Annotated in this window: 47 protein-coding genes (2 of these 47 cut by a window edge); 19 read left to right on the top strand and 28 right to left on the bottom strand. The window is 65.8% G+C overall.

Annotated elements, in window-relative coordinates:
• Nucleotides 1–85: the 3' end of an EthD domain-containing protein gene (locus HWN72_RS24860; protein ID WP_036528546.1), read on the top strand. 275 nt of this gene lie to the left of the window's left edge; 85 of the gene's 360 nt are visible here — the last part of the coding sequence; its start codon lies off the left edge, out of view; it ends in the stop codon at nt 83–85.
• An 18-nt stretch (nt 86–103) separates the two neighbouring features.
• Here HWN72_RS24860 and HWN72_RS24855 read toward each other — a convergent pair whose 3' ends face one another.
• Nucleotides 104–754: a TetR/AcrR family transcriptional regulator gene (locus HWN72_RS24855; RefSeq protein ID WP_051587072.1), complete on the bottom strand. Its 651-nt coding sequence runs from the start codon at nt 752–754 to the stop codon at nt 104–106.
• 174 nt (nt 755–928) lie between these two features.
• On the opposite strand from HWN72_RS24855, the gene HWN72_RS24850 reads away from it, so the two are divergent.
• The 5 genes from HWN72_RS24850 to HWN72_RS24835 all read left to right on the top strand — a co-directional run bounded on the left by HWN72_RS24850 (nt 929) and on the right by HWN72_RS24835 (nt 4448).
• On the top strand, nt 929–1726 hold the full coding sequence (locus HWN72_RS24850; RefSeq protein WP_036528545.1) for a hypothetical protein: 798 nt from the start codon (nt 929–931) through the stop codon (nt 1724–1726).
• Nucleotides 1727–1800: 74 nt separating this feature from the next.
• The gene (locus HWN72_RS24845; RefSeq protein WP_036528544.1) at nt 1801–2766 is read left to right on the top strand and encodes a VOC family protein; all 966 of its coding nucleotides are present in this window, start codon (nt 1801–1803) and stop codon (nt 2764–2766) included.
• A 61-nt stretch (nt 2767–2827) separates the two neighbouring features.
• Nucleotides 2828–2953 (top strand): hypothetical protein, encoded by a 126-nt coding sequence (locus HWN72_RS31665; RefSeq protein ID WP_256434625.1) that lies wholly within the window; start codon nt 2828–2830, stop codon nt 2951–2953.
• Nucleotides 2950–3816: a 2-dehydro-3-deoxygalactonokinase gene (locus tag HWN72_RS24840; protein WP_211151636.1), complete on the top strand. Its 867-nt coding sequence runs from the start codon at nt 2950–2952 to the stop codon at nt 3814–3816. The genes HWN72_RS31665 and HWN72_RS24840 overlap by 4 nt, the downstream gene beginning before the upstream one ends.
• On the top strand, nt 3813–4448 hold the full coding sequence (locus tag HWN72_RS24835; RefSeq protein ID WP_036528543.1) for a 2-dehydro-3-deoxy-6-phosphogalactonate aldolase: 636 nt from the start codon (nt 3813–3815) through the stop codon (nt 4446–4448). Before HWN72_RS24840 ends, HWN72_RS24835 begins: the two co-directional genes overlap by 4 nt.
• A 7-nt stretch (nt 4449–4455) precedes the next feature.
• Here the strand turns inward: HWN72_RS24835 and HWN72_RS24830 are convergent, their stop codons facing one another.
• From HWN72_RS24830 to HWN72_RS24820, 3 genes are all read right to left on the bottom strand, one after another.
• Nucleotides 4456–5013, bottom strand: a complete 558-nt coding sequence (locus HWN72_RS24830) for a VOC family protein (protein ID WP_036528541.1) — start codon at nt 5011–5013, stop codon at nt 4456–4458.
• Nucleotides 5014–5111: 98 nt separating this feature from the next.
• Nucleotides 5112–6539, bottom strand: coding sequence for a S41 family peptidase (locus HWN72_RS24825; RefSeq protein ID WP_211151635.1), 1428 nt, complete (start codon nt 6537–6539; stop codon nt 5112–5114).
• A gap of 160 nt (nt 6540–6699) precedes the next feature.
• Nucleotides 6700–7434: an SDR family NAD(P)-dependent oxidoreductase gene (locus HWN72_RS24820; RefSeq protein ID WP_008830242.1), complete on the bottom strand. Its 735-nt coding sequence runs from the start codon at nt 7432–7434 to the stop codon at nt 6700–6702.
• 157 nt (nt 7435–7591) lie between these two features.
• On the opposite strand from HWN72_RS24820, the gene HWN72_RS24815 reads away from it, so the two are divergent.
• A complete protein-coding gene (locus HWN72_RS24815) occupies nt 7592–8344 on the top strand; it encodes a TetR/AcrR family transcriptional regulator (protein ID WP_211151634.1) in 753 nt (250 codons plus the stop codon).
• A gap of 158 nt (nt 8345–8502) precedes the next feature.
• On the opposite strand, the gene HWN72_RS24810 is transcribed toward HWN72_RS24815, so the two are convergent.
• From HWN72_RS24810 to HWN72_RS24770, 9 genes are all read right to left on the bottom strand, one after another.
• Nucleotides 8503–9855: an MFS transporter gene (locus HWN72_RS24810; protein ID WP_211151633.1), complete on the bottom strand. Its 1353-nt coding sequence runs from the start codon at nt 9853–9855 to the stop codon at nt 8503–8505.
• Nucleotides 9856–9860: 5 nt separating this feature from the next.
• On the bottom strand, nt 9861–11534 hold the full coding sequence (locus HWN72_RS24805) for an AMP-binding protein (RefSeq protein WP_211151632.1): 1674 nt from the start codon (nt 11532–11534) through the stop codon (nt 9861–9863).
• A 31-nt stretch (nt 11535–11565) separates the two neighbouring features.
• Nucleotides 11566–14076, bottom strand: coding sequence for a TonB-dependent receptor (locus HWN72_RS24800; RefSeq protein WP_211151631.1), 2511 nt, complete (start codon nt 14074–14076; stop codon nt 11566–11568).
• A gap of 379 nt (nt 14077–14455) precedes the next feature.
• Nucleotides 14456–15301, bottom strand: a complete 846-nt coding sequence (locus HWN72_RS24795; protein WP_211151630.1) for a ThuA domain-containing protein — start codon at nt 15299–15301, stop codon at nt 14456–14458.
• Entirely contained in the window at nt 15298–16557 is a 1260-nt protein-coding gene (locus tag HWN72_RS24790) for a cytochrome P450 (protein ID WP_211151629.1), read from the bottom strand. Before HWN72_RS24790 ends, HWN72_RS24795 begins: the two co-directional genes overlap by 4 nt.
• Nucleotides 16558–16635: 78 nt before the next feature.
• A complete protein-coding gene (locus HWN72_RS24785; RefSeq protein WP_211151628.1) occupies nt 16636–18762 on the bottom strand; it encodes a PQQ-dependent dehydrogenase, methanol/ethanol family in 2127 nt (708 codons plus the stop codon).
• Between the two features lie 2 nt (nt 18763–18764).
• Entirely contained in the window at nt 18765–20258 is a 1494-nt protein-coding gene (locus HWN72_RS24780) for an aldehyde dehydrogenase family protein (RefSeq protein WP_211151627.1), read from the bottom strand.
• A gap of 26 nt (nt 20259–20284) precedes the next feature.
• Nucleotides 20285–22666: a TonB-dependent receptor gene (locus tag HWN72_RS24775; protein ID WP_008830233.1), complete on the bottom strand. Its 2382-nt coding sequence runs from the start codon at nt 22664–22666 to the stop codon at nt 20285–20287.
• 379 nt (nt 22667–23045) lie between these two features.
• Nucleotides 23046–23702 carry a TetR/AcrR family transcriptional regulator gene (locus HWN72_RS24770; RefSeq protein ID WP_211151626.1) on the bottom strand — a complete coding sequence of 219 codons (657 nt, stop codon included), beginning with the start codon at nt 23700–23702 and terminating at the stop codon, nt 23046–23048.
• A gap of 290 nt (nt 23703–23992) precedes the next feature.
• Between HWN72_RS24770 and HWN72_RS24765 the strand changes: the two genes are divergently transcribed.
• Complete coding sequence (locus HWN72_RS24765; protein WP_211151625.1) at nt 23993–24811, top strand: SDR family NAD(P)-dependent oxidoreductase; 819 nt, start codon at nt 23993–23995, stop codon at nt 24809–24811.
• Nucleotides 24808–25938 (top strand): 12-oxophytodienoate reductase, encoded by a 1131-nt coding sequence (locus HWN72_RS24760; protein ID WP_211151624.1) that lies wholly within the window; start codon nt 24808–24810, stop codon nt 25936–25938. Before HWN72_RS24765 ends, HWN72_RS24760 begins: the two co-directional genes overlap by 4 nt.
• 75 nt (nt 25939–26013) lie before the next feature.
• Here the strand turns inward: HWN72_RS24760 and HWN72_RS24755 are convergent, their stop codons facing one another.
• The 4 genes from HWN72_RS24755 to HWN72_RS24740 form a co-directional block, all read right to left on the bottom strand.
• The gene (locus HWN72_RS24755; protein ID WP_036528525.1) at nt 26014–27351 is read right to left on the bottom strand and encodes an anti-phage deoxyguanosine triphosphatase; all 1338 of its coding nucleotides are present in this window, start codon (nt 27349–27351) and stop codon (nt 26014–26016) included.
• A gap of 38 nt (nt 27352–27389) precedes the next feature.
• Nucleotides 27390–28691 carry an Hsp70 family protein gene (locus tag HWN72_RS24750; RefSeq protein WP_211151623.1) on the bottom strand — a complete coding sequence of 434 codons (1302 nt, stop codon included), beginning with the start codon at nt 28689–28691 and terminating at the stop codon, nt 27390–27392.
• 97 nt (nt 28692–28788) lie between these two features.
• Entirely contained in the window at nt 28789–29391 is a 603-nt protein-coding gene (locus HWN72_RS24745) for a nuclear transport factor 2 family protein (protein ID WP_211151622.1), read from the bottom strand.
• Nucleotides 29388–29966: a nuclear transport factor 2 family protein gene (locus HWN72_RS24740; protein WP_036528519.1), complete on the bottom strand. Its 579-nt coding sequence runs from the start codon at nt 29964–29966 to the stop codon at nt 29388–29390. Before HWN72_RS24740 ends, HWN72_RS24745 begins: the two co-directional genes overlap by 4 nt.
• Before the next feature lie 233 nt (nt 29967–30199).
• Between HWN72_RS24740 and HWN72_RS24735 the strand changes: the two genes are divergently transcribed.
• From HWN72_RS24735 to map, 3 genes are all read left to right on the top strand, one after another.
• Nucleotides 30200–32287, top strand: a complete 2088-nt coding sequence (locus tag HWN72_RS24735) for a TonB-dependent receptor (protein ID WP_211151621.1) — start codon at nt 30200–30202, stop codon at nt 32285–32287.
• Between the two features lie 102 nt (nt 32288–32389).
• Complete coding sequence (locus tag HWN72_RS24730) at nt 32390–32602, top strand: ParD-like family protein (RefSeq protein WP_211151620.1); 213 nt, start codon at nt 32390–32392, stop codon at nt 32600–32602.
• A complete protein-coding gene (gene map / locus HWN72_RS24725; RefSeq protein WP_211151619.1) occupies nt 32599–33387 on the top strand; it encodes a type I methionyl aminopeptidase in 789 nt (262 codons plus the stop codon). Before HWN72_RS24730 ends, map begins: the two co-directional genes overlap by 4 nt.
• 107 nt (nt 33388–33494) lie before the next feature.
• Here the strand turns inward: map and HWN72_RS24720 are convergent, their stop codons facing one another.
• Complete coding sequence (locus tag HWN72_RS24720; RefSeq protein ID WP_211151618.1) at nt 33495–35759, bottom strand: S9 family peptidase; 2265 nt, start codon at nt 35757–35759, stop codon at nt 33495–33497.
• 108 nt (nt 35760–35867) lie between these two features.
• On the opposite strand from HWN72_RS24720, the gene HWN72_RS24715 reads away from it, so the two are divergent.
• Complete coding sequence (locus HWN72_RS24715; protein WP_248006306.1) at nt 35868–36947, top strand: glycoside hydrolase family 76 protein; 1080 nt, start codon at nt 35868–35870, stop codon at nt 36945–36947.
• A 151-nt stretch (nt 36948–37098) separates the two neighbouring features.
• Here HWN72_RS24715 and pncB read toward each other — a convergent pair whose 3' ends face one another.
• On the bottom strand, nt 37099–38403 hold the full coding sequence (gene pncB, locus HWN72_RS24710; RefSeq protein WP_008829288.1) for a nicotinate phosphoribosyltransferase: 1305 nt from the start codon (nt 38401–38403) through the stop codon (nt 37099–37101).
• A gap of 11 nt (nt 38404–38414) precedes the next feature.
• Nucleotides 38415–39140 (bottom strand): NUDIX domain-containing protein, encoded by a 726-nt coding sequence (locus HWN72_RS24705; RefSeq protein ID WP_008829289.1) that lies wholly within the window; start codon nt 39138–39140, stop codon nt 38415–38417.
• An 86-nt stretch (nt 39141–39226) separates the two neighbouring features.
• Between HWN72_RS24705 and HWN72_RS24700 the strand changes: the two genes are divergently transcribed.
• From HWN72_RS24700 to HWN72_RS24685, 4 genes are all read left to right on the top strand, one after another.
• On the top strand, nt 39227–39811 hold the full coding sequence (locus HWN72_RS24700) for a cysteine hydrolase family protein (RefSeq protein ID WP_008829290.1): 585 nt from the start codon (nt 39227–39229) through the stop codon (nt 39809–39811).
• A 129-nt stretch (nt 39812–39940) separates the two neighbouring features.
• Nucleotides 39941–41263 carry an MFS transporter gene (locus HWN72_RS24695; protein ID WP_211151617.1) on the top strand — a complete coding sequence of 441 codons (1323 nt, stop codon included), beginning with the start codon at nt 39941–39943 and terminating at the stop codon, nt 41261–41263.
• Nucleotides 41264–41265: 2 nt separating this feature from the next.
• On the top strand, nt 41266–42084 hold the full coding sequence (locus HWN72_RS24690; RefSeq protein WP_211151616.1) for an alpha/beta fold hydrolase: 819 nt from the start codon (nt 41266–41268) through the stop codon (nt 42082–42084).
• Nucleotides 42085–42152: 68 nt separating this feature from the next.
• A complete protein-coding gene (locus tag HWN72_RS24685; RefSeq protein WP_069709394.1) occupies nt 42153–43061 on the top strand; it encodes a LysR family transcriptional regulator in 909 nt (302 codons plus the stop codon).
• 7 nt (nt 43062–43068) lie between these two features.
• Here the strand turns inward: HWN72_RS24685 and HWN72_RS24680 are convergent, their stop codons facing one another.
• The 6 genes from HWN72_RS24680 to HWN72_RS24655 form a co-directional block, all read right to left on the bottom strand.
• The gene (locus tag HWN72_RS24680; RefSeq protein WP_211151615.1) at nt 43069–43998 is read right to left on the bottom strand and encodes an alpha/beta fold hydrolase; all 930 of its coding nucleotides are present in this window, start codon (nt 43996–43998) and stop codon (nt 43069–43071) included.
• 33 nt (nt 43999–44031) lie between these two features.
• Nucleotides 44032–45399 (bottom strand): LLM class flavin-dependent oxidoreductase, encoded by a 1368-nt coding sequence (locus HWN72_RS24675; RefSeq protein WP_008829295.1) that lies wholly within the window; start codon nt 45397–45399, stop codon nt 44032–44034.
• Nucleotides 45400–45418: 19 nt separating this feature from the next.
• Nucleotides 45419–46741, bottom strand: a complete 1323-nt coding sequence (locus HWN72_RS24670) for an MFS transporter (protein WP_211151614.1) — start codon at nt 46739–46741, stop codon at nt 45419–45421.
• Nucleotides 46731–47903 carry a M24 family metallopeptidase gene (locus HWN72_RS24665; RefSeq protein ID WP_211151613.1) on the bottom strand — a complete coding sequence of 391 codons (1173 nt, stop codon included), beginning with the start codon at nt 47901–47903 and terminating at the stop codon, nt 46731–46733. The genes HWN72_RS24670 and HWN72_RS24665 overlap by 11 nt, the downstream gene beginning before the upstream one ends.
• Before the next feature lie 23 nt (nt 47904–47926).
• On the bottom strand, nt 47927–49660 hold the full coding sequence (locus HWN72_RS24660; RefSeq protein WP_248006304.1) for an amidohydrolase family protein: 1734 nt from the start codon (nt 49658–49660) through the stop codon (nt 47927–47929).
• A gap of 78 nt (nt 49661–49738) precedes the next feature.
• Entirely contained in the window at nt 49739–52219 is a 2481-nt protein-coding gene (locus tag HWN72_RS24655; RefSeq protein WP_008829299.1) for a TonB-dependent receptor, read from the bottom strand.
• 342 nt (nt 52220–52561) lie between these two features.
• On the opposite strand from HWN72_RS24655, the gene HWN72_RS24650 reads away from it, so the two are divergent.
• Together HWN72_RS24650 and HWN72_RS24645 are read left to right on the top strand one after the other, a co-directional pair.
• Nucleotides 52562–53914 carry an LLM class flavin-dependent oxidoreductase gene (locus tag HWN72_RS24650; RefSeq protein ID WP_211151611.1) on the top strand — a complete coding sequence of 451 codons (1353 nt, stop codon included), beginning with the start codon at nt 52562–52564 and terminating at the stop codon, nt 53912–53914.
• Nucleotides 53915–54016: 102 nt separating this feature from the next.
• Complete coding sequence (locus HWN72_RS24645) at nt 54017–55222, top strand: Xaa-Pro peptidase family protein (protein WP_211151610.1); 1206 nt, start codon at nt 54017–54019, stop codon at nt 55220–55222.
• A gap of 180 nt (nt 55223–55402) precedes the next feature.
• Here the strand turns inward: HWN72_RS24645 and HWN72_RS24640 are convergent, their stop codons facing one another.
• Both HWN72_RS24640 and HWN72_RS24635 read right to left on the bottom strand, forming a co-directional pair.
• A complete protein-coding gene (locus tag HWN72_RS24640) occupies nt 55403–56332 on the bottom strand; it encodes a diguanylate cyclase (RefSeq protein ID WP_008829302.1) in 930 nt (309 codons plus the stop codon).
• Nucleotides 56329–57671, bottom strand: partial view of a response regulator gene (locus HWN72_RS24635; RefSeq protein ID WP_211151609.1) — the 3' portion only. It continues 1456 nt past the right edge of the window; only the last 1343 of its 2799 coding nucleotides appear in the window; the start codon falls outside the window, past its right edge; it ends in the stop codon at nt 56329–56331. Before HWN72_RS24635 ends, HWN72_RS24640 begins: the two co-directional genes overlap by 4 nt.

Raw genomic sequence — 57671 nt, 5'->3', positions numbered from 1 at the left:
GGACGAGGAAAACCTGTTCGACCGCAGCCGTGTCCGCGCCTTCACCGTGACCGAGAGTGCATCGGTGATGCCGCCGGTCGGGTAGCTCGGTAGGGGCGGGCCGTCAGGCGGGCCGCAGGGTGCGGACCTGATCTTCCAGCATCTTGAGCATGTGCGGCACCATCGCCTCGGCGAGCGCGCCGGTCATCAGGCCGGTCGCCATACCCTCGATGAGCGTCTGCGACAGGGCCATGGCCTGCGCGAAATGCTCGGGCTCGGACTGCCATTCGGGGAAGAGGGCGATCGCCTCGGCATTGAAACGCTCGCGGTATTCGACCTGCAGCGGGCGCATGATCTGGGCAAGATCGGCATCGGTGCGCGCGGCCATCGCCAGTTCCTGGAAGGCGACGAAGGCGGGCTTCTGAACCTGCTTCCAGTACGCCGTCACCATCGTCGCGGGTTCATGCTCGGTGATTTCGGACGAGCGGCGGAAGGCCCGCAGGCGTCGCTCATGGAGTTCGACGATGGTGGCGCGGATCAGCGTCGCGCTGTTCTCGAAATGGTGGAGCATCGCCCCGCGCGACAGTCCGGCTTCCACCGCGACCAGCGGCGTTGTCGTCCCGGAATAGCCGACCTTGACGAGGCACTGGATCGTCGCCTCGATCAGCCGTCCGCGCGTCTGCGCGCTCTTGATCGACTGGCGGGTGGGCGCGCTTTCGGCGGTCTTGCGGACTGGGGCGCGCTCGGGGCGCTTGCGGGCGGGGCTGGCGGCCAAACTGATTTTCCGTGTGCAATTGCGAAGAGATTGCGCTCCTCCTGCCTTGTCCGGGATGGATCGGGCAACAGGAAAGATGCAAACCCGCATGCGATTTCATGCAAATGCGCTGCGACATGGTAGCGTAGCATGACCGTCGTAAGCGCTCGGCGACCCATTCGAAGGTGCGCATCCATGATCCGTCTGCTGTCTGTCCTTCCCCTTTTTGCCTCGGCGGCGGTACTCGCCGATGCGGCACCCGTGGCGATGCGGATGGCCGCGCCCGAGGCGCATCAGGGCGCCGCATCGGACGGCACGTTCGTCTACGCGATCGACAACGACCGCATCGGCAAATACCGCCTCTCGGACGAAAAAAAGGTGGACCAGTGGCAGGGCGAGCGCCGCCTGTTCCCCCACATGAACAGCTGCACGGTCGTTCAGACGAAGCTCTACTGCGCCGCCTCCAACTACCCGGCGGTGCCGCAGACCAGCGCGATCGAGATCTTCGACACCCGCCCGCTGCGCCATTCCGGCACCATCAGCCTCGGTTTCGGCCCGGGATCGCTGACCGTGATCGACCGGCACGACGGCAAGTGGTGGGCGGTCTTCGCGAACTACGAGGGCAAGGGTGGCGAGCCGGGGCGCGACTATCGCTACACCGTGCTGGCGCGGATGGACGAACAGTTCCGCATCGAGCAGACCTGGGCCTTCCCGGAGGAGGTTCTCGCCCGCATGGCGCCCAAGAGCTGCTCCGGCATGAGCTGGGGCGCGGACGGGCTGATCTACGTGACCGGCCACGATCGCCCCGAGCTCTACGCCTTGCGCCTGCCGGAAGCCGGCTCGCGCCTCGAACTGGTAGAGACCTTCGCCATCGCCACGCCGGGGCAGGCGATCGACTGGGATCCGAAGGCGAAGCGCCGGCTCTGGTCGATTGCCCGCGACCGCAGCGAGATGGTCGCCAGTGACATCCCCGAGGTCGCTTCGAAGCGCTGAGGTTTCTTCGCCAGTCGGACACTGGCGCGCTGCTCGTGGGACATGGGCCTCAAGCCGCGATCAATCTTCCGGTCATGATCATCCAGCCCATTCAGGAAGCCGTCGTCAGCACCTTCGACATCGAACGCCTGGCGGCGCCTTTAATGCAGGTGTGCGGCTATGACCGCGTCGACTTGCCCGATGCTCCGCCTTCCCAGTTCGCGGCATGGCATGTTCCGCAACAGTGCACGCGGATCGAGCAGGCGCTGTTCGTGCCGCAGAACACCGTATCCGGGCGCGGCGCGCTCAGGCTGGTGCGCTTCCACGGGGTGGAGCAGAAGGTCATGCGTTCCAGCCAGCGGACCTGGGACACCGGCGGCATCTTCGACGTCGATATGTTCTCGGCCGACGTCGATAAGGTCTATCGCGGGCTGCAACGCCACGGCTGGACGGCGTTCGGTGAGCCGGTGGACTACAGCGAGGCGCACTTCTCGGTCCGGCAGGTCGTGGCGATCGGCCCGGACGGATTGAACCTCGCGGTAATCCAGCGCTATTCGCCCGAAGTGCCGGGGCTCGATCCTTCGGGCAGGCTTTCGCCGGTGTTCAATTCGACGCAGATGGTGGCGGATATCGAAGGCGCCATCGCGTTCTACGTGGACGTGTTGGGCTGGCACAAGGACCTCGACTTCATGGTCGAGGGCGTGGCCGAGCCGGGTGCCGATGTGCTCGGCCTGCCGCTGCCCGCCGCGATCGGGGCGCAGCGCCGGGTGGTGATCTTCAACCCGCCGGGCCCGTCGGTAGGCGGAGTCGAGTTGATCCACAACGCCGCGATGTACGGCCGCCGCTGCGACGCCGACTGCGCGGCGCCCAATGTCGGCATCCTGTGCCTGCGCTTTGAGGTGGACGATGCCCATGCCTATGCCGCCGCGATCGCCGGCCGGGGCGGGTCACTCCATATCGAGCCAGCGGCGTTCGTGATCGCGCCTTACGGAACCGTCACGCTGTTCGCGGTCCGCTCTCCCGAAGGCGCGATCGTCGAATTCTTCAGCCACGGGGGCTGACAGTGCTGCGGCGTCATTGTGACGATTGATATTATAAATACGTTCTCTTATGCAGTTGCCCATGAAGAGGCCCGGCAAGGATACGATCTCGACGGAAGACGGGCGCTATGCGACGTCTACCCGTTCCAATGCAGGAGCGATTGCCGTGGTTCTGGTGCCTTGCGTGATTTGCGCGGTGATCTGGTGACAAGCGCCTTCATCGCCGTGGACTGGGGCACGACCAATCGCCGCGCCTATGTGATCGAGGGGGGTGAGATCGTCGCCGCCGAGCGGGACGACAAGGGCATACTCTCGGTCCCGGAGGGTGGTTTTCCTGCTGCCGTCGCGGACTTGCGCGCACGGCACGGCGGGTTGCCGATGCTGCTGGCGGGCATGGTCGGCTCCAACCGTGGCTGGCATGACGCGGGCTACGTCGCCGCGCCTGCCGGAATCGCCGAGCTTGCGGCGGGGCTTGTCTCGCCGGTCGAGGGCGTCGCCATAGTCCCCGGCGTCTGCCGCGACAGGAATGGCCGACAGGACGTGATGCGCGGCGAGGAAGTTCAGCTTCTCGGCGCCGTTGCGGCAGGGCTGGCGCCTGCCGAGGCTCTGCTGTGCCAGCCCGGAACCCACGCCAAATGGGCGGTCATGCGGGGCGGCGCGCTGGCCGACTTCACCACCGCCATGACGGGCGAGATGTTCGCCATGCTCAAGGCCCATTCGCTGATCGGCAGCGAGATGACCGGAGAAGTCGATGCCGACGCGGAGTTCCGCAAGGGCGTCGAGGCCAGCGCCGACGGTGACCTGCTCGCTGCGCTGTTCGGCGTGCGCGCGGCCTCGGTACTGGGTGCGCAGGCTCCCGGCACGGCGGCGGCCTATGTCAGCGGCCTGCTGCTCGGCACCGACTGCCGCGCCCGGATCAAGCCGGGGGAGACCGTCTACCTCCTCGCGGATGGGCTGCTCGCGCGGCTCTATTCCGCCGCCATTTCAATCGCCGGGGGAGAGGCAGTCGTCGTCGACAGTCACGCTGCCTTCATCGCCGGCATCACCCGCATCCGGGATATGACTCCATGATCGACCTTGCCACCGCGCTTGCGCAGCTTCCCCTCGTCGCGATCCTGCGCGGCATTCGCTCCGACGAAATCGAGGCCGCCGCCGACGTTCTGGTCGAGGCGGGCTTCCGCCTGATCGAAGTGCCGCTCAATTCGCCCGATCCGCTCGTCACCATCGAGAAGCTGGCGCGGCGCGTCGGCGACCGGGCGATCGTCGGCGCGGGCACGGTGCTGACGGTCGGGCAGGTCGCCGAGGTGCAGGACGCGGGCGGCGCGATGATCGTCTCGCCCAATACCGACGTCGCCGTGATCGCCGAGAGCGCCCGTCGCGGCCTCGTCTCGCTGCCGGGCTACTTCACGCCGAGCGAGGCGTTCGCGGCGCTCGCGGCGGGGGCAAGCGGCCTCAAGCTGTTTCCGGCCGAGGCCGCCAGCCCCGCGGTGGTCAAGGCCCAGCGTGCCGTGCTCCCCAAGGACGTGCCGCTGCTGGCGGTGGGCGGCATCTCGCCGACCAATATGGAGCCCTGGCGCCAGGCGGGCGCGGACGGCTTCGGCCTTGGCTCGGCGCTCTACAAGGTTGGCATGAGCACCGCCGAGATCGCCGCGAACGCCCGGGCCTTCGCACGGGCGTGGGCGGAGATGGAGAGCCGCGCGTAATCCGGGGTCAGGCCGTCTCCAACAGCGGCGCGCGCCGGTAGAACGCGAGGTCCTGCATTTCGTAGGCCGCCGGGGTGTCCGCCGTGCGCGCGTCGTGGAGCCGTTTCCAGTGCGCGAAGAGGCCCATGATGTGCGGCGGGTCGCCGTGGATCTCGGTGAAGCCGCCGTTCAGCGCACGGGTATCGAAGTAGGCCGCGTTGACCTCGTCCGCCCATAGTTCGGTGGCCAGCGGATAGCCCATGTCGATCCAGCGCTGCCGCTCGCCCGCGAAGTCCGAGACCAGGTAGGCGATGTGGTGGAAGCCTTCCTCGCCTTTCGCGAACATGTCGCGGTAGATCGAGGGCTTGTCGTCGTGCTGCTCGATGAACTGGATCATCATGTCGCCGAGATAGCCGAAGGCATAGGAAACGTCCGCTTCCTCGGTGGTGCCGCGATAAGTGAACTCGTCGCAGTGGTGGTGGCGGACCATGCAGAACGGCCCGGCGCCGAAGGCGTCGGACCACTTCTGCGCGGCCTCGTCGATGCTGTTCACGAACCAGGCTTGCTGGAACAATGCGCGCTTCATGGCCTCTCCTCTTTCCCGTGGTGCCGTAGACCGGCAACCACAGGGTCGAGGAGTCCCCGCCCGGCCGCAACCGGGCAAAAGGGGAGGTCGGGCCAGAACTAGAACAGACCCGGCACCTCGCGCTGCGGGGTGCTGGGCCGCGCCGGGGCGAGGATGTCCCGCTTTTCGGACGTGTCCGGCGTCACCGCCATGCGTGCCATGCTCTGGCCGATGATCGGTGTGCAGCTCTGGCCGGACAGGAACTGTAGCGCCACGCGGGTCGAATCCTCGCGCGGGTCGCCCATGTCGTAGCTGATGTCGTCGTTGCTGGTGCAGGTGCTCTTCATGCGGTCGGCCAGACCGTTGAAATAGTCGCCTTCGCCCGCGCTGTTCTGCGTCTTGAGCGCCACGATGCGCAGGCGGTCGTCGCATGAGGGCCGGTCGATCGCGATCTGTCCCACCGGCTTGCCGTAGGTATTCGCGCCGATCAGCGCCACGTCGGCATTGAGGTAGGGAAGGAAGCTGTTGATCACCAGCTCACTCGCCGAGGCGGTGCCGCCCGAGGTGATGAAGGCGATCTTCGTCGGCGCGACCGATTCGGCCTGCGCCGCGAAGTAGGCCGTGGTGTTTTCGGCGGACTTTTCCGGCCGGAAGACGGTGTGGGAGAAGACGTCCGACGCGGTGCGGTTGGCGCCCATCAGGTTGCTCATCAGCTCGGCCACGGAGATCAGCCCGCCGCCGTTGTAGCGCAAGTCCACCACCAGCTGCGTCACGCCCGCCGCACGGAAGGCGGCGAAAGCGGTGCGCATCTGCGGCTCGGCGGTGGAGATGAAGGTGCGCAAGTTGAGATAGCCGACCTTGCGCCCGCCCTGGTCGATGACCTTGTAGCCGTAAGTGCTGGACACCGGCTGCAGCGCGAAGTCGCGCTTGGCGACGGTGATGTTGCGCGTTCCGCTGGCGTCGCTGATCTGGAGCACGCGGGTAACGCCCGCCTCGTCCGGGCCGAGCGCATCGGCGACCGCGTTGACGCCGCCTGCCACCCAAAGCGACTGCACGGTCTGCAGGTTGCCCGAACTGGTGCCGATGGCGAGGATTTCGGTGCCGCGCCGCATCCCGGCAGTCGCCCCCGGACCGGTTTCGAACGCCTCGATCACGAACAGGCGGCGGGCGGCGGAATTGACGCCCAGGCGGACGCCGAGCCCGGCCGAGGAGCCCTGCTCGTAATAGGCGTTCTCTTCCGCGATCGAGGTGCGATAGGTGAAGAAGCGGTCCCGGTTCTGGGCGCGGGCATTGGCGGTCAGCGAATCGATGTAGTCGTCGAGCGTGGTGTAGGCTGCGGGATTGGCATTCGCGGGCAGGGTCTCGGGGAAGAGATACCATTCGCGCAGCTGCGCTTCCGCCCAGTCCTGCCGTTCGCGCAGCGAGCACCCGGCCACCGGCGTGGGTGTCGAAGTGGGGGCAGGGGTCGGCGTTGGCGTCGGCGTGGAACCGCCTTCGCTCCCGCCGCTTCCGCCGCCGCCACATGAAGTCACCAGCAGAGCCAGCACGCACGCGCATGCCGTCCACGTCTTGTTCGATCGCACCAGTAGTCCCCCGTTCGAAGAGCGTGGCAGTCGCAACCACGCCCTAAGCCATTGTAGAGGCGGTATTACACAAGTGCGTCTTTGGTCAGGTTAAATATTTGTCACGGGATTGTTTTTTGGAGAATTACGGCATGAAGAACCCGCCGTTGACGTCCAGCACCGTCCCCGTGACGAAGGCGGCACGCTCGGAGATCAGGTACTCCACGCCCGCGACGATGTCGTCGGTCTCGCCCAGACGGCCGACGGGGATGTCGTCGGTGTATGTGCCCTTGTCGCCGAAGCCTTCGCTTTGCGGGGTGACGATGCGGCCCGGCGCGATGCAGTTTGCGGTGATGCCGTGGGCGCCGACCTGCCCGGCGAGTACGCGGGTAAAGCCGATCACGCCTGCCTTGGTCGCGCCGTAGTGCGCGCCCGACAGGCGCGAGCGCATGCGGCCGCCTTGCGAGGAGAAGTTGACGATACGGCCCCATCCGCGCGGCTTCATCACCGGCAGCACGGCCCGGCACATCAGGAAAGTGCCGGTGAGATTGACCGCGATCACGCGGTGCCATTCGTCGATATCGGTCTCCTCGACAGGCAGCGAGCGGCCGCCGTGACTGGGACTGATCCCGGCATTGTTGACCAACACGTCGACATGGCCCCACTCGGCGGCGATGCGCCCCACGCAGTCCTCGACGCTGGCCGGGTCGGCCACGTCGCAGCGCAGGGCGAGGCTGCCGGGCAGGGCATCGGCGACGGCATCGAGGCCCTTGACGTCGAGCAGCGCCAGCCGGTGCCCCGTTTGCGCCAGCCTCTCGGCGACGGCGCGGCCTATGCCTTGCGCGGCGCCGGTGACAACGGCGACCCTGGCTTCATTCATGTCATGCTCTCCCGGGAAAATCGCGGGCCTGACCCGCGTGATAGTGGCGATGCTGCACTGCAAGGGCTTGCGCCGGGGGCAGCAAGATGGTCATGATCGGCGCGGCGGGCCATGGGGCCTTGCCGAAGCAGCGCGGCCGGGACAGGAGGGTAACGCCATGCACGACACCATCCGATCCGATCCCAATGACACCGCAGCCAGCGAGACCGGAACTGCGCCGGAGCGCGGGCGTCGCCGCCACGTCACTTCCGCCGCGACGCGGATCAAGATCATCGAGGCCGCCGAGAAGCTCTTCGCCGATCGCGGGATCGACGGCGTCGCCCTGCGCGAGATCGCGGCGGCGGCAGGGCAGGGCAACAATACCGCCGTCCAGTACCACTTCGGCACCAAGGAAGCGCTGGTCTACGCGATCTTCGACTACCGCATCGAGATGTTCGAGCCGCTGCGCGCCGCCATGCTCGACCGCGCCGAGGAAGCGGGGCTGCTCGGCGATGCGCGCACGCTGCTGGAGATCATGTGCCTGCCGCACCTGACGATCAGCGACGAGAACGGGCGGCATCCGTACTCCGCCTTCCTCGCCCAGTACCTCACCCGCACCCGTGCGGAAGGCATTCCGCACCCTTACGACGATCCTGAGGTTCCTGTGCCCGCGCTGCGCCGGGTGCGCCGGCTGATCGTCGAGCGCGTGAACTACGTGCCGCCGGTGGAGCTGCGTTTGCGCGTGGGGCTGTGCAAGCTGATGTTCCTCAACATGCTGATGCGGCGGGACAGCGGCTTTCCGCACTTCGATCAGGGCATCACGCTCGATGCGCTGGTGGACGATACCATGGTGCAGATGACCGTCGCGCTGACCGCGCCTTACAACCATCGTCATGCGCCGCTGTTCGCCGACATGATCAAGGCCGACTGACCTTCACGTTCGTCCGTTGAGCCCGCCTCCTCATGTCCGTCATTGCGAGCGCAGCGAAGCAATCCAGGGCGGTGTAAAGCTGCCCTGGATTGCTTCGCTGCGCTCGCAATGAGGATGAAAGGTGACGTGCTGCCAAGGAGGTTTGAAGCCATCCGGTCTTACGCCGCCTCGTCCAGCATCCGGCGATACGTGGGCAGGGCGCGGGCGATGAACACCGTCGATGCTGCCGCCGCGACGGCGCAGGTGATGGCGAGGGAGTCGCCCACGCGGCCCTCGTCGCCGAAGACATGGTCGGTGATGAGCGCGACGAACGTAGGTGCCAGCGCCAGCCCGGCCACGCTGACGACGAAGACGTAGATGGACGAGGCGATGCCGCGCATCCGGTTGGGCGTCACCAGCTGCAGCGCGGAGGACGAAAGCGCCTGAGGCAAGCTGTAGAGCACGCTCGCCGCCGTCGCGATGGCAAAGGCGGTCCAGTAATCGGTGGCGGCCATGAGCGCGAGGCTGAGCGGCACCATCGCGACCGAGGCGCCCAGCGCGACCAGAAGCAGGTTGTCGCGCCGTCCCATGCGCTCCACCGCGCGGGCCACCCAGGGGCTGACCAGCACGCTGAGCGATCCGGTGATGAGCACGGCAATGCCGTACTGCACACCCACTTGCGCGGCGGAGACGCCGAACTTGCGGATCAGCACAGTCGGCATCCACGCGGGGAAGGCGTAGAGCGGGATGATGAACAGCGGCATGCCCAGGTAGAAATTGCCGTAGAACCCGCGCCAGCGCCGGAACGTCGCCCAGATTTCTGCCGACGACATCGTCTGTACCTCGGCGTTTGCGGTAGCGGCGCGGCGGGCGGGTTCCTTCACGAAGACCAGCAGCAGCGCGATCAGCACGCCGGGCAGGCCCGCGCAGAAGAACACCAACTGCCACGGCTTCATCGCGCCCAGTAGCGGCACCGCAGACAAGTCCCAGCCTTCCGCGCCCTGCAGCAGCAATCCGCCAAAGATCAGCGCGAGGCCTCCGCCGAGGTATGGCCCCATCATGTAGACGCTGAAGGCGCGCGGGATAAGGCGCGGCGGGAAGGCGTCGGCGATGATCGACCATGCGGCCGGGGTCAGGCAGGCTTCCGCCCCGCCGACGCCGAAGCGCGCCAGGAACAGCTGCCAGTAGCTGCGCGCGAGGCCGCAGGCGCTGGTGCCGATACTCCACAAGGCGATGCCGAACATCAGCACGCCCTTGCGACTGCCGACATCGGCGATGCGTCCGAACACCGGGCTCATGACGACGTAGGCTGCAGTGAACGCAAGGCCCTGCAGCAGGCTGAGGCGGGTATCGTCGAGCCCGAACTCGGCCTTGATCGGGCCGACCAGCAGGTTGAGAACCTGCCGGTCGATGAAACTGGCGGTGTAGGCCAGGGTGAGGACGAAGATCAGATACCAGCCCGCCCGCGATCCCCCCTGCGGTTCGGGGGCGGCCTCCGGGTAATCGGCGCCGGCTTCGCGGATGGGCGTCACGACCGTCACTTTGCGAGGCCGGCCGGGTCGATCTTGCGTTCCGGCGTGAAGCCGCGCAGCAGTTCGAATTTCTGGACCTTGGTGGCGCTCATCGGCCAGCTTTCGACGAACCGGACGTAGCGCGGGATCTTGTAGCTGGCGATCCGGCCTGCGCAGTGGCGCGCGACGTCCTCTTCGCTCAAGGCTTCGCCGGGGTTGAGTTCGATGAAGGCGGCGGCGACTTCCATCAACCGTTCGTCCGGCACGCCGACGACTTGCGCCATGCGGATCGCCGGGTGCGTAGCGAGGAAGCTCTCCAGTTCGACGGCGGCCACGTTCTCGCCGCCGATCTTGAGCATGTCCTTGAGGCGCCCTTCGTAGACCACGCGCCCCATCGCGCCGATCCGGCCAAGGTCGCCGGTATGGAGCCAGCCCCCGGCATCAACGGCGGCGGCGGTGGCCTCGGCATCGTCGAAGTAGCCCGCGAAGACGCCGAAGCCGCGCATGCGGATCTCTCCGGGCTCACCGTCGGGGACGATCCGGTCGTCCGCGCCGAAGATCGCCAGTTCCATCCCCTCGCAGATCGGGCCGGAGGTTTCGAACAGGACGTCGTCGGGGTCGTCGATCTCGCTGTAGCAGGGCACGCCGGTGCCTTCGGTCAGGCCGTAGCTGTTGACGTACTTCGCGCCCGGAAACAGAGTTCCGTAGCGGCGCATGAGGTCGACCGGGCCGACCACGTGGTTGATCCGCAGGTCCGACTGGTCGTAGCGGTCGAACTGCGGATGCGTCACCAGCGCCGAGATGATCGTCGGGAAACCCGCGTACTGCACGGTCGGCCGCCGCTCGATCAGCAGGTCCATCGCCTCGTCGGCGGAGAAGTGCCCCATGCCGATGAAGCAGGCGCCCGTCGCCCGGCACCCGGCCATCGGCAGGATCGTCGACATGTGGAACAGCGGCAGCGGGTCCCAGACCCGGTCCTGCTCCGTCAGCCGGAAACGCCCCGCCATCGCGGTGCCCATCCGGCTGAGCGACCCGTGCGTGAGCATGCAGGCCTTGGGGCGCGAGGTGGTGCCCGAACTGAAGATGATGAGGCCCACGTCGTCAGGCTCGACCGCCGCCGCCCGCTCCATCACGGCGTCGGCGCCGACGCCCTCGGCGGCGGCTTCCAGCATGGCGAGGCCGGGCCAGTTGCCGGGGCGCTCGTCACCCAGTTCGATCACGCCGCGCAGCGCCGGTGCGGCTGCGACCGACAGTTCGCCCCCGCTCCATCCGGCCAGCTCGGGAAAGACCTCCCCCAGCATCGGCCGGTAGTCGCAGTGCCGCCAGGCATGGCCGCCCACGAACAGCAGGCTGATCTGCGACTTGGGGATGACGTAGGCGAGGTCGTCCGCCCGATACCGCGCATTGAGCAGAACCGCGCAGCCGCCCACCATCTCGATCGCATAGTACAGGACCACGTAGTCCCAGCAGTTGGGCGCCAGCACGCCGACATGGTCCCCCGGCTTCACCCCCAGCCCTACCAACGACCGCGCCCGCTCGACGACTTGCGCGAAGAGTTCGGCATAAGTCGCCTCCCGCCCGTCGTAGACGAGCGCGGGACGGTCGGCGAACCGGTCGGCGGCACGGGCAAGTGTGCCGCCGACCGTCAGCGCCTGCAGCGCCGAAGAACCGTGAAGATCGAGAAGGTCGGGTTGGGGCAAGGCTGTCTCCGTGATTATGATCGGCCGCCGCTCAGGGCATGCGCCAGGTCAGCTGCAGCGCGATCGTGCGCGGCATGGCGCCGAACCCGGCCTGGTCGGCGATGCGGTTGGCGTTGGTCCCGGTGCCGAGCCCCGAGCCGGAGGCGTCGGTGACGCCGGTGACGACGAAGCGGTTGGTCAGGTTCTTGCCCAGCAGCGCCAGTTCCCAACGCTCGTCGGCGGTGCGGATGTGGATCTGCGCGTCGAGGTTGATGTACGATCCCTGGCGCGACAGCGGCGAGCCGAAGGCCGAGGTCAGATAGCTGGAGCTGTAGCGGCTATCGACCCCAAACCCGGCGGTCAGCCCGTCGCTGATGTCGGTGTCGTACTTCATCCCCAGCGTCGCGGTCCAGCGCGGCGCGGCGAAAGTGGACACGCCGTCGAGGTTCTGGCCCGGCGTGCCCGGCCGCGACGGAGTCGTGCCGGTCGCGGGCACCGGCGGCACCAGCAGGCCGGGCGTGCAGCCGTTCGCCAGCGACTGGCCGCCGTAGCACGGCGCGATGCCGTCCCCGTAATTCGCCTTGTTGTAGTTGATCGATCCGTTCAGCCCGAACCCGCGAAGACCGCGCGGCGCATAGTCGAACTCCACCTCGACGCCGCGCGTGCGTGCCGAACCGGCGTTGACCGAGTTGTAGCTGAGCGCCGCCGAGTCCAGATAGGTCACCTGAAGGTCGGTGTACTTGAAGGTATAGAGGCTGACGTTGAAGCGCAGCTGGCGGTCGAACAGCATCGTCTTGATGCCTGCCTCGAAGCCCTTGCCCTTCTCCGGATCGAAGGTGAAGAAGTCCGCCTCGGTGCGCGGCGTCAGGATCGAGCTGTTGGAGAAGCCGCCCGACTTGTAGGCCGTCTTGAAGGCACCGTAGACGTTGATGTCCGGCGTCACCTTCCACGCTACCGTCGCTTCGGGCGACCAGTTGGTGAACGTCTGGTTGGCCGCGAGGCGCCGGGTCACGTCGTAGTTGACGCCCGCGAAGCGCGGATTGGCGTAAGGCTGGAAGAACGTGCTGTCCTTGGTCTCGTGGATGTAGCGCACGCCGCCGGTCACCTCGATCTCGGGGATGACCTTCCAGATCAGCTGGCCGTAGCCCGACAGGGTTTCGCCGTCGGTCGTCGATTCCTTGGCATACTGGACGTAGCGATAGCCCTCGGGCGCGGCGCTGTTCTCGGCATTGGCGTTGATGACGACCTGGTCGAAGGTGCGCTTCGTGTTCTGGTAATAGCCACCGACGAGGAAGTTGAGCGGGCCGTCGAACTGCGAAAGCACGCGCAATTCCTGGCTGAACGCCTTCCACCGGCTGACTTCGCCGCCCCAGATGTTGACCGTGGGCGACGACTGGTAATCGATGTCCGCGGTCCAGTGGTTGCGGTTGAAATTGTAGTTGGTGACCGAGGTTACCGCGAGGTCGCCTAGCTGGTAGTCGATGTTGCCGGTGACGCCCCACGAACGGTAGTCGTTGAAGTTGTGGTCCTTCACCAGCGCGGTCTGGTCCGCGATGTCCTTGGGCAGATCGTTCATGCGGTTGTAGAAGCCGGGCGTGCAGGCGACGCCGGGCGTCGTCGTGCTGGTGCCGCCGTCGCAGGCGAACACGTTGTAGTTCCACGCGCCGCCGTAAGTCCTGTTCCAGCCGTAGTTGGCCTTGACCGTGGCGGTCAGGTCATCGGTGGGCTCCCAGCGCAGGGTGCCGCGGACCAGGATGTCGCGCTCGCGCGGGCCGGCCTTGCTGGGCAGGGCGGTGTGCGCGGTGTTGGGGGCCACCGTGGTTGCGGTCGGCGTGTCGCGGGTGTTGTAGGTGATCGGCCCGGCGCGGTTGTCGAACAGCGATCCGAAGTCCTTCGATCCGCGTACGGCAAGGCGGAAGCCCGCCGTATCGCCGATCGGGCCGGAGACGAAGCCTTCGGCGTAGACCTTCTGCGCGTTGAATTCGTAGCCGGTGCGCATCTGCGCCGTGAAGTGGTCGGTCGGGTTGGCGGTGGTGATCGAGATCACGCCTGCCGTCGCGTTCTTGCCGAAGAACAGCGATTGGGGGCCTTTGAGGATTTCCATCGAGGCGAGGTCGAAGAACCCCTCGTTGATGGTGCGGCCCTGGCCGTAGTAGACGCCGTCGACGATGACCGCGACCGACTGCTCGACGCCGATCGACAGCGAGTTGGAGCCGATGCCGCGCAAGGTCAGCTGCGCGCCGGAGCCCGAGACATTGCGCCCGATCACCAGCTGCGGCGTGGCGGCGGCGATGCGTTCCAGGCTGGTGAGGTCGCGGCGCGCGATATCCTGCGCCGAGATGACGGTGACGGCCACCGGCACCTCCTGCGCCGATTCCGCACGGCGGCGGGCGGTGACGACGATATCGTTCATCGCGGCGGGCGCGGTCTCGCTCTGAGGCGCTGAAGCATCCTGTGCGGCGTTTTGGGCGGTATCCTGCGCTAGCGCGGTCTGTGCCCCGCCGGTGATGCACAGCAGTGCGGTGCCCGCCAGCAAGGCGCCACGGCACGACTTTTGGTTCATCGATTCGATCATTTCAGGTTCCCCTCGACCATGCTTGTTTTCGCGTTTGCGCGTGGTTCGAGCCGCAGTTGTATCGTTAAATTTGGTGCGACGGACTTAACTTATCGTGGTTTTAAATTAAGGCAACTGCCTTTTTAAATCACGCGAATTTTGCAGCAGATGCGGGTTTTGGTGCCTGCGATAGAGGCTGTCCAAGCGCGGCTTACGTGCTCGCGGGATGCCACTAGGGCGGCGTTAGGGTATCGCTAGGTGCCGTTAAGTACCGTTTGGGTGCCTCTCCTCAGCCGCCGTCATTACGAGCGTAGCGAAGCCATCCAGGGCCGTTTGCACCGCTCCGGATGGCTTCGCGACGCTCGCAACGGCGAGGTGGTTTTTCCGGTCAGGTCGTGTGTTGGGCCGAGCGTTGCCGCGCCCATTCGCGTGCCTCGTCGCTCGCCACCCACCGCACCGCATTGCTGACCAGTTGCCGGTAATGCGGGTTCTCGTAAGTCTGCGCGCTGTCCCCGGGCTGGATATAGACGAGCGGCGAATTTCCCGCCGGCTTTGCCCATGCCAGCAGCGGATTGAGCGGCGCGGGACGCCACGGTTCCCCTTCGCCGTCACCAAGCCGCTGGACGGCGCGGCGCGCCGAATGAAACCGCTCGGGCGCCACTTCGTCGTCGAGGTAGAGCAGGGGGTGGATCGCCGGATCGTTGAAGACCTGCTGGAGGTACAACTCGTCGACAAGATCGATCCGCCCCGACAATCCGGCCGTGACCGGGTGCTTCGGATCGGCGATCCTCGCGGCATAGGCCACGTCGCCGAGGTAGCCGGAATCGGCACGCGGCGCGCCGTCGATCACGGCATCGCGATAGAGGAACTGCCCCCCGATCGCCTCGGCATAGCGCGGCCAGGCGGGCCACCCGGCAATGGCGTGATGGAGCACGACCATGCCTTTGCCTTCGGCCATAAGTTCCTCGAAACCCTGTGTAAAATGCGCAGGGGGTGCGATGAATCCGGGCCGCTCTGCCGCTGGGGCGCGAAAGTCCAGACCCGGCATGTCGTAGAACAACAGCGCGTCGTAGCGCCGCATCTGCTCGGGATTGAGCAGTACGGCGGCGGCGGGCTGGTCCACGAAAGTCGGCTCGCAGCCGATGGCGCGCAGCATCGCCTCCAGGCCATCGCGCGAGAAGGCATGGCCCTTCACGACGACGAACAGTTCGATGCGGTCTTGCTTGCGGGTCATCGGCGCGCGCGGAACCGGATCGGCAGTTCGCGCAAGGGCAGCGTCAGGAAGTTGGCGCGGTGGATCGGCTCGGTCAGCGGGCGCGCCAGTTCGATGTCGCCCAGCCGTTCGAGGATGGCGGTGATGCCGATGGCGATCTCCTGCCGCGCCAGCACGGCGCCGACGCAGAAGTGCGTGCCCGCGCCGAACGCCAGGTGGGTGCCGGCGTTGCTGCGCTCCATGTCGAACATGTGCGGGCAGGCGAACTTGGCGGCATCGCGGTTGGCGGCGCCGTAGCGGACGATCACCACCGAGTCCTTCGGGATCACCGTGCCGCTCAGTTCCACGTCGCGCGTGGTGCGGCGGCGCAGGCCCTGCGTGGGGCTCTCGAAGCGGATGACTTCCTCGACGAAGTTCTTGATCCGCTTGGGATCTTCGCGCAGCCGCGCCATCTGGTCGGGGTGGTTGAGCAATTGCATCATGGCGTGCCCGATGGCGGTCATCGTCGATTCGAAACCGCCGCCGATGAGCTGGCTCATCACGCTCTGCAGCTCCGCCATCGACAACGGTTCCTCGGTATCCGCATGGGCGGTGGCGAGCGCGGAAATCCAGTCCCCCGTCGGCCGCGCCCGGCGCTCCTCGAACAGCGCGGCAAGGTGGTGCTGCGCCTCCAGTTCGATGTCGGCGTTGCGCAGCAATTGCTCCTCGCTCATCACGTAGGATGCCGGGGCGAGCATGGCATCGGCCCACTTCTTGAACGTCGTGACCTGATCGGAAGGCAGGCCCATCTCCTCGGCGAGAATCGTGCCGGGCAGCAACATCGCGTATTCGCTGATGAATTCGCACTCACCACGCGCCGCGAAGGTGTCGATCAGGCCATGCGCGACCTCCTCGATGTGCGGCGTCATCTCCCGCACGCGCCCGACGGTGAACACACGGTCCACCAGCTTGCGGTAGCGCCCATGGTCCGGCGCATCGGTGCGTTGCAGGGTGGAAATATGCGGCCAGCCCTTGCTCTCCATATAGGCGCGCAGCCTTTCGGCATTCTCCGGTCCTTGCAACGAAGCGCGGTCCACCTTGTTGGAAAACGTCACCGGATCGGTCAGCACGGCCCGCAGATCGGCATAGCGCGAGACGATATAGAACCCCGTCTCCGGCATCCGGTAGATCCCCGGCGCGTCCTGCATCGCCTCGTACATCGCAAAGGGATCGCTCTGCGTCATCGGATCAAGCAGGCTGAATCCCTCAAGCCGCTCCGCCGCGCCAAGATCGGCCATCAGAATCTCTCCAAATTATCGTTTTTGCGATATTAGATCATATGCCTTAAAAATAAAGAGCAAATGATCCGGGTGCCTTCACGGTTCTCCCTTGGCTTTCGCTGAACTGGCGCGGCCGTTGATGTAGGCGCGGATCGCTTCCGCATCCGTAGGCGTCAGGTACTGGCGGAACGAGACCATGCCCTGATCCGCGAGCACACCGTCGATCACGACCTGGCGGAACACGCCCGCATCGGCGATGGCGCCGGACCGTCGCAAGTCGGGAAGCACGCCCGAGGACAGCCCTTCCGAGCCGTGACATACCGCGCAAGTGCTGCCGAACAGGCTCGCCCCGCTAGCCACCTGCTGCGGCGCGAAGCGTTCGGCTGAAGGGGCGAAGGGCGCAGGAGGCGCCTTGTCTCGGGCAGGCAGGCGGGCATTGCCATCGATCCGGAAAGCGAGGATGCGTCCCGGAAGGCGCTGCTGAGGCGCCGCGTAGCTCGGCATGGCAAGGTTGTAGGCACCCCCCTTGCCGGACATGACGGCGACATACTGCCTGCCGTTGACCGCGTAGGACACCGGCCCCGCCATGATCGGTTGCTGCGCGTCGAACTGCCACCGCTGCTCGCCGCTCCGTGCGTCGTAGGCGTGGAACAGGCCCTCGGCGTCGCCCTGGAACACGAGGTCGCCGCCCGTCGCCAGCACGCCGCCGTTCCATGGCCCCTTGTAAGGCACACGCCACATTTCCTTGCGTGCAACCGGGTCCCAGGCGATCAGGCGGCCCTCGAAGGACTGAAGCATCGCCTCGATCGCGGCCTTTTCCTGCGGCAGCTTGCCTGGTTCCGCGAGGCCCATGTTGAGCAGGCCGGGGCGATACTTGAACGCGCCGTCAGGAGTGTAGATCGAGGGAATCTGCTGCGCCGGAATGTAGACGAGACCTGTCCTGGGCGAGAACGCCATCGGATGCCAGTTGTGCGCCCCCCATGGCCCTGAGGTGGCGATGAAGCTGCCGGATTTGTCATATCGGGCCTTGGGATCGATCACCGGACGGCCGGTCTTCAGGTCCACGCGATCGGCCCAGTTCACCGGCACGAACTTGTCGGCGGAGAGCGGCTTTCCGGTCTCTCGGTCGATCACGTAGAAGAAGCCGTTCTTCGGAGCGTGGAGGATCACCTTGCGCGCGCGACCGCCGATGGTGAGGTCTGCGAGCGTCATCTGCTGGGTGGAAGTGAAGTCCCATTGATCCCCCGGCGTCTCCTGATAGTGCCAGAGGTAGCGCCCGGTATCGGGATCGAGGGCTAGGATGGAGCCGATGAACAGGTTGTCGCCCTTGCCGGCGGAGCGGATGCCCCGGTTCCACGGCCCGCCATTGCCGACCCCGACGTAAAGGCGGTTCATCTTCTCGTCGTAGACGATCGAGTCCCAAGCCGTACCGCCGCCGCCGATCTTCCACCAATCTCCCGCCCAGGTCGGCAGGGCGAGGCGTTCGAGCGCGTCGTCGGAGGCAGCGCCGTCCTTCTCGCCCGGCTTGCCCGGCACGGTGTAGAAACGCCACGCGAGGCGGCCGGTCTTCTCGTCGTAGGCGGAGATATAGCCGCGCATGCCCTGGTCCGCGCCGCCGAAGCCGATGAAGACCTTGCCGCGCGCCACGCGCGGCGCCCCGGAGATCGCCATGGGCTTCTTCGGATCGGTCGTCTGCACGCGCCAGAGCTGCCTGCCGGTCTTCGCGTCGAGCGCGATCAGGCGGCCGTCGACGGTGCCGAAGAACAGGCGCCCGTCGCTATATGCAGCGCCGCGATTGACCACGTCGCAGCAGGCGTGGATCGCAGTGGTGCCGGGGACTTTTGGGTCGAACTCCCAAAGCTGCCTGCCCGTTTCGGCATCAAGGGCAACCACCTTGCTCCATGCCGTCGTCGCATACATCACGCCGTCGACCACCAGCGGAGTGCCTTCCTGCCCCCGGAAGGTGTCGAGGTCGGCGTACCACGCAAGGCCGAGCTTGCCCGCATTCACTCCGTCGATCTGGGCCAGGGGAGAAAAGCGCGTTTCGTCATACGTGCGCCCGTGGCTCAGCCAGTTGGCGTCCTCAGCCTTGGAGGCGGCCGCCGGCAGGCGCGCGTCGCTCTTGTTCACGTCCTCGCGCTCGGCCCGGCAGGATGCCAACGCGAGGGCACACAAGACCAGTGCGCCGACGTTGCGGCGCGATGCTGCGATCCCGATCGTCACGTTCAACCCTTGAGATAGACGAAGACCGACTTCGCTTCCTGATAGGCACGGATGCCGTCTTCGGCGTTCTCGCGGCCCCAGCCGGATTCCTTGTAGCCGCCGAATGGCATCGCCGGGTGCATCATGCCGTAGCCGTTGATCCACACGTTGCCTGCCTGCAGCCGCGCGGCAGTGAGGTGAGCCTTGTTGACGTCCGTGGTGTAGATACCGGCACCGAGGCCGTAACGGGTGTCGTTCGCGGCGCGCACCAGATCGTCGATGTCGTCCACCGGCGTCGCGACAAGGACCGGGCCGAAGATCTCCTCGCGCACGATGCGCATATCGGCATTGACGTTGGCGAACACGGTGGGCTCGATGTAGTAGCCCTGGCTGTCCACCGCGCTGCCGCCGGTGACGACTTCGGCGCCTTCCTGAACGCCGGTCTCCAGATAGCGCGAGACCTTGTCGCGCTGGCCTTCGGAGATCAGCGGGCCGATGGCGTTGGCGGGGTCGAAGCCGTGACCGATCCTGAGGCCCTTGGCGAAATCGGAAATGCCTGCGACGACCTTGTCATAGGACTTCTTCTGCACGAACAGGCGCGATCCCGCGAAGCAAACCTGCCCGGTATTGGCGAAGATGCCCATCGCGGCGCCGGGGATGGTCACTTCGGGATCGGCGTCGTCGAAAACGATGACCGGCGACTTGCCGCCCAGCTCCAGCGTCACGCGCTTGAGCGTCTCGGCAGCGGACTGGACGATCTTCTTGCCGGTCGCGGTCGAGCCGGTGAAGCTGATCTTGTCGACCTCCGGATGATCCACCAGAGCTTGCCCGGCGGTGGCGCCGAAACCCGGGACGATGTTGACCACACCTGCCGGAATGCCCGCTTCGACCATGAGGTTGGCGGCATAAAGCGCGGACAGCGGGGTCAGTTCGGCGGGCTTGACCACGACCGAGCAACCCGCCGCCAGCGCGGGCGAGAGCTTGATCATCATCACCCCGATCGGCCCGTTCCACGGGATGATCGTGCCCACCACGCCCACCGGCTCGACGCTGGTGTAGGCGTGCATTTTCAGCGTGTCGCTGGCGATCGCAGGGGAGGCGTTTCGGCCTCCCAGCTTGGTGATCATTCCCGCGTAGTACTTGAGGCCCTGAACCACGCTGCCGACCATCCATTCGGCGAAGGCGATGGGCATGCCGTTGTCGATCACCTCGATCTCGGCGATGGTGCGTGCATCCCGCTCGAACAGTTCGGCGAGCTTCCACATAATGTTGGCGCGCTTTTCGGGCGGCAGTCCGTGCCAGCGGCGTTCGTCGAAGGCGCGGCGCGCGGCCTGCACGGCGCGGTCGATGTCCTGCGCCTCACCTTCCGCCACATGGGCGACGACCTCGCCCGTTGCCGGGTTGCGCACTTCGAAGGTCTTGCCGGAAGCGGCGTCATGCCACTCGTTGTCGATGAACAGGCGGTGCTGCCCGCGCACATGGGCAAGGACGGTTTCGTTGGGGTCGTGGAGTGCCATGACTGTTCTCCCGTAAGTCTTTGGGTTTAAAAGCGGACCGTGCCCTGCAGCAGCACTTCACGCGGGCGGCCGATACTGACCCACACGGCGTCCGGCGTGCCGAAGGGCTTCTCGGCGCCCGCGACGCCGTAGTATTTGTCGGTCAGGTTGCGGCCGATGAGCGCCAGTTCCCAGCTGTCGTCGGCGGCGTGGAGGCGGGCGGTGGCGTTGAGCGTCGCGAAGCCCTTCTGGTATCCGACGGGGTTCTGGTTCTCGAGCAGCCAGTATCCGCTGGTGTAGCGTGCGTCTGCCATCAGTCCGAGGCCCAGCGCATCGCCAAGCGGCAGGTCGTAAGCCACGCCGCCGGTCAGGTTCCACGACGGCGCGCGGACGAGGTGCGTGCCCGAAAGGTCCTGGATGGTCCCGTCGCAGCCTTGCGCGGCAGTCTGGCCCGCGTAGCAGGGGGCGGCATCGAAGTTCAGATACTTCGCGTCGTTGTAGCCCACTGCGCCCCGCAGGGTGAAGTCGGGCGTCACCGCGAAAGAGGCGTCGGCCTCCACACCGCTGGTCCGCGCCGAGGCGGCGTTGCGGATGGTGAACGAAGGCGGCGAGGGGTTGAACGAGGTGAGTTGCAGGCCCTTGAAGGTATAGCGATAGGCGGTGAGGTTCAGCAGCAGGCGGCGACCCAGCAGTTCGCCCTTGAATCCGACCTCGCCGCCGTTCGCCTTCTCCGGCGCGAAGTCGAGGTCGGCGACGGTCTGCCCGGCCGACAGGATCGAGGGGTTGGAGAAGCCGCCCGACTTGTAGCCGGTCTTGTAGGCGCCGTAGAGCGTCGTGTTCGGGCTTGGCCGCCAAGTCAGTGTGGCTTCGGGCGAAATCTGCTCGTCGGCGAAGCGGCCGCTGGTGAACACGCCTTCGGTGGCGGTGATGCCCAGCGGGACGAAGTTCTGGTTCACGAAGCCGTTGCCCTGCGTGGTGCGCTTCGTCTCGCGCGTCCAGCGGGCGCCGCCAGCCAGTTCGACGGTATCAGTCACGTCCCAGATGAGCTGGGCGAAGGCAGAATAGGTCTTGCCCTTGTTGAAGGTCAGGAACTGCCAGTTGTTGTACTGGCCGTTGCGCGGATCCGGCCCGACGTTGGCGAGCATCCCGTTGCCGCGCGTGTCCCGCTTGGAGCTTTCGAAGAACACGCCGGCCGCGAAGTTGAGTGCACCGTCGAAGCTGGAATTGACGCGCAGTTCTTGCGTGAAGGCCTGTGAGGCGTCCTTGTTCGCCCCCCACACCACGGGCGAGGAATCGAACGAGAAATTGTCGAAGGTGTCGTTCGAGTAGCGCCAAAAGCCCGTGACCGAGGCGAAGGCCAGGGTATCGGTACGGTAATTCATCGTCAGCGAGCTGAGCACCGATTCGTACTTGGTGCGCGGCACGCCGCCGTTGGACTTGGGATAGCCTGCGGCGATTTCCGGGTTCATCGCGCCCAGCGTGCGCTTGCCGTTCAGTTTGCAGTCGCTGTACGGGTCCTGCACGTAAGTGCCGCTCAACACGTCGAGCGTGCGTGAATTGCCGTTGCAGAGCAGTTCCGTGCCGGCGGTCTCGCCGTTGTCGCGCATACGGTCGCCGAACAGCTTGAACGTGGCGTCGAAGTCGTTGGTCGGCTTCCATTCGAGGGTCAGGCGGCCAAGCACCTCTCGAGTGCCGGGATCGCGGCCATGCGCTGCGCCGACACCGGGGAAGTCGGGCGCGCTTGGCACGGCGAGCGGTCCCGCCACGTTCCTGATGTAGCCATCCATCTTGCTGCCGCGTGCGGCAATGCGGAAGCCCAGGGTGTCGGTGATGGGGCCGGAGATGCCGCCTTCGACGAAGCGCTCGCGTGCCCGGAACTCGTAGCCCGCACGGCCATAGCCTTCGAGCGTCGGCGTCGCGCCCTTGGTGCGGAGCGAGACGACGCCGCCTGGGCTGTTCTTGCCGAAGAACAACGCCTGAGGCCCTTTCAGCACTTCGACCTGCTGGATGTCGAAGAAGCTCTGGGCGACGAGGCGGCCACGGCTGATCTGGATGCCGTCGATGTTGAGCGAGACGGTCTGGTCGATGCCCGCATCGAGCGCCGAGGAGCCAAGGCCGCGGATCGTGAAGCTGGCGCCGGCGCCGCCGCCGCCGGTCTTGGCGAGGATGACTTGCGGGATCATCTGGCCGATCTTCTGCAGGTCGGTCGCACCGCTGCGCTCCAGCTGCACCGCGCTCACCGCCGAGATGGCGACGGGCACGTCGAGAAGCGTCTCCTCGCGGCGACGGGCGGTGACGATGATGTCGCCTTCTGCGGCGATCTTCGATCCGCCTTGCTCCTGCGCGACCGCTTCAGTCGGCGCCGTGGCGGCAATGCCCAGCACCAGCGGCAGGGCGCAACTCCATTTCCAATCGTGACCTCGGTTCATCCGGTCTCTCCCCCAGTTTCCTCTTTCCCTGCCAGACGCGGCTGTTTTCCTGCGCTGTGCGACGCTCGCCTTGCGTGTCGTCGCAATCCGGTGCGGTGACTGGATGCGGGCTGAAGGTAGGGGGCGAAGAAAGTTCAGATCAACGCTGCATTTAAAGGGCGATCCGATGAGTTCGATTTTTTAACGAATATATATAATTATTTATTGAAATGATTTTGATTATGTTGAAAATAATTCACGTCTTTATCGATAGTATCAAAATGAAATGTTAATATCCGTGAAAATAATCGATAAAACAGATGTTTTTTTCGTGCATATGAGGGAGAATTTATCGTTGCACGGTTCATATTTCTTTGGTGATAACTGATATCGGTAATTTTTAGGCCGGAACGCCGAGCAGGGCGAACTGCTCTTCAAGAAATCGCTTTTGCCGCCGGGGCGACCAGCTGCGCGGTTCGAACAGAGCCTGCGTGGCTACTCCGACAAGCAGCGTGATGATCTGGCGGCTCGCCTTTCGGGCGCGGTCCCTTGCCATTCCGTGCTCTCGATGCAGCAGTTCGGCGAAGTCGCGCGCGGCGATCCTGACCTGTTCGCGTTCTTCGCGTGCCAGTTCGTCGTCGGTGCACGCGACGTGATACTGGGCGAGGTAGATGTGCCAGTCTTCCCGGCTTTCGCGATCGATCGGCATCTGCGCCAGCGCGCAGGCGAGGGGGCTCCCGCCGCTGCTTTCGTAGGCGCGGCGGATGCGGGCCTGCGTTCGCAGGATGGTGGTCCGATAGACCGCGATCCACAGTTCGCGGCGATCGGCGAAGTGATGGTTGATGGTCGTGGTGCTGCAATTCATAGCACTGGCCAGACGGCGCAATGAAAGGCCTTCCAGCCCGGAGTCGCAGACGAGGCGGATCGCCGCCTCGGCGATCTCCTGGCGCATCACCGCACGCTCCGCGCGTGAGGGTTCCGGCCGATGAATGACCCACGCGGGGAGCGAGGCATTCCAGACGGTCAAAGGGTCACGGGGATCAATCGTCAAAGACATGGCCGTTCAGCTTCCTCGCCCAGAGTCAGTGGCCGTTCTTGTGCGGCCTTGATCGACCGGTCGAAGGTTTTCCCTCGTCCCGGCAGTGATGAAGTTCATGGTTCTGTCGAAATAAGCAAGGGGGATTAATGATAGGTCGCGATAAAGCGTTTCAAGGTATCTTCGGGGTGCGATCAGAGCCGGAATATGGCCGAACTTGGTACTCCTTTCGAAAAATTCAATAAGTCGATTGCCTTAATTAAATGAGATGAATAAGCTCGTTTCAGGAGAAGGATACAAGGAGACGGATTGTGCGCAGGCTCGAAGGGCGCGTGGCGATCGTGACGGGAGGGGCGTCCGGTATCGGCCTCGCATGCGTAAACCGGCTGACTGAGGAGGGCGCGCTCGTCGTCTCGACCGACTTGCAGCTTCCAACCGGGGGCGACCATATCGCCGCGCTGCATCTGGTCCATGACGTCAGGACGGAAGACCAATGGATTGATGTTGTCGGGACTACGATCCAGCGCTTCGGGCGGCTCGATATCCTCGTCAATAATGCCGGCATAACCAGCGCCGAGCCGATCGAGGACGTTTCTCTGGAAAACTGGGAGAACATCCTGGCGGTGAACCTCACGGGGACGATGCTGGGATGCAAGCATGCCATCCGGGCCATGCGCGAGAATCCCGGTGGACCGCGCGGATCGATCGTCAACATATCGTCGATGGCGGGATTTGTCGGGTTGGCGCAGTCGGCCGGATATAACGCCACGAAGGGCGGAGTCAGGCTGCTGACGAAGTCGGTCGCGGTACGCTGTGCCGGCGAATATCGCAACATCCGCTGCAATTCCCTGCATCCCGGCGCCATCGACACGCCGATCCATGAGCGGCGCCTCTCGTCCGCCCCGGACCGGGACGTGGCGCGCGCGGCAATGGATGCGTTGCAGCCCGTCGGCAGGATGGGGACCGCCGAGGAAATGGCCGCCTGCGTTGCCTTCCTTGCGAGCGATGACGCGAGTTTCGTGACCGGCATCGAACTCGTCGCCGATGGCGGATGGCTGGCGGACGGCGGGACGACGCGTCTGCCGCCCACCGTGACGACCACTCGCACGGCTGACGGGGCCGCGACATGAGCGCCGTCGACGTCCTGTTCTCGCCCGGTCGCATCGGCGGTCTGGAGATTCCCAACCGAATCGCGATGGCGCCGATGACGCGCGAGTTTTCGCACGGAGGCGTTCCCGGTCCTGACGTTGCGGCATACTATGCGCGCCGGGCCGCAGGCGGGTGCGGCCTGATCATCACGGAGGGCATGGCGGTCAATGCGGCCGGAGCGCATGACGGACCCATCCCGCTTTTCTATCAGCCGCAGACGCTCGCCGCCTGCCGCGCGATCGTCGATGGTGTCCACCGCGCCGGTGCGCGCATCATGCCGCAGCTTTGGCACGTCGGCGTTCAGGATTCTCCGACCGAGGTGAACCCGCAGACCGTGAAGCAGCGCCCGCCCCGTGTCGGTCCTTCGGGCCTGCTGGGAACCGGAGAGGTCGGCGGCGAAGTCCTTGATGAGCGAGGCATCGCCGATACCATCGCCGATTTTGCGCGTGCGGCGCAGGCAGCGCGGGAAATCGGTTTCGACGGCATCGAGATTCACGGCGCGCATGGCTACCTGCCGGATCAGTTCCTCTGGTCTCGCACCAACCGGCGCCGTGATGGATACGGCGGCGATGCACGGGAGCGAACGCGTTTCGTGGTAGAACTGATCCGTGCTTGCAAGGCCGCTGCCGGGCCTGACTTCCCTATCGTGCTGCGCATGTCGCAATGGAAGAGTTTCGATTACGCGGCGCGGCTTGCTGAAACACCGTTGCAGCTCGAGGCCATTTTCCTGCCGATCGCCGAAGCGGGAGTCGACGCCTTCCACTGTTCGACCCGGCGCTTCTGGGAGCCTGCGTTTGCCGAAAGCGACCTGACTTTGGCGGGCTGGATGCGCAAGATCACCGGATCGCCGACGATTGCCGTTGGCTCGGTCACGCTGGAAAACGACTTCAAGCATGACCGGAGCGAGGCGACCGGCGGCATAGCCGAAAGCGCGCCGAGGACGCGCGATGTTGAGGCGGTCGCATCCTTCATCGAGCGAGGAGAGTTCGACATGATCGCGGTCGGTCGGGCCATGATCGCCAACCCCGACTGGGCGGCGCTGGTACGCAGCCGCGAAACGCACAAGCTGCGCTCGTTTCGGCGTGAGCAATTGGCGGCGCTGGATTGAGCAACTGCCCGGAGATATGTGGCCTGTCGGGCTCGACGATATCACGGTCGCTTGCGCGGATGCGTGCAATCACGCCTAGAGCCGGTCGAACACCGATCCCATGCGCGGACTGAACAGGCGCTCGTAGGTCTTGAGCAGGTGCGTGTCCGTCATCGCCGCGACATGATCGCAGATGACGCGTGCATCGCCTCCCGCAGCATCCAGACGGCCGAGTGCATCGCGTGGTAGCAGCCGGGCCGGATCGGCGCTCAGCGCCTCGAACACGGCGACGACCATGGCCTGTCCCTTGAATTCGAGCTGCTGCACTTCGGGGCTGGTGATCACCTCGCGCACCACGAAGTTCTGCAGGGCATCGAGAAACGCGCGGCGCGGCCCCTTCAGTGCCACGCGCCAGCGCAGCAGCGGTTCGCGGAAACCCTTGACCTCGAGGTATTGTGCGCCGGTCAGGAAATGGTGCACAAGGCGGCTGATATAGCGCTTGCGCGTATTCGCGTCGCCGAACAGGTCATCGACCATGCGCGAGAATACGTCGTTTTCGCTTTCGCCCGGGTATTTCGCCTTGAGAGCGTCGAGGAACGAGGCGCACTTGCCGTCGATCGCGGCGGCAAAGGCGTCCTTGGTGACCAGGCCGATCGAGATCGCATCCTCGAGGTCGTGGACCCCATAGGCGATGTCGTCGGCGACATCCATGATCGTGCAATCGAGCGACTTGTGAAGGGTGCGCGCATGCTTGCCTTCGGGGCGTTCCAGCGCCTGGAACTTGTCCCGATCGGAGGCGGAAACGGGTGCGAGGATCCAGTCGACGACGTCCTGTTCGCTGTCGAAATGGCACTTGGGCGGCTTGCACGAACGCGCGTCGAGAACCCGGATGGTGGTGGTTCCGGCGAGCAGCGAGGGAACGAGCGCCGGATTGCGGGCCGCCGACCATGCCACCGGATACTTGAGCACGCCCAGCATCGTGCGTCGGCACAAGTTGGCGCCAGCGTTGGCGGAGAAGGATTCGAGCCGCGCGAGAATGCGCAGGGTCTGCCCGTTGCCCTCGAAGCCGCCCGCATCGCGCATGCAGTAGTTGAGCGCTACCTCGCCGCCGTGGCCGAACGGGGGGTGGCCGAAATCGTGGGTGCAGCCGATCGCATGGATCAGGCTGCGGTCGGGCAGGAGGCCGGTGGCGACGTGGTCAGGGAAGGACTTGGCCAGTTGCCGTGCAAGCCCCCCGGCGATCTGCGCGACCTCGAGCGAATGGGTCAGGCGGGTCCGGTAGAAGTCGCTGTCCCCGAGGTTGAGGATCTGCGTCTTGCCCTGCAGCCGCCGGAACGAGGCGGAGTGAATGACCCGCGCATAGTCGATATCGCCATCTTCCCGGGCGTCTTCGGCCTGCGGGTTCCAGTTCTCGCGTCGGGCGTGCCAGCTCATGGGCAAGCTATTCCAGCTGGGGCAGGGATCGGCAAGGGTTATGCCGTCCACGCGGAAGGATCGTCCTCCCTCGCGACGAGGGCGAGGCCGTGGGCGATCGAGGTCAGTTCCCCGCCCGACATCAGCTTGCCCTCGCCGAACCGGCTGGAGAACACCGACCGCACAGCCGGAACCAGCGAAGTGCCGCCGGTCAGAAACACGCGGTCGATGTCGCTCTCGCCCAAGCCTGCCGTTTCGAGAGCCTGATCCACCGCCCCGGCCATCCGCGCGACGTCTTCGGCGATCCAGTCCCCGAACTCGGCACGGGTGACGCTGGCCTGCACTTCCACGCCTGCGCCGGAGAACCGGAATTCGGCGCGGTCCTCGCTGGACAGAGCGCGCTTGAGGCGCCCAACAGCATCGTAGAGGGGAAAGCCGAGTTCGTTCTCGATCATCGCGATCATCCGCCCGATCGCCTGCGGGTCAACCGCGCTGCGGCGCAGGCGATCGAGTTCGTCCAGCGTGCGCCGGTTGCGCATCAGCGCCAGCTTGGACCAGTCGGCGAAGTCGGCGAAGTAACCGCCGGGAATGTCCAGCACCTTGTCGAACGAGCGATACTGCCCGCCCTTGCCCAGTTGCGGCAGGACGAGCCGATCGACGATGCGCTGGTCGAAACGGTCGCCCGCGATGCCGACACCCGCATGGCCCAGCGGCACGCAGCGCTGGGCGGCGCCGGGCTCGCGGACCTGCACGACCGAGAAGTCGCTGGTGCCGCCGCCGAAGTCGGCGACCAGCAGGGTGGCGGCATGGTCCAGTCGCGAGGCATAGCTGAACGCGGCGGCAAGCGGTTCGTAGACGTAGTGGATTTCGCTAGCGAAGCCTCCGAACATCGCGTCGTAGCGCTGCCGGGCCAGCCCCTCGTCGGCGCGCGCACCGGCGTAATGGACGGGACGCCCGATGACCGCACGATCGAGCCGGTCGAGTTCGCCGCCGGCGTGGGCAGCGAACTTCTGCAGGAACATACGGCCGAGGTCCTCGAACCGGTAGCGCTTGGTGAAGACCGAAGCGCTGTCGAACGCGGGACTGGCGGCGACCGACTTGAAGGACTGCAGGAAGCGGCTGTCGCTGGGGTATTCGAGGTATTCGTGGATGGCGTGCGGCCCCGCCTCCACCGCGAGCCCGCCGGGCACGCCTTCCTCCTGCCAGAAGCACAAGGCGGAGCGGAACACCTCGCCGCTGCCCTCGGGGCCGTCCAGCGCGACGAGGCGCGGCTGCGGCTCGGCATCGAGGGAAAGGGCGGCGACGCTGTTGGTGGTGCCGAAATCGATGCCCGCGCCAATGCGCTTGCGAGCGAGGTTCATGGTCGTTGCATGGCCCGATGATGGGAGAGGGACGCGGCTCACGCTCGTGCCCTCGCCCGCAGGGCAGCGTCAAGGGCCTGCCGCCGCGCCGGACGAATTAATCTGCCGCGAACCCGGTGTTGGCGTAGACCGGGTCGTCCATGCCCCATTCGCCGATGGGCCTCAGGCTGGCATGCATCCCTTCGTCGCAGATTTCGTTCGAAGGCCGGGGGTCGTTCCAGTCGGTGACGACCTGCCGGCGCAGGATGCGCCACTCTCCCTCGCGACGCTCGAGGCGGTCGAAATAGCGGCCGGCCATTACGAACATCGCGTTGTCCGGGTCCAGTCCATGACCGCCAAGGTGGCCGAAGTAGCGACTGCCGAGCAGCGCCTCGACCATCCCCGCCCGGACCCGACAGGCCGAGTACAGGTAGCTCTCGGCAACGGCGAAATCGCCCGACACCTCGATGTGGATGTTGAGCAGGCAATGCGTGCCCATGGCGAAATACTGCGTGATCTCGCCGATGATGAAAGGCACGAACTCGCTGGCACGGCCGACATAGATGCCGTGGATGTCCTCGCCATCGGGCCAGTACACGGTCTCCATGAGGGCAAGATCGGCGCGCTCGAGGGCACGGCAGTAGCGCGTCAGAACGGCTTCCACGTCGCGCGCCGCGACGAGTTCGGCAAGCCGTTCGCGGGCGGAGAGGGCGGGGCTCACGGGCGGTTGGCCCAGACCGGGTCGCCCGGGCCGCGTTCGCCGAGGGGGCGCAGGGTGGCGAACATGCCCTGATCAAGAATCTCGTTGGAGGGGTGGTTGTCGTTCCAGTCCATCACGACCTTGCGGTGCAGGATGCGCCATTCTCCCGCGCGCCGCTCGAACTGGTCGAGATAGCGCCCACCGAAGTAGAAGGTGTGGTGCGCCGGATCGAGACCTTGCCCCGCGAACATTCGCATGTAGCGCGAACCGAAGATTTCCTGCGCCTTGCTTTCCCGTACCTTGTGATAGGCGAAGAGATAGGTTTCGGTCGCGGCGCGGTCACCCGCGATCTCCATGTGCACGTTCATGAGGCCGTGCATGGTGACCTCGAACCACTCCTGGATTTCGCGCACGATGAAGTCCGCGAAGTCGGCCGCATTGCCGTCGAAGACGCCGTGGCTGTCGGTGCCGTCGGGCCAATAGACGCTGCGCATGAGGTCCACGTCGCAGCGGTCCAGTGCGCGGGAATAGCGGGTGAGAACGGCATAAATGTCGCGTCGCGCGACGAGATCCTCAATCTCGGCATCGGTGACCATAGGGCCTCTCCTATAGTGGTCGGCAGCATGCTTTGGACGCCGATCCATGTGGTCGAGGATAAGGTTTCGATAAAATAAAACAATCGTGATTGTTTATATAATTGCATGGCCGGCAACCAAGGCCCGGCGGAATGTAAGCCCGATCTTAACCATAGATTATGGAATATCGCCTAGTCGCGCCTCTGGATGGGAGGCCGCTTGTGCGTGTCTCGGGACTCAGGGGGAAGATTTCTATGGTTCGTATGGTCAGTCACGTTGCGCTGGTCTGTGCGGCTGTCATGAGCACGCCGGTCATGGCGCAAGAGCAGGCTCCCGGTGCGGCGGATGCCGATGGCGACATCATCGTCACCGCCCGCAAGCGCGAGGAACGCGCGGTCGATGTGCCAATCGCGGTCACCGCGGTCAGCGGCGCGGCGCTGGAGAAGCGCGGCGCGGCCAATCTGGCGGACTTCCTGCAGGAAGCACCCGGTGTCGGCATCTATGACGGTGGTTCGGCGCTGGGCACCAAGATCACGATCCGCGGCATCTCGACCTCGCTGGGTGCCAACGAGAACGGATACTACCTCGATGACCTGCCGTTCACCGGCGTCACCGTGCCGCTCAGCCCGGACGTGCGCGCCTGGGATCTCGACCGCGTCGAAATCCTGCGCGGGCCGCAGGGGACGCTGTTTGGCGAGGGTTCGATGGGCGGCACCGTGCGCATCCTGACGCGCGGCGCTGACCTCGACCAGTGGGAAGCCAAGGGTCTGGGTATGGTCTCGGACACGCGCGGAGGCGGCACCAACGGGGGGGCTAAGGGTGCCTTCAATGCACCTATCGTGCCCGGAGTGCTCGCCGTTCGCGTCGCAGGCACCCATGAACGCTACCAGGGCTGGGTGGACAACAGCAGCACCGGCGCAACCAACGTCAACGACCAGACTTACGACACCTTCCGTGCGAGGCTGCGCTTCGATCCCGTCGACCGCCTGTCGATCACTGGCAGCTACTGGTGGTCGAAGTCCGACTTTCCGGCGGGCGGATCGAGCGCGCGCGACGACGACCAGCAGACGCGCGGCACGGTGCCCTACAGCAAGAGCCGGATGGAGCTTTATGGCGCCACCGCCCGTTATGATCTCGGCGGGGCGGAGCTGTTCTACTCCTACACGCACAGCGACTTCGGGGTGCCGCAGAGCGGCATGTCCTCGATCGGCAGCATCGAGACGAACATCGACATCGCACTCGACGCTCACGAACTGCGCCTTGCCTCGACCGGCGACGGCCCGCTCAAGTGGACCGTGGGCGCCTATGCGCGCGATTCCCAGCGCAACGACACCGTCAAGTTCCCCGCACGCGGCATCGACAACGACGCGCAGATCAACTCGCGCGCCCGCGCCCTGTTCGGCGAGGCGACTTACACGCTGCCTGGCGTGCCCGTCGATCTGACCGCCGGCCTGCGCTACTTCGAGGACCGACTGCGCGGCTTCGAGGCGAATTCCGGCGTCGTTACCGACCAGCCGGGTGACACCTACAAGTCGTGGAACCCGCGTTTCTCGGTGGCTTGGCATCCGGTGGAGAACACCACGATCTATGCCAGCGCCGCCAAGGGCTTCCGCTCGGGCCAGTTGCAGCCGACGGTGCCGCTGATCCTCGGTCCGATCTACGGCGTCGAACTGCCCGCGGCACTGAGCCAGGATTCGATCTGGACCTATGAAGTGGGCGCCAAGGCCGAACTGTGGGAGCGCAAGCTCTCGATTGAGGCTGCGGTATTCTACAGCGACTGGAAGGACGTGGCGGTCCGCATCCCGATCCCGGGAACGTCCTTCAACGGACTGGTCAATTCCAACGGCACCCACACCAAGGGCGCCGAACTGAGCCTCGTCGCGCAGCCGGTCTCGGGCCTGACGCTCTCGGCGGGCGGCGCCTACGTCGATGCCGAGTACACCGATGCCGTTGCCGGTACGGCGATCGTCAAGGGCTCGGCCGTGGACGACGTCGCGAAGTTCACCGCCAACGCCTCGATCGACTATGCGGCTGCGATCACCGACACCGTGCAGGCGTTCGGCCGGGTGGGCTGGCAGCACAGCTCGCCGCGCCGCAATTCGTCCTACGCCGCGTTCCTGCCGGGCGACACGATCGACCGCGTGGACGCGCGGATCGGCGTCGACTTCGCGCAGTTGACCATCGCCCTGTTCGCCGACAACCTGACCGACGAGAACGGCGCCACCAGCTTCCGCCAGGTGCAGCAGATCGGGCCCACGAGCTTCGACATCACCTCCAACCGCCTGCGTCCGCGCACGCTGGGCGTGGAAGCCAGCTTCCGCTTCGGCGCCCCGGCGCGCTGACCCCTACCCGCCTCGCCGCGAGCCCATCGCGGCGGGGCGCCCTTGCGATGCTCGCGCGCGGCGATATATGGTTCATATACGAATCATATATGGAACTACCCAATGGGCATCGTGAACATCGATGACGACCTGCACGAGCAGGTCCGCCGGGCGAGCAAGGTTTCCTGTCGCTCGATCAACGCGCAGGCCGCGTACTGGATCAAGGTCGGCATGCTGTGCGAGACCAACCCCGGCCTCAGCTTCGCCGAGATCATGGAGCGGGAACTCAGTTCGGCCGGAGTGCTGCCGCCAACGCTGGGGGCAAGGGCCGCGTGACCAAGACTCCCGAAGAACTGGCGCTGATGGCGCAGGCGGGGCGGCTGCTGGCCTCGGTTTTCGAGATGCTCGACACCGTGCCGCTCATCGGCAAGTCGACGCTCGATATCGATACCCTCGTCGAGCGGTTCATCGTCGATGATCTCAAGTCGCGCCCTGCCAGCAAGGGGCAGTACGGTTACGGCTTCGTGCTCAATTCCTCGGTCAACGACGTCGTCTGCCATGGCGTGCCGTCGTCGTCGGACGTGCTTCGCGACGGGGACATCGTCAACTTCGACATCACGCTGGAGAAGGACGGTTTCATCGCCGATTCCAGCAAGACCTACATGGTCGGCAATGTCGATCCTGCGGCGCGGCGGCTTGTGCAGGTCACTTACGAGGCCCTGTGGATGGGCATCCGCACCGTCCGTCCGGGCGCAAGGCTGGGCGATATCGGCGCGGCGATCGAGAAGCACGCCAAGCGCCACGGCTATTCGATCGTGCGCGAATACTGCGGCCACGGCATCGGGCGCGAGATGCACGAAGACCCCCAGATCCTCCACTTCGGCAGGCCGAACACCGGCATGCTGCTGCGCGAGGGCATGGTCTTCACTATCGAGCCGATGCTCAATCGCGGGCGCCGCAGCGTCTGGACCGAAGACGACGGCTGGACGGTGCGGACGAAGGACGGCTCGCTGTCCGCCCAGTTCGAACATACCGTCGCCGTCACCGCCACCGGGGTATCGGTGCTGACGCTACGCTCGGACGAGCGCGAGATGGGGCGGCGCAGGAAGGCCGCTGCCTAACCCTTTCACCAAACTCGTCATTGCGAGCGTAGCGAAGCAATCCAGGGCGGTTTGCGCGACCCTGGATTGCTTCGCTACGCTCGCAATGACGAGGTGATGGTCAGGAGTTACTCCTCCGGCTTCACCCCGTGGCGTTCGAGGAAGCCGAAGATGCTGTTCCACAGGTGCACGCTGATGCGCGGGCCGCGCACGGCGTGGGTCTGGCCGGGATAGAGCATCATCTCGAACGGCGTCGCCTCGCCCTGCATCTTAGCGATGAGGGTGGTGCTGTTCTCGAACACCACGTTGTCGTCCGACATGCCGTGGATCAGCAGCAGCGGATCGGCGATCTTGCCTGCATCATCCAGCGTGTCGGCCTTGCGATAGGCATCGGCGACCTTGCGCGGATCGCCCATGTAGCGCTCGGTGTAATGGGTGTCGTAGAGTTCCCACTTCGTCACCGGCGCGCCGGAGATGCCCGCCGCGTAGAGGCCCGGATCGGCCTCCAGCATCTTGAGCGTCATGTAGCCGCCGTAGGACCAGCCGTAAGTCGCGATCTTGGCCGGGTCCACGAAGTCCAGCGTCTTAAGGTACTCGGCCCCGGCACGCTGGTCCTGCACCTCCACAGTGCCCATGGCCTGATGGATCTGCGATTCGAATGCGACACCGCGATTGGCGCTGCCGCGGTTGTCGATCTCGAAGTAGATGTAGCCCTTGTCGACGATCGCCTGCGCCAGCGCGCCCTTCCATCCGCGCGTCACCGTCTGGACGTGCGGGCCGCCGTAATGCTCGAAGAACACCGGGTAGCGCTTGCCGGGCTTGAGCGGCGGAGTGATCATCATCCAGTGCAGGTCGGAGCCGTCCGCTGCCTTGATCGTGCCGAACGTTGTCGGTCTATGTCGGGCCATGTAGGGGCCGTAGGGATGCGCGGCGTCGAGCCTGTTCTCCTCCACCCAGGCCAGATGCTTGCCGTTCTCGTCGGCGATGTAGGTCTGCGAAGGCTGCGTCGTCGAGGAACGGGTGACAAGCACCGTCGATCCGTCCCTGCTGCCCGATGCGGCATTGGCCCAGCCTGCCTCGGTCAGTTGCTTCGGCGTACCCGGCTTCGCCAAATCGATGGCGTAAAGCTGCGGCGCCAGCACATCGTCGCGATTGCCGAGGAACAGAACGCGGCCTTTCGCTTCGTCCACGGAAACCAGCTTGGTCACCATCCACTTGCCCGAAGTCAGCTGCTGCCACTTGCCACCCCGGAAATGATAGAGGTGCCCGTAGCCGTCGCGCTCGGACCACCAGACGAGGCTGCCATCCTTCAGGAAACGGTAGTTGTCGGTGAGGTTGACCCAGCTGCCCTTGGCCGCCTCTTCGGTGAACAGGACGCGGCTCTTGCCGGTCGCGGGGTCGACCGCCAACATGTCGAGGCGGGTCTGCTCGCGGTTCTGGCGCTGGACGTAGAGCGTGCGCCCGTCGCGCGCCCAGTTGACGCGGGCGAGGTAGATGTCGCGGTCGGGGCCGAGGTCCACTTCGACGCGGCCGCTGCCGTCCGGCTTCATGACATGGAGCGAGACGAGGGCATTGGGCGTGCCCGCCGCCGGGTAGCGCTGCTGGTAAGTGTGCGTGCCCTCGGCGCCGATCGCGGTGCGGGTGACGACGCCGACGGGCGCTTCGTCGTAGCGCTCGACGGCGATGAGCTTGTCGTCGGGCGCCCACCAGTAGCCGTCCATGCGCGCCATTTCCTCCTGCGCGACGAACTCGGCCTCGCCCCAGTGGACGGTGTCGGCGGTTTCCTTCGGGGTGATCGGCTTGTGCTCGGTCCCGCCGAGCGGGCCGACGTAGAGCCGCCCGTCGCGCACGAACGAGACGTAGGCGCCCCTCGGGCTCAGGGCAGCGTTCAACTCGTCCTCGGTGGAGTCGGTCAGGCGGCGCACGGACCCGTCGATCCCGGCGAGGTAGAGATCGCCGTCGAGCGGGACCAGCACGGCATCGCCGCCCTCAGTCCACTCGTAGGAGATGATGCCCTTGAGACTGCCGACGCGCTGGCGTTCGCGCTGCATCTTCTCCGCCTCGCTCAGCGCGCGGCCGGAGCCGAGCTTGAGGGAATCGACCAGCATGCGCCATTCGCCATTACGGCGGTCGTAGGCCCACAAGTCGTAGCGGTCCTTGTCCTCGGCGCGGCCGCGCAGCAGCGTGATGTAGCGTCCGTCCGGAGAGACCTTGACCGCGCGCGGCTGCGGTCCATCCAGCGAGGGGCTGGCGAAGACGCGGTCGAAGGTCAGGTCTGGTACGGTTTCGAGCATGGCGGAAGCGCTCCGTTCGGCGGGGGCAGCGAAGGCGGGAAGGGCGGCAGAAGGCAGCGCGGCGAGGATGCAGGCGCTCAGCAGACGGGCTCTGTTCATGTCCTATGTCCTAATGACAGGTCCGTGCGAGGGAAAGCCATTGGCGCTGCCCCTGGCATTTCTTATGTGGAGCGTCATGCGCTTACGGGTCGGCGGGGAGACCACAGTTTGAAGAAGACGTTGGCGGCGGGCCTGTCGATGGGGCTGCTTGCGCTGGCCTGTGCCGGAAGCGCGCGTGCGCAGGACGATGCATGGGCACCGCGCGCCCGCGCGGCTGCGTCCTATCTCGACGGGCAGTGGGGCAAGCCGGACGGCTGGGCGCAGAGCGAGGCGTGGCAACGCTTCGTGATAGTCGATGCTCTGCTCGACCATGCGCGCCGCACCGGGGACGATCGCTGGAACGCGCGTGTCTCGGCAGCGGTGCGTAATCGCTCCGGGCTCTATCTCAACGACGACGACTTGTGGGCGGTGATCGCCAACGTTCACGCCTGGCAGGTCGATCGCGATCCCGAATTGCTCGACTATGCCAGCACGACCTATCGGCGCATCGTCACCAGCTATTGGGACGACCGCTGCGGCGGCGGCATCTGGTGGGACCGCAAGCGGACGTACAAGAACGCGATCACCAACGAACTCCTGCTCTACGCCTCGACGCAGCTTTACCTTGCGACCGGCGAGGCGAGCTATCGCGACTGGGCCTTGCGGACATGGACGTGGTTCGAAGGATCGACGATGATCGACGGCGATGGGCTGGTGAACGACGGCCTCGATGCCGCCTGCCACAACAATGGCCAGCCGCGCTTCACCTATAATCAGGGCGTGCTGCTGGGTGGCCTGAGCGACCTCACCCGCATCACCGGCGATGCACAGTATCGCGCGCTGGCGGTCAGGACGGCGCTCGCGGCGACCCGCAAGCTGTCCAACCCCGGGGGCATCCTGCGTGAGCCGGTGCCCTCGATCGGTGCGGACGGGCGGATGTTCAAGGGCGTGTTCGCCTTTCATCTCGGTCACTTGCTTAACGATATGACGAATGAGCCTGAACGCGCGGAACTTGCCGTCTGGGCCGATCGCAACGCCGAAGTGGTCTGGACCCTGAGCGATGGCGGCACCCGGGCCGTCGCAGGCGATTGGTCAGAGGCATCGTCCCCGACGGACGCGGCGGCGCAGACCTCGGGCCTTGCGATGCTGCTTGCCGCATCGGGGGCAAAGCGTGAAGCACCGCCAAGGCAACTGGGCGCGGATCGCTAATTCTATCGCCGTCATTCGCGCGACAGCGGGAACCCATCTCCTGCGGTTTCCTGTTGCGCCCTCATCAGATGGGTCCCCGCCTTCGCGGGGATGACGATGATTGTTTCAATCGGCCACGTTCACGCTGGACTGAACGCCGGCGCAGCAGCGGTCAGACCAGCACTTCAGCGGTCTGGCGCCCGGCTTCCCCGAAGATGCGCAAGTAGCGTTCGATCTCCGCCGGGGTCCCGGTCGCCTTGGCGGGATTGTCGGAGAGCTTGACGGCCGGACGGCCGTTGGCTTCCACCACCTTGCAGACCAGCGAAATCGGATCGAGATCGTCCGTCGCGAAGGGCGCGCAGCCGCGGAAGTCGTTGGTCAGGTTGGTGCCCCAGCCGAAGCTCATCCGTACTCGGCCGTGGAAGTGGCGATAGGTCGCCTCGATGCTGTCGATATCCATGCCGTCGGAGAAGATCAGCAGCTTGGTCCGGGGATCGCGGCCCTTGTCCTGCCACCAGCGGATGATCTGCTCGCCTCCTTCGATCGGCGGGGCACTGTCGGGGCGGAAACCGGTCCAGTCCGCGACCCACTCGGGCGCATGGCGGAGGAACGACGCGGTCCCGAACGCATCCGGCAGGGCGATGAGCAGGTTGCCACCGTAGTGCGCCTGCCAGTCCTCGAGCACGCGGTACGGGGCACTGGCAACCGCTTCTTCCCCGTCGGCGAGGGCGGCGTAGACCATCGGCAGTTCATGCGCGTTGGTGCCGATCGCCTCGAGGTCCGCGTCCATTGCCAGCAGGACGTTGGAGGAGCCGATGAAGCGCTCGCCCAGTCCTTCCTTCAGGGCCTCGACGCACCAGCGCTGCCACAGGAAACCGTGGCGCCGCCGCGTGCCGAAGTCCGAGATGACGAGGTCGGGCAGGGCTGAGAGCCGCTCGACCTTTTCCCACAACTTGGCCTTGGCACGGGCATAGAGCACATCCAGTTCGAACCGGCCGCGCCCTTTCATGCCCGCGCGCGAGCGCAGTTCATTGATGATCGCGAGCGCCGGGATTTCCCACATCATCGTGTGCGTCCAGGGGCCGTGGAATCGCAGTTCGTACTGGCCGTCGCGCCGGTGAAGCTCGTACTCCGGCAGGCGGAACTCGCCCAGCCACGCGATGAATTCCGGGCTGAACATCTGTCTGCGCCCGTAGAAGCTGTTGCCCGCCAGCCAGATCAGTTCCTTCTTTCCGAACCGCAGCGAGCGCGCATGGTCCAGTTGCGCGCGCAGTTCCGCCTCGTCGATGATATCGGCGAGACGCACGCTGCGGGTGCGGTTGATCAGTTCGAAGGTCGCGTTCACTTGCGGGTGAAGCTGCCGGATCATCTGGAGCATCAGCAGCTTGTAGAAATCGGTGTCGAGCAGGCTGCGCACGATCGGGTCGAGCCGCCAGTTATGGTTGTAGGTGCGCGTGGCGATGTCGGTGAAAACCATGGTGGACCTGCTCAGGCGTTGGGGATGATCGGACGGAAACGGAAGAGTTCGGCGGGGCGGAACGAGGCCCCGGTCTCGCGCTCGCCGGTCGGCTCAAGCCAGCCCCGGTCGAGCATGCGGCGGCGGAAGGCCGACTTGTTGAGCGACTGGCCGAGGATCGCTTCATGCACGTCCTGCAGGGCGCGCAGGGTGAACCGCTCGGGCAGGAGCGCGAAGGCGAGGGAGGAGTAGTCGATCTTGCCCCGCAGCCGCTGCATCGCGACGCCGAGGATTTCAGCGTGGTCGAAAGCCAGCGACAGGCGGCCGTGCTTGCCCGCAGCCTGCGCCTTGCCGTCGCCCGGCATAGTGATCCGCGCCAGCGACAACGCGGGATCGGCCTCCAGCGCGGCAGCGAAGCGATCCGCCGGAAGCAGGGCGAAATAGGCCACGCTTATCACCCGCATGCGCGGATCGCGTTCGAGGGCTCCGAAAGTGTAGAGCTGCTCGACATAGGCGCCGTCCATGTGCGCCTTGTCGGCGAGCACCCGGCGCGCGGCCGAGTCCAGATCCTCATCGACCGAAACGAACCCGCCGGGCAGCGCCCAACTGCCTGCATGAGGGTGCTCATCGCGTCGGACCAGCAGGGCCGCCGGGGCTCCATCGACTATCGACATGAGCACGAGATCGACGGCGACCGAGGGGCGATCGTAGCCTTGGGCATCGTAACCCGCCAGAAATTCGGCCTCGTCCTGGAGCACGTCCTGAACCCTTATGCGCAAGATGCACTTTACTTATGTTCACAGTAAGTATATGTCAAGTGCATCAGCAGTACCCGGAGGATCCGATGAGCGGTTTCGTGATTGTCGTGGACATGCAGCATGATTTCGTGCGGAGTTCCGGGGCGCTTCCGGTCCCCGATGCCGAGGCGATCGTCGCGCCGATGCAGGATTGGCTGGCCTCGCTCGACCCGCGCGAGGTGGCGGGCGTGCTCATGACGTTCGATACCCATGTCGTTGCGGAATATGTTGGTTCTGCAGAGGCGGAACAGTTCCCCATTCATTGCCAGAAGGGCACCGCAGGCTGGGTAAGCGTGCTCGACGTAGCCGCAATAGATTCTGCCATCCCGTTGTACACACTGGAAAAGGGTGTGTTCGACATGTGGCAGCAAGCGGACCTGCGCATCCGCTCTGGTCAGGGCGAGGAGTTCGAGCGGGATGCGTTCTTCCGCGATCTCGCCGGCCGAGGAATCGACTGCGTGACTGTAGTGGGAGTGGCCGCTGACTTCTGCGTGCGCTGGGCCGTGGAGGGTTTGCTCACGCGCGGTTTCAAGGTCGAGATGCCCGCTTCGCTGACGCGCGGGATCGGCAAGGATGCCCATGTCGTGGCGCAGGAACTTGGCCATGAGGATCGCCTGTGCCTGGCCGGATGAGCAACTGTTGCACCGATAGATAAATCCTCACTGTCCGGCGGTTTGCCGTCCAGTGGATAATCACCGTCGCTTTCGTGATCTCGCCTTCCGATGGGGTAAGGGTCGGTACGCCCCATCTGAGGAACTACCATGACGCGACTTGACCAGCCCGGAACGGACAGGGCCATCGGCCCCGCCGTCGCCTGGGTCACCGTCGGCACGCTCTTTCTGGCGCAGATCGTGTCCACCATCGATCGCGGGATGCTGGCTCTGGTGATCGATCCGGTTCGCCGCGATCTTTCGATCAGCGAGATGCAGATCGCGCTGCTGCAGGGGTTCGCGTTCTCAATCTTCTACGTCACCGTCGGACTGCCGCTGGGTGCCGTGGCGGACGTGGTGAACCGGCGCCGCCTGCTTATCGGCGGGATCGTGATATGGAGCGCGGCGACGATCGCGGGCGGTTTTGCGCAGGGTTTCGGGTCGATGTTCGCCTCGCGTCTGTTTATCGGCGTCGGCGAGGCGGTGCTGGGGCCTTGCGCTGTCACGATGATCAGCGACCTGTTCCCGCCGCATCGCCGGGGACGGCCCATGGCGCTTTACGTCTTCGGCAGCATGATCGCCTACGGCCTCGGCTCGCTGGTCAGCGGGGTGATCCTGGACCTGGCGCCCAGGGGCGTGTTCGCCGGCCTGCCGATCATCGGTGAACTCGCCCCGTGGCGCATCGCCTTCGCGCTTGTGGGAGCGTCCGGCCTGCTGATCGTGATCCTGCTGTTCCTGCTGCGCGAACCCGCACGCCGCAGCGATGCCGTCACCGGGTCGGAGCCGAAGCTCTCCTTCGCCGAGGGGCTCGGCCTGCTGGCGGCGCAGCGCGGGGTGTTCCTGCCGCTTTACGGATCGCTGGCGCTCTATGCGATGGGCGGTTCGGTGGCGACGGGATGGGGCGCCGTGTTCCTCACGCGCGCTTTCGGGTATCACGTCGGCGCGGCCGGAAAGGGCCTCGGCACCAGCCAGATCGCATGGTCGGTCGCCGGAGCGCTCGTCGCCAGCGTCGTCGTCGACCGTGTCGGCGCGCGCTCGGGAGCGCTTGGGCGGACGCGGCTTGCCGGAGCCCTGTCGCTGCTCGGCATTCCTTCGTGCCTGCCGCTGCTGTCCGGCAGCGCTCCGCTGGCCATGGTCATGCTGGGCGAGATCATGCTGGTCAGCGCCATTTACGGAACCACGATGCTGTCGGTGATCTCGGAGATCACGCCCACCAAGGTGCGCGGCTTCGCGGTGGCGCTCTATGCCTTCGTGATGACGATCATCGGCGCCTCGCTCGGCCCGCTGGCGGTGGCGTGGCTGACCGAGTCCGTGTTCGCCTCCCCGGCGGCGGTGGGTCGATCCATGGCGATCGTCGGGCTCTGTGCCTTCATCGCGGCGTCGCTGCTCGCTTTCCGCGCGGCTTCGCGCATCACCTCCGACCAACGGAACTGACCATGTCCAAAATCCTGCGCGGCTATGCGCCGAGCCGCTTCGGCCAACTCCACTATCGCATCGCAAAGTGCGACACCCCTGACGCCCTGCCGCCGCTGCTGTGCCTGCACCAGACGCCTAGCAACAGCGGCGACTGGCTACCGGTGATGGAGCCCCTGTCGGCCAAGCGCACCGTGATCGCCGTCGATACGCCGGGCTACGGCATGAGCGATTCCCCGCCCGAGCCGGTCACCATCGAGGACTTCGCCGAAATCATGGCGCAGTTCATGGCCGACCTCGCCGCTGAGGGCGAGATCCCGGCCGGTCAGTTCGACGTCATGGGCTTTCACACCGGCTCGATCATCGCCACGCAGCTTGCCCGCAGTCTGCCGGAGCGGGTTCGCCGCGCGGTGGTCTTCGGCCTTGCCGCCTTTCCGGCCGAGCAGCGCGAAGCCAAGCTCGCCAACCTTCTTACGGCGTTCCCACCGCCGGGTCCGGACTTGGCGCATGTCGAAAAGCTCTGGGCGATCATCGGCGAGCTGAGCGACCCGCGCATCTCCTACGAGGAGCGTCACATCAGCATGGCCGAGTGCCTGCGCCTCGGCGCGCGGATGCCATGGGGCTATATCTCGGTCTATCGCTTCGACTTCCTCGGCGCGATGGCCGAAGTGGCGCAGCCGGTGCTGGTGATGAACCCCGAGGATGACTTGTGGGAGCCGACGCTCGCCAACTCGCACCACTATCCCAATGGCCGCCGCGTCGATCTCCTCGGGGTGAAGCATGGCGTGCTCAAGCTGGAGAACGCGCGCGTCGTCGGCGAGATCGACGCCCACCTGAGCTGATTACTTGAGCCGGGCGGCGGACATGCCACATTGTCCGCCGATTAGGTCGCCAAGGCAAAGGAAAACCCGTGAACCTCGTGCAGCTCAAGCGAATGATCGCGATCTACGAGAGCGGGAGCCTGCGCAAGGCATCGAAGATGGTCGGCATCACGCAGCCCGCGCTGACGCTCAGCATCCGCCAGCTGGAGGAGGAGTTCAACACCAGCCTCTTCGAGCGCGGCCCCAACGGCGTGCGCCCGACCGAGATGTGCGAGAAGCTGGTCCAGCGCGCGCGCCTCATGCTGATGGAGGAGCAGCGCATTCTCCACGACCTCGCCACCGCCAACCGCGTGCCCAAGGTGGCGGTGGGGGTGCATCCGATCATCATGAACGATACGATGAGCCGCGCCATGCGCCAGTTCGTCGAGCAGGCGGGCCACGTGGATATGTGGGTGCGCGAAGGCTACACGACGCAGCTGCTGGACCTGCTGTCATCAGGCGACCTCGACTTCGCATTCTGCGGATTGCCTGAAGGTTACGCCGACGATGCGCTGGAATTCGAGCCGCTGTTCAAGCGCGAATATGCCGTCGTCGCCGCGCCGGACCACCCGGTTTTCGCTCTGACGGAGGACGATTTCGCCAGGGGCACCGACTTCGTCTGGGCGCATGTCAGCGCCTACGAGACGGCCGATCCGATCGACAACGACGACGTCGTGAACATGCTGCGCCGGTTCGGCTACGGACCTCAGAGCAAGTCGGTGAAAGCCTCGTCCACGACTTTCGTGAAGGCCATGATCCTGCACTCGGGCATGATCGGCATGGTCGCGTGCGAGGCTGTCGCCGACGAACTGGCGAGCGGCACTTTGAAGCGTCTGGCGGGCTCGGAAATTCCGGCGCCCGCCTTCGGCTTCATTACTCTCAAGGATCGCTACGAGACCCGCACCGTCCGGCTGCTCAAGGCGACCATCCGGCAATGGTGCGCTCGCAAGCCGAACTGAGCGCCAGTCACGTCTCGTCGAGGAAGGCCTTCAGCACACGGGCCGTGGCAGGCGGATTGTCCTGCATCACGAAGGCGCCCGAGTTCTCGACTATCATGGTCTTGCCGCGCTTCAGTTCGGCTTCCGCGGCGCTGCCGAACTTGAGGTAGGCCTTGTCGAACTGGCCGTAGACCAGCAGCGTCGGGGCTTCGATCCGGTTCATGGTTCCGGCGATCTCGGTGATCGCGACACCGCGTTCGGAAGGCTGGATCCACTTGCCCGCCGACTTGCGGCTGAGGATGCCCTCGGCATTGATCGGGCCGGTATTGATGATGCCGAAGGTCTTTGACAGCAGTTCCGGCGGCGTCGGAACCGGGTCGCCATTCTTGTCGAACAGGGTGCCCTGCTTGTCGTCCACCGCAACCTTGATCTCGGCCAGTGAGCGGCGATGGCCGAGAGCACAGGAGACGAGCGCGAGCTTGCCCACCCGCTCCGGCCAGAATGCGGCGAGCGGCACGGCGAGGCAGCCGCCGAGCGAGGTGCCTATCAGGTCCACCTTGTCGAAGCCGAGTTCGTCGAAAGCACCGACCAGCAGCGCGGCCGTCTCGCCAAGACTCTGGATGTAGGGCGCCGGGCCGTCCCAGCGCGAGCCGCCGTGACCGGGAAGGTCGAAGGCATAGACCTGCCGCCCCTCGGCCAGCATCGGCGCGACATGGCGCCAGTCGGACAGCCAGCCACCCAGCTTGTGCAGCAGCACCACCGGCAGCTTGCCTACAACCGGCTCTCCGATCACGGCATAGTGCAGCACGCCGCCCGCACGGCGCAGTTCGCCGAAGCGGGTCCACTGGCCTTTCGGGGGCGTCGGCAGGCTGGCAGCTTTCTGCGCGGCGAGGGCGGGAAACGCGCTGACTGCTCCGGCCAGACCTATACCCCGGGCAACATCACGACGGCTCAACATGGTCCTATTCCTCTTCGAAAGTGGCTGTAGCGGTCAGGCCCACATGCGGGGTTCGCACCCCAGCGCGGGATTGGCGACGAAGGCATTTTCCGGGCGCGGCAGGCCGAGGTTCTCGCGCAGGGTATCGCCTTCGTACTCGGCGCGGAACAGGCCGCGCTTCTGAAGGATGGGGATGACCTGGTCGACGAAATCCTCCAGCACGCCGGGCTGGTAGTTGGGCGAGAGCGAGAACCCGTCCGCAGCGCCCGCGCGGAACCAGTTCTCGCACAAGTCCGCCACCTGCTCGGGCGTGCCGGTATAGGAGAAGCTGGCGCGCGAGACGACGACGCGCCGGGCGAGCAGCCCGATCGGCAGGTCCTCTTCGCGGGCCATGCGGATGATCGACTGCTGTACCCACTTGCCGCCGTTGGTCTCGGGCAGGTCGGGCAGGCGATCATTGACCGAGAGGTGTGAGAGATCGACGCCGAGTTGCAGGCTGAGAGTGCGAAGGGCCAGAGCCTCGGGCACGAGGTCAAGCAGTTCCTCGTCGGCACGGCGGGCCTCGGCCTCGCTGGCGCGGACCATCAACTGGACCGAGGGGATGATCTTCACGTGATCCGGGTTGCGGCCGAAGGCGGCGGCGCGGGCGCGCATGTCGTCGCGGAACTCCTTCGCGACTTCCACTGAACTGGCGGCGGTGAAGATCATGTCCGCGGTGCGCGCGGCCAGCGCGCGGCCGGGGCCGGAGCCGCCCGCCTGCACGATGATCGGGTGCCCTTGCGGTGGGCGGGCGACATTGAGCGGACCGGCGACGGTGAAGTGCTCGCCCTTGTGACCCAGTTCGTGGACCTTGGCGGGGTCGAAGTAGCGTGCCGCGTCGCGGTCGCGCAGGATCGCGCCGTCCTCCCAGCTGTCCCAGAGGTTCCTGGCTACGTCCACGAACTCTTCGGCGCGGGCGTAGCGGGCGTCGTGGTCCATGTTCAGGTCGCGCCCGAAGTTGCGCGCCTCGCCGTCGCTGGCGGAGGTGACGACGTTCCAGCCCGCGCGGCCCTTCGAGATATGGTCGAGTGAGGCAAAGCGGCGGGCGATCGCGTAAGGCTCGTTGTAGGTGGTCGAGGCCGTGGCGATCAGGCCGATGTGCTTCGTGACGACGGCCAGCGCGGCGAGCAGCGTGGTCGGCTCCAGCTTGCCCGCGTAATCGGTGGCGGCGAAGGCGTCCTTGCCGGAAATGCTCGGAAAGCCCTGGGAATCGCCTGAGAAGTAGCAGTGCATCTTCCCGCGCTCAGCCGTCTGGGCGAGGTGGGCGAAATGGGCGAAGTCGTGCTGGTCCACGGCAGGCGCGCCGGGCCAGCGCCATCCGCCCGGGTGCGCGCCGCTGTTGTGGATGAAGGTGGCCAAAATCATCTGGTTGGGGTCGGGCATGGTACGGGCTCCGGAGAGATCACAAGTGGCTGGCGCCGATGACGCGCGCCAGTTCGCCATCCGCCGGGGCGGAGCGATAGGCGCGCGCGGCGGCCGCGAAACAGGCCGCCGCCAGCACGAGGCAGGGCAGGACGACGAGGACGAACGAGGCGGCGATGCGCGATGGATCGCCGAGCACCTTCTCCGAGACGAAGGCGATGGCGAACGGCCCTCCGGCGCCTGCGGGCAAGGCCGCGACGACGCTGAGGAAGGCATAGGAGAAGCCGCGCATGTCGTTGGGCACGATCTCCTGCACGGTCGCGTTCATCGCGACGTTGAGCATCGGCGTGGTCAGGCTGATCGTGGCGAGCGCCGCAATGGCAAGGCCAAGGCCTGGCGCATAGCCCGCGAACGCGGTGGGCAGGGCGACCAGCGGCAGCACCGCCATCAGCCCGATGCGCCCGGCCTTGCGGGTGTCGGCCGCGAAGCCGCCGAGCAGGTAGCCGGAGACCCCAGCGATAAGCATGCCGAGGCCGAGCAGGTTGGCGATCTGGGGTAGCGTCAGCCCATAAGTGCGCATCAGCAGCGGCGCGGTCCATGAGGTCACACCGACGAAGGCGAGGTAATAGAGGCAGAAACCCGCAAACAGCGGCACGACCAGCTTCCGCTGGCGGCCGAGATAGGCCAGCTTCTCACCCACCCGCGCGGGCGCTTTTGCCTCAGCGGTAAGGCCGCGCCGGACGGGCTCGCGAATGGTCAGGAAGGCGAGGCCCACGGCCGGGCCGACGATGCCGCAGAGCAGGAACGCGCTGCGCCACGGGACGACGAGGCCATAGCCCGGCAGCGCGATATGCACCTGCGCTGCAAGGATCGCGCCCGGGATCACCGAGGACAGCGCGGTGCCGATCGTCGCGCCGATGAGGTAGGCGCTGAGGGCCCGGCCGCGCCGGTCGGGCGGGAACATGTCGGCGATCAGCGACATGGCGGCAGGTGCGACCGCCGCTTCGCCAAGGCCGACGAGGGCCCGAAACACGAAGAACGTCTCGAAATTCGGCGCGAGGCCGCCGAGCGCGGTGGACAAACTCCAGACGATGATCGCGCCGCCCAGCACGCGCTTGCGTACATGTCGGTCCACCAGAGAGCCCAGCCACAGCCCGCACACTCCGCTCAGCAGCGAATAGGCGAGGCCCATGAGCAGACCCATGCGGATGTCGTCGATGCCGAGGTCGGCCTTGATCGGCTCGGCCAGCACGCCGACGATGGCCTTGTCAATGCTATAGAAATTGGCCGCGAGGAAAAGCAGCAGCATCGGCCAGAGCGTCTGGCGGAGCGGAGGGAAGGGCGCCGGGGTGTCAGTCGACACGAACGGTGCGCCCGTCGATGCAGGCCATCAGGCGGCCGTCGGCATCGTTGAGGATCTCGACCGTGTCGCCGTCGAGGTAGATGATGTCCTCGAAGTGGAACTTGCCGATCTCCGGGCCGATCCAGGGCAGGTCGCAGCTCAGGACCATGCGGTCTACCAGTTCGAAACTGTGCATGCCTCCGCCCGGATGCGGGTTATCGGTGTGCTCCAGCCCGACCGAGTGGAGGCCGCAGGCGCGGAACTCGGGGTTGCCGTGGGCCTGGATCGAGGCGACGACGGCCTTCTCCACGTCGCTGGAGAGGCGACCGGCGCGGAACTCCGGCAGCGCCGCCTGCCAGCCAAGCCGCGTAGCATTGTAGCGCTTGAGCTGTTCGGGCGAGGGCTCGCCGATGACTGCGGTGCGGCCGATGTCGCTGGTGTAGTGCGAGAACTCGGCGGTGGCGTCGAAAGTCACCATGTCGCCCTGCTGCAGTTCGGCATTCTTGGGCAAGCGGCCGAAGCCAGGGCGGTAGGGGGTGATGAGCAGGAATACCGGGCGGCCGCCCGCCAGCGCGGCGGCGGACCAGAACACCCGCTCCGCCTCGGCGCAGGTGGCCCCGGCGGCAAGCGCCTCGGCCGAGAGCTGGAGCGACAGTTCGGTCTTGCGGGCGGCGGCGCGCATGTTGGCCATCTCAGCGAGCGTCTTGACCATGCGCATGTCGCGCAGGAGATCGCGCGCCGGGACGACGTCGATGGTGCCGCCGAGCAGTTCGTTGACGTCGAGGCCGAGGCCGCGATCCTCGAACGCCACGCGCGAGCAGTCGAGGCCGAGTTCGCGCAAGTATTGCGCCACGGCTTCCTGATGGTTCTGCGGCAGCCCCTCGGCGGTCAGCGCGGCCTGCACGCCGCCCGCGCCGATGCCGGGCTTGCGGGCGTAGCCGCGCACCGCCATCCACGTGCCCTGCCCCTGCTGGGGCTGGCCCATATCGACCTCGACGGTCAGCACGGCGGCATCGAGCGCATGGTCGCGCGGCAGGATCGCCAGCGCGAGATCGCCGAAGCCCCAACTGGCGTCGGTGGCCCAACTGGAGAGGTAGTAGGTATTGATCGGGGTCGAGGCGACGACGACCGCGATGTCCTCGCGGTCCATCAGGGTGTCGGCGCGGTCTCGATTGATGAGCATCAGGTCAGTTCCGTCTGGAGGTATCAGGCGACAGGCGCGGAGCGGCGGCCACGCACGAGGCGGCCGGGCAGGGCACCCGTGGGGGTATCGTCGCGGGCGGTGACGACGCCGGAGAGGATCGTCGCGGCGTAGCCGCTTGCCCCTTGCGTCAGGCGGCGGCCACCGGCGGGAAGGTCGAAGCTGGCGCGCGGCGGGGCGAGGCGCAGGCGGTCGTAGTCGATGACGTTGAGGTCCGCCTTGTAGCCCGGCGCGATGATCCCGCGATCGCCGAAACCGCCGACATGGGCGGTGTGGCCGGTCATCAGGTGCACTGCTTCGGGGATCGACAGACGCTCGCCCACGCGGTCGCGGGTCCAGTAGGTGAGCAGGAACGTCTGCATGCTGCCATCACAAATCGCGCCGACATGCGCACCGCCGTCGCCGAGGCCGAGCACGGTGTCCTCGCGCCGCAGCATGTGGTGGACGACGTCGAGGTTGTAGTGCGTGTAGTTGCGTGCCGGGAAGTAGAGGATGGCCTGGCCATCCTCCTCCAGCAGCGCGTCGTAGGCGACTTCGTGGACACTGCAGCCGCGCTGGGCGGCGATGATGTCGAAGCGAGCGCTTTCGGGCGGGGCATAGTCGGGGTTCTCGCCCATGGCATAACACTGGGAGACTTCGCGCATGAACGCGGGATACGTCTTTGGGTCGAGCGGCAGGCCCATTTCCGAGAGGATCGCGGCCTTCACCTCAGGCTTGCGCATTTCCCGCGCGCGGGCGACGAGGGGCAGGTGCTCGATAGCTTCGTAAGTCGGGCAGCCGCGGAAGGGGCTCAGCGACAACTGGTGGCCGAACAAAACGCCGACCGGGCGGCCCACGACCTGTCCATAGATGTCGATCCCCTGCGCCCGGCTCGCGGCGCAGGCGTCGGCGATCTCGCGCCAGCGATCGGGCGCTTCGTTATACTGCAGGAGCGGGAAGGTCACCGTCTGTCCCGAAGCCTCTGCCACGCGCGAGAGCATGCGGAATTCGGACGAGAAGCCGTTGCCGGTGTCGAATTCGGAAGCCGACATGAACAAGTGGCGGCCAAATGGCTTCATGGCCATGGCGATGGTGAGGAGTTCGTCCTCGCTCGCGGTGGTGACCGGAAGCTGGTCGCCGCTCGCGGTGCGGTGGCCGATGACGCGGGTGGTGGAGAACCCGAAGGCGCCTGCCTCCAACCCTTCGCGCACGATGGCGCCCATGGCCTGCATGTCGGTGCCGGTGGCGGGTTCGCGCTCGATGGCGCGCTGGCCCATGACGTGGACGCGCACCGGAATGTGCGGGACGGCGACGGCGAAGTCGGCATCCATGTGCCGCTGCTCGATCGCATCCATGTATTCGGGAAAGCTCTCCCAGTTCCACGGCAGGCCCTCGGCCATGACGATGCCGGGAATGTCCTCGACGCCTTCCATGACGTCGATCATCTGTTCGCGCATGTCGGGGCGGCAGGGCGCGAAGCCGACGCCGCAGTTGCCCATCAGCACGCTCGTCACGCCGTGATTGGTCGAGGGCGAGAACTGCGTGTCCCAGGCGACCTGGGCGTCGTAGTGGGTGTGGATGTCGACGAAGCCGGGCGTAACCAGCTTGCCGCGCGCGTCGATCTCCTCGCGCCCGGAGCCGGAGACCGCCCCCGTCGCGACGATCTTGCCGCCGCGCACCGCGACGTCGCCTTCGAAAAGATCGGCTCCGGTGCCGTCGGCGACAGTACCGCCGCGAATGACCAGATCGTATTCGCTCATCGTCGTATCCATCTGCTCGAGTTGAAATACCGTGTGCGGCGGGGTGCGAGGGTGCTCCCCGCCGCGCATCGGCACTCGTCAGAACTTCACGGTCGATCGCACACCGAACGTGCGCAGGTCGCGCAGCGCCACCGCAACGCCCGAGAACGGCGAGAGGTAGGAGTTGGTGCGCTCCAGCAGGGTGAAGTCGATGGCGGCCGGATAAGCCTTGTTGTTGAACAGGTTGGTCACGAAACCTTCGAACGTGAAGCGATCGTTCCCGAAGCCTGCGCGCAAGTTCACCTGCGTCATGTCCGGCGTCTTCGTCAGGTTGGAGGCATTGGTGTAGACCCCCGACTTGTACGTGAAGTCGGCGCGGGCAAAGGCCTCCACGTCACCGCGCAGCGGCATCGTGTAGTTGGCCGAGACCGAGCCCGACCAGCGCGACGCCAGCGGATTGTGGTTGCCGCTGAAGTCGGTGATGCCGGTAAGGGCGGTCACCGTGGGCGCGCTCAGCTTGCGGATGTCGCTTTCGTTGTACGAACCGTTGGCCGAGAGGGTCAGGTGGTCGGTCGCCGCGAAGGAGAAGTCGCCTTCGAGGCCGTACATCTCGACCTTGCCGGTGTTGAGCTGGGCCTGGATGTTGTAAACCACGCTCGTCGCCGGATCGACCAGGGTGATGACGTTGGCGTTCAGCTGGTCCTTCCAGATGCCGTAGTAGGCGGCAACGGCGTAGCGCACGCGGTTGTCGAACGCCTTGCCCTTGGCGCCGATCTCGAAATTGTCGAGCTTTTCCGGTTTCACCGCGATGCGCAGGCCCGCGTCCGCCGCCAGAACCTGTGCCGCCGGGCTCAGGTTGGAGAGGAACACGGTGTTGAATGCCGCCGGGTTCACGCCCTTCGAGTACGAGGCATAGACCATCATGTCCGGTGTCACGTCGTAGTTGACGATCACGCGAGGGGTGAAGTTCTTGTAGGTCTGCTTGGCGAGAACCGAGCCTTCCTCGTAGAAGCCCGGCGTCGCGAAGGCGGCCGAGGCGATGGTCTGGCCGCCCGGGCGGGCATAGGCATACATCGTGTCGATCTGGTAGCGGCCGTCGAAGTTGACGCTCAGTTCCGGCGTGATCTTGTAGCCCAGGCCGAAGAAGGCGCCGAAGGTGCGGTTGCGGGTCTTGCCCGAAACGACGCTGAACTGGCTGGTGCCGAGCGCGCCGTTGTTGCCGCCGCCGCCGCCCTGGAACGTCGCGTTCAGATAGCTGCCACCGAGCGTGGCGGTGAACGGTCCGCCATCATCATAACTTGCACGAAGTTCCTGCGAGAAGTCCTTGGATTTGGCTTCGACGAGGTAGGGATAGTCGAAGTAGCTCGGTGCTCCGGGCGCCGTGCCGACCGCGTTGGTCGAATTCGGCGCAGTGGTGTTGTAATAGAGGTCGAGGTCCGACAACTGGCTGCGGCGCTCGTTGTTGTAGCCGGTGAGCGAGGACAGAGTGATGCCGCTGCCGACCTCCCAGTCGACGTTGAAGTGCAGGTGATAGAAGCGGCTGCGCAGGCCATAGCCCTGGACGCCGTCCTCGGGGTTGATCAGGCGGCCCTTCGGGTTGGCGAGGAAGTCCTCGATGAAGGGCGTGTTGACCGTGTTCATCGAAGGCGCGCCGGCGGGCAGGCCGGGCAGGGTGCCACAGAAGTAGCGGTTGGCGCCAAAGGCGCAGTTCGAGGAATCCGGCACGATCACCGCGCCGTTCGAAGGGTTGGTGACGGCGTGCGCCGCCAGCAGGCCGGTCGCGTTCGGACCGTCGTTGTTCTTCGAGATCATCGCGAAGGCCTTCGCCTTCAGGTTCGAGGAAGGGGTGAACTCCATCGCCAGCGTCGCGGCGCGGGTGCGCTGGTCGCCGAGCGTCTGGCCGGGCACGCCCTGGTTTTTCCACGAACCGCCCTTGGCCATTTCCTGCACGGTCGCGCGGAAGCCGACGAGGCCCTCGATCAACGGCGCGCCGATGGAGGCCTGGATGTCATGGTTGTTGCGCGTGCCGACCATGCCCGAGAAGCTGCCTTCGAGGCGGTCGGGCGTGGACTTGGTCACGACGTTGACGGCACCGGCGAAAGTCTGGCGGCCGAAGTAGGCGCTCTGCGGGCCTTTCAGCACTTCGATACGCTCGGGATCGGAGATCGTCTGGATCGCGGTGGCGGTCGAGACCGGCACGCCGTCGATGAACATCGAGGCGGTCTGGACCGAAGCGCTGGAGGGCGTGAAGCCGCGGATGATGACCTGCTGGAACGAGCGGTCGTTGCGACCCGACGAACTCGACACGATCTTCATGCTGGGCGTGAAGGAGGCAAGGTCGGTGACCGACTGCACGCCGCGCTTCTGCATGTCCTCGCCCGTCAGGGCGGTGACCGAGATCGGGGTCTTGAGAATGTCCTCGCCGCGCTTGCGGGCAGTCACGACGATGTCGCCGGGCGCACTCGCAGTCGTATCGGCGCCGGATGCCTGCGCATTGGCGTTGGTCGAAAGGCCCAACGCGACGATCATCGACGTGCAGGACAAAAGAACGGCGCGATGTAGCGCCGACGTGCTGGTCATGATTGCTTTCCCCATTTCGATCCCTGACCATTATTGGTCTGAGTTTTGAGATCGTTCTTCCTGCGTGAAACTTTTATCGTGTTTCTTTATTAAGCATTGCATCGAGCACTGGACGGCTTGCTGTCATCAAATCGCCGCTTGATGAGTGCAAAGTAACATCGGTTTTTTCCGCTTCGGAAATCAGAACCCCTTATCACCTCCAAGGAATCCTGATTAGCGTGGGCGGCCAAGTCGTGCTCGTTATCCGGACATGTCAGGGGGCGAGGCTGGCTTCGGCCGCCGTTCCCGACGAGGGTGATCCCCGACAGGCTCAATTCTTCGACGCGAGGCGCCAAAGACGTCATGAAACTGCTTGCGTTCCTGATGCAGACCGGTGGCCATATCGCCGGTTGGCGCCACTCCCGCGCCGCCGACAATGCCCTGTGCGACGCCGACTATTTTCGCGCACTTGGCCGCACTGCGGAGAAGGGGCTGTTCGACGGCGTCTTCCTGGCCGACTACCTCGGCTATCATCCGGTCCGGGGCGCCTCGGTCTTCGCCGGGCTGGAGACGCCCAAGCTGGACCCGCTCGTGGTGCTGGCGACGATCGCGGCGGAAACACGGCACCTCGGCCTGATCGGCACGGCGTCTACCACGTACAATCATCCCTACGATCTGGCCCGCCGCTTCGCCTCGCTTGATCACATGAGCCGTGGCCGCGCGGGCTGGAACATCGTGACCTCCACCATGGAGAACGAGGCGCACAATTACGGTTTCGACAGCCACCTCGCACATGGCGATCGCTACGCCCGGGCAGAGGAGTTCGTGGCCGTTGCGCGCAAATTGTGGGACAGCTGGCAGGAAGGCGCCGTCGTCGCCGACAAGGCAAGCGGGCGCTACACCGACCCTTCGCGTATCAGCGCCGTCGATCACGAAGGCGCGAACTTCAGGGTCGCCGGGCCACTGACCGTACCGCGTCCGCCGCAGGGTCACCCGGTGCTGGTGCAGGCGGGGGCCTCGGCCACCGGCCAGCGCTTCGCCGCAGCGACCGCCGAAGTCATCTTCACCTCGCACCCGACGATCGAGACGGCGAAGGCCTTCCGCTCCGCGATGCACGCGCAACTGGCCGGGTTCGGCCGCACGTCGGACGGTCTCAAGATCATGCCTGCGGTCACCCCGGTCATAGGACGTACCCTTGCCGAAGCCGAAGATCTCAAGCACGAACTGGACGACCTGATCCCGGCCGAGATCGCCATCTCCAAGCTCGAAGGGCTGCTCGGCAATATCGACCTGTCGCAGGCAGACCCCGACGGTCCGCTGCCGCCGCTGCCGGAAACGGCGCTGGCTGGCCAGAACTCGACGCGGGACCGCGTGCTCGAACTGGCGGAGCGCGAGGGCCTGCCGGTGCGCGAGCTGGCGCGCAGGGTCGCGGCCGGTCGGACCGGGCACACCATCGTCGGCACCGCCGAGGACGTGGCCGGGACGCTTATAGAGTGGGAGAAGCAGGGCGCCGCCGACGGCTTCGTCATCTCCGCACCGTTCCTGCCGGGCGGGCTGGAGGACTTCGTCGATCACGTCGTCCCGATCCTTCAGGATCGTGGCCATTTCCGCAGGGAATACGAAGGCGCGACCTTGCGCGAGAACCTGGGTCTCACCGTTCCCGTCAATGCCTTCGACCTCGATCCCGGCCTGAGGTCCCGTCCCGAAATCTGGTGAGCCGTAAAACCCCGTCCTGCGCGCGGCACGTCGGCTGACGACGCCGCGCCTTTATCCGTGCCTCAAGGAAACGACTGTCCCATGCCCGCGCTTGCGCCCCTGATGAACCGTGCCGTCGCCGAACGTGTGCTCACCGAGAGCGGCGTGTCGGCGCTGGTTCTGTCCGACCCGACGAACATCTACCACGCGACCGGCTTCTGGCCGCAGATGGTGCTGATGGGCCAGTCGGGCGCGGTCCTGGCGGTCGTCCCGGCGGCGGCCGATCAGCCGGTGATCCTGATCACCAGCCAGTTCATCCATTATCTCCACGACGTCGAAGACCCGGCCGAGGACGGCCCGCTCGACATCTTCCTCTATACCGCGCCCGAGGGACTGGAGGGCGACGCTGCAGCGCCGATTTTCCTCGACGAACCGCCGGGTGGACGCCCCGATCCTCTGGACATGATCAGCCGGACTGCAACACTGGGCGTGCTCTCGCGCAGGCCCGCCTATCCCGATGCCGCGTCGGCCCTGAAAGCGGCGGTGGCCGCTTATGGGACGAGCCTTGCCGTAGATACATTGAATGCGGCGGGGGCGCTGGGGCTGAGCGGCAAGTGCTTCCCCGCAGAGCCGCTGCTTCGCAGCATCCGCATGATCAAGTCGCCGGTCGAGATCGCGCTCATGCGCCATGCCGCCGCCAACAATGCCGAAGCCGCCCGCGCGGCGATCCTGTCGATGCGAGCGGGATCGACGTACGAGGAACTGCGGCTCGCCTTTTTCGCCGAGACCGGGCGGCGCGGCGGCGTGCCGCTCTTCGTTTCGACCGACAGCATGGCCATGCGGCGACGCGACGGCGTGATCAGGGACGGACGCAGCTTCCAGATCGATGCGGTCAGCCACTACGCCGGATACCACGGCGATTTCGGGCGGACGGTATTCGTCGGCACGCCCGACCCCATCGTCATGCGGATGGTGGAGGCTGCCGTCTGCGCCAACGAGGCCGTCGCCCGTGAACTGCGCCCCGGACTTCACTACTCCGATATCCGCCGGATCGGCCACGAAGCGGTGGCACGCGGCGGCTACGATGTGGCCGTCTCCTGCGCCACGCACAGCGTCGGCTTGTTCCATACCGACGAGGCGTTCAAGGATGGATCACTCAATTTCGAGAAGGACGACCACCGCATCGAGGCAAACATGGTCGTCAGCGTCGATTGCCCCGTGCTGCACCTCGACGCTACCGGGAACGTGCACCTCGAGGACTTGTGGCTGATCACCGAAGACGGCTGCGAACCGTTGAACGACCGCAGCGAGCCTTTCCTTATGATATAGCTATATATCTTTATTTTCAACATGATAAGATAATTACGTCAGGTTGCTTATAGTATTGCAGCGTATATCTCAAAATGTTAGCATAAATTTACCATATCTATATGAAAAATAATGTTTTCATGCGCAATTCAGCGTTGAAATCCCTTGTCTGTGAATATGTTGAGCGCGGGGGGTGGCTGTTCAGGCCTGCAGGTTGTCCACGACCGCACCGAACTCGGTCGAGGTTACGCGGTTCCGGCCTTGCTGCTTGCTTAGGTAGAGTTGGCGGTCCGCCTCCTTCATCCACATCTCGGGGGTCATGTCCGGCAGGCAGCGGGCACTGGCGACGCCAATGCTGACGGTAATGAACGGGCTGATCTGCGAACGTTCGTGCGGGATGTTGAGGGACTGCACATGCAGGCTGATTTCCTGCGCCACCAGCGCCGCGCCTTCGGGATCGGCACCGGGGAGAATGCAGGCGAACTCCTCGCCGCCGTAGCGAGCGGGAAGGTCGGACGCGCGCTTGACGGCACGGGTAAGCGCCGCGCCGACCATAACGATGCAGCGATCTCCGGCCGGGTGACCATACGTATCGTTGAACTGCTTGAAGAAATCGATGTCGATCATGATGACCGTCAGCCAGTCGCCGGTACGGCCGAGGCGCCCCACCTCGGACTTGAGCGCCTGCTCCATCTGGCGGCGGTTGCTGAGCCCGGTGAGGGCATCGGTCACCGCCATGCTGGCCAGCTGGTCACGCAGGCGCTTGAGTTCGATATGGTTGCCGACGCGGGCGCGCAGGATCGCGGGCTGGATCGGCTTTGTCACATAGTCGATCGCGCCCAGGGACAGGCCGCGCATCTCGTGATCGGTATCGCCAAGTCCCGTCGTGAAGATCACCGGAATATCAGCGAGTTGTGGGTCATCCTTAATCTGACGACACACTTCGAAGCCGTCGATCCCGGGCATCAGCACGTCGAGCAGGATGAGGTCGGGCGGCGTGGCCCGCGCCGTATCCAGCGCCTGCTGGCCGGAAGTGGAGAACAGGACTTCGTAGTCGTCCTCCAGCACCGCATTCATGATCTCGATATTCGAGACCTCGTCGTCGACGATGAGGATCGTGCCCCTGCTCATGCCGCTGCTCCTGCCTGGTCGACCGTCTCGGCGGCGGCTTCTTCCGCGTCGAGGAGGTCGATTGCCGTATCGTAGTCGAGTTTCTCAAGGGCGCGATTTACCGGGTGTGCCGCGCGCTCGTCGTCGTTGAGGCCGATCGCGGCGGCGTAGCGCCCGAAGCTGGCCCTCGCGCCGAGGCTGCGGCGACGCAGCAGGCCGCGCAATTCGTCGCGTGCCGTCGCCGCTGCGCTCATGTCGCGATCCCCCTCGGTCGCCGGGGCGGCTGCCGTGCGGTTCGCAGTGAGGCTGCGCGCGGCGGCGACGGCCGGAGCCAGCAGCGTCTCGAGGTCGACGATCGCGGACTGCGCCTGCAGCGCATCCCCATCGGCGAGCATCCGCTCGATCTCTGCCGCCGAGCGTTGGATGTCCGGCAGTTCCAGCGAACCTGCCACGCCCTTGAGGCTGTGCGCAAGGCGGCGCGCGTCGGCGAGCAGGCCGCCAGCGATATGGGTGCGCAGGTCCTGCCCGACGTTCGCATAAGTCTCGCCGAAGGTGATGATGAGCTTGCGCAGGAGCGAGGCCTTGCCGTTCACCCGCAGCAGGGCCGCGCGCAAGTCGAACGGCAGCAGGGTCTCTGGCAGGACCACGTCCTGTAGGGGAGCCTGCGCCGCCACGACGACCGGAGCGGGTGTCGCCACCGGCATTCCGGTGGCGACCGGCCTCAGCCAACGCTCGAGCGTGCGCATCAGCATGGCCGGATCGACGGGCTTGGAGATATGATCGTTCATCCCCGCGTTGAGGCAGCGCTGGCGCTCTTCCTCGTGCGCGTGGGCGGTCATGGCGATGATCGGCAGGCGGTCTGCGGACCATGTCTCGCGGATCAGGCGGGTTGCGGCAATGCCGTCCATTTCCGGCATCTGTACGTCCATGAGGACGGCCGCGTAGTTTCCGTTGGCGGCTTGCACGCGGTCGCAGCCGATGCGGCCGTTTTCCGCCTGGTCCACCACCAGACCGGCCTGCGTAAGCAGTTCGATGGCGATTTCGCGGTTGATCTCGTTGTCCTCGACCAGCAGCACGCGCGCGCCCTGGAACTGGGCCGCCACGCTCGGTGCATCTTCCGGAGTGGCATCGCCGGCCGGTCCGGCATCTCGCGAGGCCACCTCGATAATCGTCTCCAGCAGCGCGCGGGGTGCGATCGGCTTGGTCAGGACCGCGGCGACGTGGGCGGGGGTGCCGCCGGGCAGCAGGCTGTCGGCGCCGTAAGCGGTGACGATGAGGGTGCGGGGCAGCGGCGCGGCATGATCCATCGCCTGCATCGCCTCGACCGTCTGGAGGCCGTTCATGCCGGGCATCTTCCAGT

The organism is Novosphingobium sp. HR1a, assembly GCF_015594425.1.
Lineage (GTDB): Bacteria > Pseudomonadota > Alphaproteobacteria > Sphingomonadales > Sphingomonadaceae > Novosphingobium > Novosphingobium resinovorum_A.
Note: the sequence above shows the minus strand (reverse complement) of the source record. Positions and strands in the feature narration are given on the sequence as shown.

Bases quoted from the DNA above. Each gene is read 5' to 3' on its own strand.
- HWN72_RS24820 (WP_008830242.1), bottom strand. From the start codon at position 7,434: ATGAATGAAGCCAGGGTCGCCGTTGTCACCGGCGCCGCGCAAGGCATA.
- HWN72_RS24790 (WP_211151629.1), bottom strand. From the start codon at position 16,557: ATGGCCGATCTTGGCGCGGCGGAGCGGCTTGAGGGATTCAGCCTGCTT.
- HWN72_RS24680 (WP_211151615.1), bottom strand. From the start codon at position 43,998: ATGTTGAGCCGTCGTGATGTTGCCCGGGGTATAGGTCTGGCCGGAGCA.
- HWN72_RS24770 (WP_211151626.1), bottom strand. From the start codon at position 23,702: ATGTCTTTGACGATTGATCCCCGTGACCCTTTGACCGTCTGGAATGCC.
- HWN72_RS24660 (WP_248006304.1), bottom strand. From the start codon at position 49,660: ATGAGCGAATACGATCTGGTCATTCGCGGCGGTACTGTCGCCGACGGC.
- HWN72_RS24755 (WP_036528525.1), bottom strand. From the start codon at position 27,351: ATGAGCTGGCACGCCCGACGCGAGAACTGGAACCCGCAGGCCGAAGAC.
- HWN72_RS24740 (WP_036528519.1), bottom strand. From the start codon at position 29,966: ATGGTCACCGATGCCGAGATTGAGGATCTCGTCGCGCGACGCGACATT.
- HWN72_RS24645 (WP_211151610.1), top strand. From the start codon at position 54,017: ATGAACCGTGCCGTCGCCGAACGTGTGCTCACCGAGAGCGGCGTGTCG.
- HWN72_RS24835 (WP_036528543.1), top strand. From the start codon at position 3,813: ATGATCGACCTTGCCACCGCGCTTGCGCAGCTTCCCCTCGTCGCGATC.
- HWN72_RS24815 (WP_211151634.1), top strand. From the start codon at position 7,592: ATGCACGACACCATCCGATCCGATCCCAATGACACCGCAGCCAGCGAG.
- HWN72_RS24845 (WP_036528544.1), top strand. From the start codon at position 1,801: ATGATCATCCAGCCCATTCAGGAAGCCGTCGTCAGCACCTTCGACATC.
- HWN72_RS24655 (WP_008829299.1), bottom strand. From the start codon at position 52,219: ATGACCAGCACGTCGGCGCTACATCGCGCCGTTCTTTTGTCCTGCACG.
- HWN72_RS24640 (WP_008829302.1), bottom strand. From the start codon at position 56,332: ATGAGCAGGGGCACGATCCTCATCGTCGACGACGAGGTCTCGAATATC.
- HWN72_RS24780 (WP_211151627.1), bottom strand. From the start codon at position 20,258: ATGGCACTCCACGACCCCAACGAAACCGTCCTTGCCCATGTGCGCGGG.
- HWN72_RS24720 (WP_211151618.1), bottom strand. From the start codon at position 35,759: ATGAACAGAGCCCGTCTGCTGAGCGCCTGCATCCTCGCCGCGCTGCCT.
- HWN72_RS24730 (WP_211151620.1), top strand. From the start codon at position 32,390: ATGGGCATCGTGAACATCGATGACGACCTGCACGAGCAGGTCCGCCGG.
- HWN72_RS24850 (WP_036528545.1), top strand. From the start codon at position 929: ATGATCCGTCTGCTGTCTGTCCTTCCCCTTTTTGCCTCGGCGGCGGTA.
- HWN72_RS24695 (WP_211151617.1), top strand. From the start codon at position 39,941: ATGACGCGACTTGACCAGCCCGGAACGGACAGGGCCATCGGCCCCGCC.
- HWN72_RS24775 (WP_008830233.1), bottom strand. From the start codon at position 22,666: ATGAACCGAGGTCACGATTGGAAATGGAGTTGCGCCCTGCCGCTGGTG.
- HWN72_RS24800 (WP_211151631.1), bottom strand. From the start codon at position 14,076: ATGAACCAAAAGTCGTGCCGTGGCGCCTTGCTGGCGGGCACCGCACTG.
- HWN72_RS24665 (WP_211151613.1), bottom strand. From the start codon at position 47,903: ATGCTCATCAATCGAGACCGCGCCGACACCCTGATGGACCGCGAGGAC.
- HWN72_RS24830 (WP_036528541.1), bottom strand. From the start codon at position 5,013: ATGAAGCGCGCATTGTTCCAGCAAGCCTGGTTCGTGAACAGCATCGAC.
- HWN72_RS24760 (WP_211151624.1), top strand. From the start codon at position 24,808: ATGAGCGCCGTCGACGTCCTGTTCTCGCCCGGTCGCATCGGCGGTCTG.
- HWN72_RS24795 (WP_211151630.1), bottom strand. From the start codon at position 15,301: ATGACCCGCAAGCAAGACCGCATCGAACTGTTCGTCGTCGTGAAGGGC.
- HWN72_RS24750 (WP_211151623.1), bottom strand. From the start codon at position 28,691: ATGAACCTCGCTCGCAAGCGCATTGGCGCGGGCATCGATTTCGGCACC.
- HWN72_RS24675 (WP_008829295.1), bottom strand. From the start codon at position 45,399: ATGCCCGACCCCAACCAGATGATTTTGGCCACCTTCATCCACAACAGC.
- pncB (WP_008829288.1), bottom strand. From the start codon at position 38,403: ATGGTTTTCACCGACATCGCCACGCGCACCTACAACCATAACTGGCGG.
- HWN72_RS24690 (WP_211151616.1), top strand. From the start codon at position 41,266: ATGTCCAAAATCCTGCGCGGCTATGCGCCGAGCCGCTTCGGCCAACTC.
- HWN72_RS24650 (WP_211151611.1), top strand. From the start codon at position 52,562: ATGAAACTGCTTGCGTTCCTGATGCAGACCGGTGGCCATATCGCCGGT.
- HWN72_RS24735 (WP_211151621.1), top strand. From the start codon at position 30,200: ATGGTTCGTATGGTCAGTCACGTTGCGCTGGTCTGTGCGGCTGTCATG.
- HWN72_RS24700 (WP_008829290.1), top strand. From the start codon at position 39,227: ATGAGCGGTTTCGTGATTGTCGTGGACATGCAGCATGATTTCGTGCGG.
- HWN72_RS31665 (WP_256434625.1), top strand. From the start codon at position 2,828: ATGAAGAGGCCCGGCAAGGATACGATCTCGACGGAAGACGGGCGCTAT.